54 protein-coding genes and 1 pseudogene (1 of these 55 running past the window's edge) are annotated in these 56,609 nt (G+C 62.8%); 32 read left to right on the forward strand and 23 right to left on the reverse strand.

Annotated elements, in window-relative coordinates:
• The 3 genes and pseudogenes from tnpC (XH88_RS27690) to XH88_RS27700 form a co-directional block, all read left to right on the forward strand.
• On the forward strand, positions 1-901 hold a 901-nt coding region (gene tnpC, locus XH88_RS27690; protein WP_442868482.1), incomplete at its 5' end, for an IS66 family transposase.
• Between the two features lie 19 nt (positions 902-920).
• Positions 921-1,564, forward strand: a pseudogene (gene tnpC, locus XH88_RS27695) (IS66 family transposase); the annotation flags it as partial.
• A complete protein-coding gene (locus XH88_RS27700; protein WP_271671398.1) occupies positions 1,548-1,949 on the forward strand; it encodes a DUF3024 domain-containing protein in 402 nt (133 codons plus the stop codon). The pseudogene tnpC (XH88_RS27695) and the gene XH88_RS27700, both read left to right, overlap by 17 nt.
• Before the next feature lie 164 nt (positions 1,950-2,113).
• Here the strand turns inward: XH88_RS27700 and XH88_RS27705 are convergent, their stop codons facing one another.
• Positions 2,114-3,229, reverse strand: a complete 1,116-nt coding sequence (locus tag XH88_RS27705; RefSeq protein ID WP_271671399.1) for a Wzz/FepE/Etk N-terminal domain-containing protein — start codon at positions 3,227-3,229, stop codon at positions 2,114-2,116.
• 933 nt (positions 3,230-4,162) lie between these two features.
• On the opposite strand from XH88_RS27705, the gene XH88_RS27715 reads away from it, so the two are divergent.
• Positions 4,163-5,014, forward strand: coding sequence for a polysaccharide lyase (locus XH88_RS27715; protein WP_271671400.1), 852 nt, complete (start codon positions 4,163-4,165; stop codon positions 5,012-5,014).
• Positions 5,015-5,603: 589 nt separating this feature from the next.
• On the opposite strand, the gene XH88_RS27720 is transcribed toward XH88_RS27715, so the two are convergent.
• Both XH88_RS27720 and XH88_RS27725 read right to left on the reverse strand, forming a co-directional pair.
• Positions 5,604-5,861 carry a hypothetical protein gene (locus XH88_RS27720; protein ID WP_271671401.1) on the reverse strand — a complete coding sequence of 86 codons (258 nt, stop codon included), beginning with the start codon at positions 5,859-5,861 and terminating at the stop codon, positions 5,604-5,606.
• A gap of 242 nt (positions 5,862-6,103) precedes the next feature.
• Positions 6,104-7,051, reverse strand: coding sequence for a LuxR C-terminal-related transcriptional regulator (locus XH88_RS27725; RefSeq protein ID WP_271671402.1), 948 nt, complete (start codon positions 7,049-7,051; stop codon positions 6,104-6,106).
• A gap of 675 nt (positions 7,052-7,726) precedes the next feature.
• Here XH88_RS27725 and XH88_RS27730 point away from each other — a divergent pair.
• Both XH88_RS27730 and XH88_RS27735 read left to right on the forward strand, forming a co-directional pair.
• Complete coding sequence (locus tag XH88_RS27730) at positions 7,727-8,401, forward strand: LuxR C-terminal-related transcriptional regulator (RefSeq protein ID WP_271671403.1); 675 nt, start codon at positions 7,727-7,729, stop codon at positions 8,399-8,401.
• 364 nt (positions 8,402-8,765) lie between these two features.
• Entirely contained in the window at positions 8,766-9,032 is a 267-nt protein-coding gene (locus XH88_RS27735; RefSeq protein WP_271671404.1) for a hypothetical protein, read from the forward strand.
• A 24-nt stretch (positions 9,033-9,056) separates the two neighbouring features.
• On the opposite strand, the gene XH88_RS27740 is transcribed toward XH88_RS27735, so the two are convergent.
• The 5 genes from XH88_RS27740 to XH88_RS27760 all read right to left on the reverse strand — a co-directional run bounded on the left by XH88_RS27740 (position 9,057) and on the right by XH88_RS27760 (position 13,598).
• Positions 9,057-9,782 (reverse strand): SDR family NAD(P)-dependent oxidoreductase, encoded by a 726-nt coding sequence (locus XH88_RS27740; protein ID WP_271671405.1) that lies wholly within the window; start codon positions 9,780-9,782, stop codon positions 9,057-9,059.
• Positions 9,775-11,160 carry an AMP-binding protein gene (locus tag XH88_RS27745; protein ID WP_442868483.1) on the reverse strand — a complete coding sequence of 462 codons (1,386 nt, stop codon included), beginning with the start codon at positions 11,158-11,160 and terminating at the stop codon, positions 9,775-9,777. Before XH88_RS27745 ends, XH88_RS27740 begins: the two co-directional genes overlap by 8 nt.
• Positions 11,147-11,392: an acyl carrier protein gene (locus tag XH88_RS27750; RefSeq protein ID WP_271671406.1), complete on the reverse strand. Its 246-nt coding sequence runs from the start codon at positions 11,390-11,392 to the stop codon at positions 11,147-11,149. Before XH88_RS27750 ends, XH88_RS27745 begins: the two co-directional genes overlap by 14 nt.
• Before the next feature lie 32 nt (positions 11,393-11,424).
• Positions 11,425-13,242 (reverse strand): long-chain-acyl-CoA synthetase, encoded by a 1,818-nt coding sequence (locus tag XH88_RS27755; protein ID WP_271671453.1) that lies wholly within the window; start codon positions 13,240-13,242, stop codon positions 11,425-11,427.
• Positions 13,243-13,328: 86 nt separating this feature from the next.
• A complete protein-coding gene (locus tag XH88_RS27760) occupies positions 13,329-13,598 on the reverse strand; it encodes a phosphopantetheine-binding protein (protein WP_271671407.1) in 270 nt (89 codons plus the stop codon).
• A gap of 213 nt (positions 13,599-13,811) precedes the next feature.
• Between XH88_RS27760 and XH88_RS27765 the strand changes: the two genes are divergently transcribed.
• The 22 genes from XH88_RS27765 to XH88_RS27870 all read left to right on the forward strand — a co-directional run bounded on the left by XH88_RS27765 (position 13,812) and on the right by XH88_RS27870 (position 34,290).
• Complete coding sequence (locus XH88_RS27765) at positions 13,812-15,038, forward strand: acyl-CoA dehydrogenase family protein (protein ID WP_271671408.1); 1,227 nt, start codon at positions 13,812-13,814, stop codon at positions 15,036-15,038.
• Positions 15,039-15,069: 31 nt separating this feature from the next.
• Entirely contained in the window at positions 15,070-16,023 is a 954-nt protein-coding gene (locus XH88_RS27770) for an amino acid--[acyl-carrier-protein] ligase (RefSeq protein ID WP_271671409.1), read from the forward strand.
• An 83-nt stretch (positions 16,024-16,106) separates the two neighbouring features.
• Positions 16,107-17,381 (forward strand): O-acetylhomoserine aminocarboxypropyltransferase/cysteine synthase family protein, encoded by a 1,275-nt coding sequence (locus XH88_RS27775; RefSeq protein WP_271671410.1) that lies wholly within the window; start codon positions 16,107-16,109, stop codon positions 17,379-17,381.
• Positions 17,382-17,408: 27 nt separating this feature from the next.
• Positions 17,409-18,566, forward strand: a complete 1,158-nt coding sequence (metA, locus tag XH88_RS27780) for a homoserine O-succinyltransferase MetA (RefSeq protein ID WP_271671411.1) — start codon at positions 17,409-17,411, stop codon at positions 18,564-18,566.
• An 11-nt stretch (positions 18,567-18,577) separates the two neighbouring features.
• Complete coding sequence (locus tag XH88_RS27785) at positions 18,578-19,438, forward strand: acyl-CoA acyltransferase (RefSeq protein WP_271671454.1); 861 nt, start codon at positions 18,578-18,580, stop codon at positions 19,436-19,438.
• 28 nt (positions 19,439-19,466) lie between these two features.
• Positions 19,467-20,354, forward strand: a complete 888-nt coding sequence (locus XH88_RS27790; protein WP_271671412.1) for a branched-chain amino acid aminotransferase — start codon at positions 19,467-19,469, stop codon at positions 20,352-20,354.
• A 409-nt stretch (positions 20,355-20,763) separates the two neighbouring features.
• A complete protein-coding gene (locus tag XH88_RS27795; RefSeq protein WP_271671413.1) occupies positions 20,764-20,976 on the forward strand; it encodes a Flp family type IVb pilin in 213 nt (70 codons plus the stop codon).
• 68 nt (positions 20,977-21,044) lie between these two features.
• Positions 21,045-21,260 (forward strand): Flp family type IVb pilin, encoded by a 216-nt coding sequence (locus XH88_RS27800; protein WP_333909269.1) that lies wholly within the window; start codon positions 21,045-21,047, stop codon positions 21,258-21,260.
• Between the two features lie 64 nt (positions 21,261-21,324).
• Positions 21,325-21,831 (forward strand): A24 family peptidase, encoded by a 507-nt coding sequence (locus XH88_RS27805; RefSeq protein ID WP_271671414.1) that lies wholly within the window; start codon positions 21,325-21,327, stop codon positions 21,829-21,831.
• Between the two features lies 1 nt (position 21,832).
• The gene (gene cpaB / locus XH88_RS27810; RefSeq protein ID WP_271671415.1) at positions 21,833-22,780 is read left to right on the forward strand and encodes a Flp pilus assembly protein CpaB; all 948 of its coding nucleotides are present in this window, start codon (positions 21,833-21,835) and stop codon (positions 22,778-22,780) included.
• The gene (locus tag XH88_RS27815; RefSeq protein WP_271671416.1) at positions 22,780-23,973 is read left to right on the forward strand and encodes an AAA family ATPase; all 1,194 of its coding nucleotides are present in this window, start codon (positions 22,780-22,782) and stop codon (positions 23,971-23,973) included. Before cpaB ends, XH88_RS27815 begins: the two co-directional genes overlap by 1 nt.
• On the forward strand, positions 23,970-25,406 hold the full coding sequence (locus XH88_RS27820; RefSeq protein WP_271671417.1) for a CpaF family protein: 1,437 nt from the start codon (positions 23,970-23,972) through the stop codon (positions 25,404-25,406). Before XH88_RS27815 ends, XH88_RS27820 begins: the two co-directional genes overlap by 4 nt.
• Positions 25,403-26,335: a type II secretion system F family protein gene (locus XH88_RS27825; RefSeq protein ID WP_271671418.1), complete on the forward strand. Its 933-nt coding sequence runs from the start codon at positions 25,403-25,405 to the stop codon at positions 26,333-26,335. Before XH88_RS27820 ends, XH88_RS27825 begins: the two co-directional genes overlap by 4 nt.
• 44 nt (positions 26,336-26,379) lie before the next feature.
• A complete protein-coding gene (locus XH88_RS27830; RefSeq protein ID WP_271671419.1) occupies positions 26,380-27,240 on the forward strand; it encodes a type II secretion system F family protein in 861 nt (286 codons plus the stop codon).
• Positions 27,241-27,243: 3 nt separating this feature from the next.
• The gene (locus XH88_RS27835) at positions 27,244-27,888 is read left to right on the forward strand and encodes a methyltransferase family protein (RefSeq protein WP_271671420.1); all 645 of its coding nucleotides are present in this window, start codon (positions 27,244-27,246) and stop codon (positions 27,886-27,888) included.
• Between the two features lie 25 nt (positions 27,889-27,913).
• Positions 27,914-29,290: a pilus assembly protein TadG-related protein gene (locus tag XH88_RS27840; protein WP_271671456.1), complete on the forward strand. Its 1,377-nt coding sequence runs from the start codon at positions 27,914-27,916 to the stop codon at positions 29,288-29,290.
• A gap of 9 nt (positions 29,291-29,299) precedes the next feature.
• Positions 29,300-29,731, forward strand: coding sequence for a TadE/TadG family type IV pilus assembly protein (locus XH88_RS27845; RefSeq protein WP_271671421.1), 432 nt, complete (start codon positions 29,300-29,302; stop codon positions 29,729-29,731).
• A complete protein-coding gene (locus XH88_RS27850) occupies positions 29,712-30,149 on the forward strand; it encodes a TadE/TadG family type IV pilus assembly protein (protein ID WP_271671422.1) in 438 nt (145 codons plus the stop codon). The genes XH88_RS27845 and XH88_RS27850 overlap by 20 nt, the downstream gene beginning before the upstream one ends.
• Before the next feature lie 57 nt (positions 30,150-30,206).
• Positions 30,207-31,202, forward strand: a complete 996-nt coding sequence (locus tag XH88_RS27855; protein ID WP_271671423.1) for a phosphatase PAP2 family protein — start codon at positions 30,207-30,209, stop codon at positions 31,200-31,202.
• Between the two features lie 424 nt (positions 31,203-31,626).
• Positions 31,627-33,222 carry a type II and III secretion system protein family protein gene (locus XH88_RS27860; RefSeq protein WP_271671457.1) on the forward strand — a complete coding sequence of 532 codons (1,596 nt, stop codon included), beginning with the start codon at positions 31,627-31,629 and terminating at the stop codon, positions 33,220-33,222.
• 9 nt (positions 33,223-33,231) lie between these two features.
• Positions 33,232-33,618, forward strand: a complete 387-nt coding sequence (locus XH88_RS27865; protein ID WP_271671424.1) for a hypothetical protein — start codon at positions 33,232-33,234, stop codon at positions 33,616-33,618.
• A gap of 129 nt (positions 33,619-33,747) precedes the next feature.
• The gene (locus tag XH88_RS27870) at positions 33,748-34,290 is read left to right on the forward strand and encodes a tetratricopeptide repeat protein (protein ID WP_271671425.1); all 543 of its coding nucleotides are present in this window, start codon (positions 33,748-33,750) and stop codon (positions 34,288-34,290) included.
• A 74-nt stretch (positions 34,291-34,364) separates the two neighbouring features.
• Here XH88_RS27870 and XH88_RS27875 read toward each other — a convergent pair whose 3' ends face one another.
• A complete protein-coding gene (locus tag XH88_RS27875) occupies positions 34,365-34,781 on the reverse strand; it encodes a hypothetical protein (RefSeq protein ID WP_271671426.1) in 417 nt (138 codons plus the stop codon).
• Positions 34,782-35,447: 666 nt separating this feature from the next.
• Between XH88_RS27875 and XH88_RS27880 the strand changes: the two genes are divergently transcribed.
• From XH88_RS27880 to XH88_RS27890, 3 genes are all read left to right on the forward strand, one after another.
• Positions 35,448-35,702 (forward strand): hypothetical protein, encoded by a 255-nt coding sequence (locus XH88_RS27880; protein ID WP_271671427.1) that lies wholly within the window; start codon positions 35,448-35,450, stop codon positions 35,700-35,702.
• A 436-nt stretch (positions 35,703-36,138) separates the two neighbouring features.
• On the forward strand, positions 36,139-37,599 hold the full coding sequence (locus XH88_RS27885; protein ID WP_271671428.1) for a sensor histidine kinase: 1,461 nt from the start codon (positions 36,139-36,141) through the stop codon (positions 37,597-37,599).
• Positions 37,596-40,574 carry a bifunctional [glutamine synthetase] adenylyltransferase/[glutamine synthetase]-adenylyl-L-tyrosine phosphorylase gene (locus tag XH88_RS27890; RefSeq protein WP_271671429.1) on the forward strand — a complete coding sequence of 993 codons (2,979 nt, stop codon included), beginning with the start codon at positions 37,596-37,598 and terminating at the stop codon, positions 40,572-40,574. The genes XH88_RS27885 and XH88_RS27890 overlap by 4 nt, the downstream gene beginning before the upstream one ends.
• Here the strand turns inward: XH88_RS27890 and XH88_RS27895 are convergent.
• From XH88_RS27895 to XH88_RS27915, 5 genes are read right to left on the reverse strand one after another with little or no spacing between them, the layout of a single operon-like run.
• The gene (locus XH88_RS27895; RefSeq protein ID WP_271671430.1) at positions 40,540-40,776 is read right to left on the reverse strand and encodes a formate dehydrogenase subunit delta; all 237 of its coding nucleotides are present in this window, start codon (positions 40,774-40,776) and stop codon (positions 40,540-40,542) included. The genes XH88_RS27890 and XH88_RS27895 overlap by 35 nt on opposite strands.
• Entirely contained in the window at positions 40,763-41,593 is an 831-nt protein-coding gene (gene fdhD / locus XH88_RS27900) for a formate dehydrogenase accessory sulfurtransferase FdhD (RefSeq protein WP_271671431.1), read from the reverse strand. The genes XH88_RS27895 and fdhD overlap by 14 nt, the downstream gene beginning before the upstream one ends.
• Before the next feature lie 4 nt (positions 41,594-41,597).
• On the reverse strand, positions 41,598-44,471 hold the full coding sequence (fdhF, locus tag XH88_RS27905) for a formate dehydrogenase subunit alpha (protein WP_271671432.1): 2,874 nt from the start codon (positions 44,469-44,471) through the stop codon (positions 41,598-41,600).
• Between the two features lie 10 nt (positions 44,472-44,481).
• Entirely contained in the window at positions 44,482-46,038 is a 1,557-nt protein-coding gene (locus XH88_RS27910; RefSeq protein ID WP_271671433.1) for a formate dehydrogenase beta subunit, read from the reverse strand.
• Complete coding sequence (locus XH88_RS27915) at positions 46,035-46,511, reverse strand: formate dehydrogenase subunit gamma (protein WP_271671434.1); 477 nt, start codon at positions 46,509-46,511, stop codon at positions 46,035-46,037. Before XH88_RS27915 ends, XH88_RS27910 begins: the two co-directional genes overlap by 4 nt.
• A gap of 225 nt (positions 46,512-46,736) precedes the next feature.
• On the opposite strand from XH88_RS27915, the gene XH88_RS27920 reads away from it, so the two are divergent.
• Entirely contained in the window at positions 46,737-47,630 is an 894-nt protein-coding gene (locus XH88_RS27920; RefSeq protein ID WP_271671435.1) for a LysR family transcriptional regulator, read from the forward strand.
• A gap of 3 nt (positions 47,631-47,633) precedes the next feature.
• Here the strand turns inward: XH88_RS27920 and XH88_RS27925 are convergent, their stop codons facing one another.
• The 9 genes from XH88_RS27925 to XH88_RS27965 all read right to left on the reverse strand — a co-directional run.
• Positions 47,634-49,964, reverse strand: coding sequence for a PAS domain-containing sensor histidine kinase (locus XH88_RS27925; RefSeq protein WP_271671436.1), 2,331 nt, complete (start codon positions 49,962-49,964; stop codon positions 47,634-47,636).
• Between the two features lie 225 nt (positions 49,965-50,189).
• A complete protein-coding gene (locus XH88_RS27930) occupies positions 50,190-51,563 on the reverse strand; it encodes a cation-efflux pump (protein WP_271671437.1) in 1,374 nt (457 codons plus the stop codon).
• Positions 51,564-51,679: 116 nt separating this feature from the next.
• Entirely contained in the window at positions 51,680-52,651 is a 972-nt protein-coding gene (locus tag XH88_RS27935) for a zinc-binding dehydrogenase (RefSeq protein WP_271671438.1), read from the reverse strand.
• Positions 52,652-52,676: 25 nt separating this feature from the next.
• On the reverse strand, positions 52,677-53,672 hold the full coding sequence (locus tag XH88_RS27940) for an NAD(P)H-dependent flavin oxidoreductase (protein ID WP_271671439.1): 996 nt from the start codon (positions 53,670-53,672) through the stop codon (positions 52,677-52,679).
• Between the two features lie 311 nt (positions 53,673-53,983).
• The gene (locus tag XH88_RS27945; RefSeq protein ID WP_271671440.1) at positions 53,984-54,634 is read right to left on the reverse strand and encodes a hypothetical protein; all 651 of its coding nucleotides are present in this window, start codon (positions 54,632-54,634) and stop codon (positions 53,984-53,986) included.
• 58 nt (positions 54,635-54,692) lie between these two features.
• The gene (locus tag XH88_RS27950; RefSeq protein ID WP_271671441.1) at positions 54,693-54,896 is read right to left on the reverse strand and encodes a hypothetical protein; all 204 of its coding nucleotides are present in this window, start codon (positions 54,894-54,896) and stop codon (positions 54,693-54,695) included.
• A 170-nt stretch (positions 54,897-55,066) separates the two neighbouring features.
• The gene (locus XH88_RS27955; protein WP_271671442.1) at positions 55,067-55,777 is read right to left on the reverse strand and encodes a hypothetical protein; all 711 of its coding nucleotides are present in this window, start codon (positions 55,775-55,777) and stop codon (positions 55,067-55,069) included.
• A gap of 38 nt (positions 55,778-55,815) precedes the next feature.
• Positions 55,816-55,962 carry a hypothetical protein gene (locus tag XH88_RS27960; protein ID WP_271671443.1) on the reverse strand — a complete coding sequence of 49 codons (147 nt, stop codon included), beginning with the start codon at positions 55,960-55,962 and terminating at the stop codon, positions 55,816-55,818.
• Positions 55,963-55,973: 11 nt separating this feature from the next.
• On the reverse strand, positions 55,974-56,609 hold the 3' portion of the coding sequence (locus tag XH88_RS27965) for a fumarylacetoacetate hydrolase family protein (protein ID WP_271671444.1). 138 nt of this gene lie beyond the right edge of the window; 636 of the gene's 774 nt are visible here — the last part of the coding sequence; its start codon lies off the right edge, out of view; the stop codon is at positions 55,974-55,976.

A 56,609-nucleotide genomic window follows, 5' to 3' on the forward strand; every position in this document is an offset into this window, starting at 1 on the left:
AAGCTTGCCTGATGGGAGCCGGGTGAGGCGAGAGTCTCACGCCCGGTTCTGCGAGAGGCTGGAGGTGAAATCCCTCCGGCCTACTCACCCCACGGTGCCGGTCCTGGCCAAGGGCAAGACCCGGACCGGCCGGCTCTGGACCTATGTGCGCGACGACCGTCCGTTTGCCGGCCCAGATCCGCCGGCGGCCGTGTTCTTCTACTCGCCCGATCGTGGCGGTGCGCATCCGGAGCAGCATCTGGCGGGCTATGCCGGACTGATGCAGGCCGACGCCTACGCCGGCTTTGGCAGGCTCTACGAGGCCAATCGCAAGGGCGGCCCGATCATCGAGGCCGCGTGCTGGGCGCACGGCAGGCGCAAGTTCTTTGACCTCGCGCGGCTCAGCAAGGCGCCGATCGCGGCCGAGGCGGTCAGGCGCGTCGATGTTCTGTTCGCCGTCGAGCGCGAGATCAACGGTCTTGCTGCGCAGGAGCGTTTGCGTGTGCGCCAGGAGCGTAGCCGCCCTCTGATCGTCGAGCTGGAGTCGTGGTTGCGCGAGCAGCGCGCCAAGCTCTCCAGGAACAACGACACGACTAAGGCGATCAATTACTGCCTCAGCCGCTGGGATGCATTTAGCCGCTTCCTTGATGACGGACGGCTTTGCATGTCGAACAATGCTGCCGAGCGTGAGCTACGGGCTGTCGCCGTGGGACGAAAAAATTGGACCTTCGCCGGATCCGATGAGGGCGGCCGGCGTGCGGCTGCCATCTACAGCCTCATCGCCACCGCCAAGCTCAATGACATCGACCCGCAGGCTTGGCTCGCTGACACGCTGGCGCGCCTGCCGGATCACCCCGCCAAGCGCATCCACGAACTCTTGCCCTGGAATTGGCGACCTCAGAGCGTCCCTCAGGCCGCATAAGCGCGGTCAGCCATCCGCTCAAGATGACCTAACCAGGGGCCATCACCGGACGCGTACGGCCAATCGCAAGGGCGGCCCGATCATCGAGGCTGCGTGCTGGGCGCACGGCAGGCGCAATTTCTTTGATCTCGCGCGGCTCAGCAAGGCGCCGATCGCGGCCGAGGCGGTCAAGCGCATCGACGTTCTGTTCGCCATCGAGCGCGAGATCAACGGCCTTGCTCCGCAGAAACGCCTGCGCGTGCGCCAGGCGCGTAGCCATCCCTTAATCGTTGAGTGGAAGCGTGGCTGCGCGAGCAGCGCGCCAAGCTCTCCAGGAACAACGACAAGACCAAGGCGATCAACTACTGCCTCAGCCGCTGGGATGCATTTACCCGCTTCCTTGACGACGGGCGCTTGTGCATGTCGAACAATGCCGCCGAACGCGAACTGCGGGCCGTCGCCGTAGGAAGAAGGAACTGAACCTTCGCCGGCTCCGATGAGGGCGGTCGCCGTGCGGCTGCGATCTACACCCTTATTGCGAGCGCCAAGCCCAACGACGTCGATCCGCGGGCTTGGCTCGCCGACGTGCTGGCGCGCATCAACGATCATGCTATCCAGAGGCTGGCTGAGCTTCTGCCCTGGAACTGGCAAAAGCCAATGCCGAGCCATGTCGAAGCGGCGTGAGCCAAGAGGACACATGAGAGGAAGCGGCCTGTCCGCGGCAGATAAATCGGCGGTGATGGCAGCCTGCCAGAAACTGATCGACGACTTCCTGAAGCCCCGCTTCCTGCCCACTATCCGGCCGACGCAGTTCAACTATCCGGTCGACATCCTGGGAAAGTGGCACGGCACCAAATATCGGTTCATTCAACGCTACCGCTCCGGCTTCCGGGAGAATCTCGGCGAAGAGTTCGACGCCCCGTTCGCCCGTCTCGGCTGGATCAGCCGTAATCGCTTCGACATCCAGTGGCACCGTCACACCGGAGAATGGTTCTGCCTGCATCGCGGCCTCACCCTCGCCGAAGCGATTGACACGCTAAGATCCGACGGATTGCTCCACCTAATTTGAACCGCCGTACCTCTGCAGGCGCAAGTATCCCGCGGTCCCCGCCGGATGGATAGATCGTAGTCGAGGAGACCACGGCACCGGCGCTGGATCCCGCACGAAGAAGAGCTTCTTTGGGGCGATCACGCGGTGGTGGAGATGCCGATCGTCGGTGAAGATCGCAGTCTTCACCCCGAACTCGTGAGGCGCACTGGCTTTGGCTCTGCCGATGCTTCAAGTTGATGATCTCGTCGAATCCCGTTCGGAAGAGGTCGTTCGATCCTGCCATCCTCTGCGCTTGGACCAATTGTCTGTCCGCTGGTGCGGATGCGATCAGACAGATCGCGCACAATTCCTATAGCGAGCCCAAGAAGCAGGCCTGCAACGATCGCTACTCCGAGCACGATTCTAGGTTTTGGCCAGCTAGCCCTCAAAGGAGGCGACGCTCCGGTGATGAGACTCGCCTCAAAAACCGGCGGGGCTTGTTGTTGGGCCGCTTCTGCCTTGCGCAGCACATGGCGAAAATTATCATAGGCGTTTTTTGACGATTCAGCAGCGGCCGCCAATCTATCGCGAGCATCGGCCGAATCCGCTGCATTTGTCGTCTTGATGTTCCTATCGTAATCCCTCAATGCCGCTTCTGCGGCCAATGCCTGAGTGCTCAATTCGTTCAGTCGATCCGTAACCCATTTCTCGTCTTGCAGGCTTGCCTTGTCCATTTGATGAGCAATGTATTTTTCCGCAACGGCATTTAGAATCTGCGCCGCCCGATCCGGATTTCTGGAATCGAAGGCAATCTCGACAAGATATGTAGGGCCGACACGCTTCACCGAAAGCCTACGTTCGAACGGTTCAACGGCATAGCGCGCGGCGTTAGCCTCCGTCATCGGCTTGCTCCAGCCGAGCAGCCGGGAAATCATGCCGCTACCTTGGCCGGTCGCAAATTCCGGGTCTTTAGCAAGGCCGAGCTTCTCGATCACGGCGTTAGCGATGCTCTCAGACTTTATGATTGCGATCTGACTTTCCACGACCGTCGACAGCGCCGCAGCGTCCGCGAAGGTCAGTTTCGAGTTTACGAGGAGTTGCGCCTTGGCGGTGAACGTCGGTACCACAATGATGAGGTACAGGATGGCAATGCCAAGCCCCGCCAAACACGTCAGCAGCATGATCACTAGATGTCGTCGGATGAAGGCCAGCACTGCTACCGCGTCTGCTAGTGAGACGGCTGGCCCCGGGCGAAAATCAGGCGGCATACTGTCGCGACTTACCCAATTCTCTGTGCTGTTGGTCTGGAGCATTTTCATTGCCACTGCTGATAGTTGAGGCTTCGGGACGACGCTCAAGTCGTGTACTGAGAAGTTCGGGTGGCGAAAGATGGTGGAGCCGCATCGATAGGCATTGCAACTAACCTTTTTGGAATGAGGTGCTTGGCCAGGAGACGCTGTGCGAAGCAGGACCAAGCAACAACGGACCATCGCTGCCAGAAACCGCCATCGATGCTGGCGACCCGAACCAGGACATTGAACATCGGCGCGAGGTCATCGATATTGTATGGCGTATGAAGCGTCCCAGTCGGGTCACCGGTGGATCGTGTGCGCTTCCTGCCAACGCGAGCAGCGCGGCCATTCGATTCTTGCCGGCGTCGGCTGGAATCGTCCTGCCTGCAATCGAATGTGCCGCAAGCTTGGTACAGGCCGGCGAGTTGGTAAAGGACGCATAACTCACCGGTTACTCCCAGCCAGCCATTTCACTCTCGAGCCTGACAGTAGCATTCGAGTCATTGGGTGGAATTGGATACGACGGAGTAACTACGATGGAGGATTGAGCCTGGGCGCTGCGGGCCAAAATTGTCCAATCATCCGAAGGGGTTCCGAAGGTAGCGGTTCCGCTCTGTCTTCCGCGGACAGATCAAATGGTCTACCCGGATCGATTCAGCCGCGACGGCGCCCGAGATGATGGCGCGCGCGTTTTCGACGGCGCTTGGCGGCACACCCGGTCCGGTCGTGGTCGAGCTTCCCTAGGACGTGCTCGAGATGGAGGCCGCTCAACTTTCCGCTCGGGTTCACGGCATCGCGCGGACCGAGCCCTGCATTGGAGCAGGCGGTCGACCTGATCGGCAAAGCCGAGCGGCGGAGGTACCTCGCCTGGAAGAGCGGGCGTTGCGATATCCACCTTTGCGCTCCCGTAGCGTATGGGAGAAATGCTATGGATCAAGCGTCGCGTATGGGAGAAATGCTATGGATCAAGCGTCGAGTCAGGCGAGCTTGAGGTATGGCACGCGCAGGATTTCCTCTATCACGCTGGTGACCACCGGCATAGTCCTTTGTGTACTAATTCCATTTGCTCTTGAGGCCGTTTTTTTATTTTGCAGCATTTTCATGACGAGGAGCATCCCCCTGTACGATGATTTTGCAACCCGCGATTTTTCACAATGGAAAGGCTTTTCCAAACAAGTTTGCTGTAGTAGGTCGGCAGTGGTCGTTGACGCTCCCAGCTGGGATTCTAAGAACGCGGCGCGATTCGAGATAAACTTCGATGACCCCATCGTTAGGGGGAGTCATCGATCCGAATTCCGATTGAAGCCGACAGAGTTTCATCGACTTTATGAGTATGGATTGAAGATTTTCGTGCCACCGGATTGGCAGTCCGATAATAATCAGGTTGTGGTGACGCAGATGCACAACACGCCAGACCGTTGGAAAGGTGAGGGGGGGCTGGTTCCTCCGCTGGAATTGAGCTTGGTCGACAATAGCTGGGTTCTTAAGACAGCTTGGGGGCAGGTGCCAACGTGGTTCGATCGGAAAGGGGACATTCGTTATGTTAAGTCCTGGTCACAGCCGTTCGAACGTGGAAAGTGGACCAGTTGGGTTTTTCGTACCAAGTGGTCGCTCGATGAGGATGGGATTGTCGAGGTCGAAAAGGACGGCAACTTAGTTTTCCAGAAGCACGGCCCGAACTGTTACAACAATTTATTTGCGCCCTACCTTGAGTTTGGAGCCTATGCTCCGACTTGGATAGACTTAAGCGCGCCTCCTGAATTCAAAACCAGGGAAGTTTTTTTTACGGACGTTTTTGCTCGCGAGCGTTGAGCTGCTGACAGAATTCTGTTGGCGATTTCAGGCAAGCTGTGGGTTTGAGTGGACCTCCGGGTGAGGAGTACCGCCATCCAAGATGGAAGAGCGGCCCTTCTTTGTTTCTGACCTGCCACTGACTTTTCATCCAGTGACTGATCGTAGACGAAGTCGAGGAGTGCGTTCGGCTTCGCTTCAACCAAGATTGGCGCCCGTCGATTTGGGCGCGGCTTGAGTTAGGGCCACTACAATCTCTGATGGTTAACGGCTTGGTTTTGTGCGTGCACGAGCTACCTTTGTACGCCAAACGGCGGAGCCAAACTTGCAAAGCGAATGAAATTTGCTGCCGTGAAATCAACACCTGTGCCCGTGTCCTCGCGGCTTTCGTTGTGGCCGACGTTCATCAGAGAGGAATCGGCTCGGGCCGGAACCCCATCCAAGATGAAGCGGCGCACAAAACTCCAGCAGCCCACTGCGCCGGTCGACGGCGTCGTGCAACAGCTCGTCGTTCACGGTGGGAGGCGTGGTAACGCCGGCGCAGGCGCTGGCCATCGTCAGGCTCAACTCGAGATTGAGGTCATGCTCTCCAGCCCCGACATCGGTTCCTTCATCCGGGACAAAAGGCGTAGATCAAGATACCTTCAACTTCACGCGCTACGGGCTTCTCCATCGGCACATGGTCAACGTGTCGACGGACGCTGTCACGCGCGATAGACGGCGGGGCGGGCGACCGCACGTCGGGCACGGGCAAGGCAGCAGCGAGCCGAAACGCGGCGCGGATTTGGAAGTTGAGGTCAAGCTCGTCAGGCTCGGCCCCGGCATGGCGGTGACGGTCGAGACCACGACCGGCCGCGCGCAGGATCATCAGTTACCTTCTTTTGCCGTTGACGAGGTACAAGCATGAATCGCTGCGGGAGCGAAAAAAAGACCGGCTCTTCACGCTGCGCCTCGTCAACCCGAGGAAGGTGCCTGCTGCGATCTCGCGTGCCATTCACGCGAGATCGCAGCAGGCACGTCCTAGACGTCGGAGAAGTCGGCGCAAGTGTCGCAGCCTTGCTCGGCGATCGGATCGTTCGCGCGACGGCAGTCGTTCCCGGGTCCTCGTGCCTACTTGTAGAGCCGTGCCGCGGCGCGAGCCCCGCGGTCCACGCCCTTGCGGAGTCGACCGTCGATAGGGGGGACCGCGACGTGATTGGACTGGGGGACCAATGTCGCCGGCTCGTTGATGTGCTCTATCTCGGAGATCACATCGATAGGCTTCGCGATCCCCCAGCCGGGATCGACGGCTGTGAGCGCGCGACCGCTCGCCCCTCGTACCTGCGACCCGTGGTTCATTCCCCAGATCGCCGCTTGCGTCCGGTTCTGAACCCGGATCTTGCGCAGGATCGCCTTGACGTGCACCTTCACGGTCGCTTCGGCGATATCGATCTTTCGGGCGATGCATTTGTTGGAATCGCCTTCGATAAGGCAGGATAGAATTGCCTTCTCGCGCGGCGAGAGCTGCGGCGAGATCGTGTCCTCTGACGAGACGTGGATCACGTGATCGGTTTCGTTGAAGGACGGTTCGCGGTCGCGGCCACCGTCGAGAGCGAACGAGAGAAATGCCGGTGGGAAGACGGTCTCGCCCATCGTGACCAGCTCGACGGACTTGATGAAGGCGTCGCAGGAAATGACGTTGACGAAGTATCCGTTGGCGCCGGCGCGAAATGCGGAAGCGAGCTCGACGGGCCGATAGTTGTCCGAAATGATCGCGACGCGCGCGTCGGGATGCTGCTCTTTCACATGTCCGATCTGATCTTTCGTGAGATCGAGGTCATCGCCGGTCTGGACGATGAGGAACATGAGTTGTTCTTCTTGTAACGAGCTTGGCAACTCGGCGAGGCTCGATACTGATGCTGCGATACGGAAATTAGCTGCTTGTAATATTCTAGCGATACCTTCCCTCGTCAGAACGTTCTTTCCAATAAGAACCGTTCCGTATGCTTGCTGCCTCCGCATTTTACCCTCCAGCCTACGCAATGACACAACAAAACAGCGACGGATGGGTGAACCCAATTTTGTCTTTCGGCAGGCGAACGCGTCGTGGATGCTAAATTGGTGTTCTCCCTGAGCTTACAGTCCTTAAAAACATCGAGTTACTTCGATCGAGATCCTTCTTTTGTGTCCTGCCGAACGTTGGCGGCAGTTGATCGAAGTTGCTTAAGCATTGATGAATGTTAGATGCGAATTCTCGATCGCCCTATATATCGTTCGTTATAGGATCGACCTCGCGTATACCCGCAAGATTCGGGTGCCTCAGAACCGCTTTTTTCGCAGTCTCTGCGTGAATAATGTCACTTTATCTCGTTCACGTTGAATAACCTGTCGGCGTTTTTGTTCGACGGTGCCACGTTTGGGCGAACACATTCGCCAAGCGACTGGATGGCGCGGGCCATATCGAACGTTGCGGAAATATCGAAGGCGTGGGTCAGTTAAGAATTCGGGGGTGTCGCTGCGTCACGGTCGGATCACCGGGTTCTTACGGGCGTTTGCCGCACGAAATTGCTGTATGAAAGCAGATGGAGCAGCGTTGCTGTTAACTCTAAGCATATAGGTTAAGCATGTAGGGATTGCGTTGCGAGAACAGCGTCGCTTGTTTTATTGGAAATTTCGGATGAATTTATAGGTGGTGCGAATAGTGACGGGGACATGGAGTTCATCTTTTTGGGGTGACAGGCTGAGGAACACCCAATGCGACGAACCAGTGTAGTCATTGCAGACCGGCATCCGGTGGTTTTGCAGGGGCTGAGAAACGTGCTCGGCGCCTTAGCTGATTTCAATATTGTCGCATCCTGTAGCGACCCCGTCGGCTGTATCGATGCGATCCGAAACCTTGCGCCCGATATCGCGATTATCGATCCCGCAATGCCTGATTTCGGTGCGCTGAAAATTCTCTCGGCTGTCAATTCAGAAAATCGTTCGACTCATTTGGTATTTTTCGCTGCGAGTGAAGATTGTGAACTAGTGCTCGCGGCGACGCCCATGACCTGTAGCATCGTTCTGAAGGACATGGAGCCCGAAGCGCTGGTGCAGTCCTTGCGACACCTCGCCAACAATCGCAACCTGTTGCCGGCGGGCCCATCCGGGTCGATCGTGTCGCGCGAGCACGACACGGAGAACGCGTTGACTGGTCTCACGGATCGCGAGCGTCAGATCATGCGTCTCGTCTCCGAAGGATTGTCGAATAAGGAGATCGGGCGGCGGCTGAACATTGCCGACGGCACCATCAAGGTGCACCTGCACAATATCTTCCAGAAGCTTGAGATCAGCAATCGGACGGTGCTGGCAGCTCTCGCCATCTCCCAACAAGATCGCGCGACTGGCCCGCGGGAGAAAGACCGCATTCCGGACGAGACCGGCAAGTAATGCACGACGTGCGTGACCGGGTTGAACCGGAGGCGCCGTGAGGTAGTCCGTCGGGGTAGGCGGCTGATCCAAAATCGCAGCCAAAAGATCGGCCGGGAGGTGTATTCATGCGTCATCTGCGGCTCTGGGTCCATCGCGGTTTGTCCGTTTCAGGTAAAAGGTAGTCGCGGGCGACAGCGAACGGCACCAGATGCGATCGCAGAGATGTGCCGAATAGATCTAGGCACATCTGGAGCGGCGGCCCTGGCCCCCCTGCTGCCCCCCCATGGTCAGGGCCGCTTCGCCACGGGCGGACCTGCAGGCAGGACTAAATTCTGTGGTTGAATTCTGTGCTTGAGCCGAAGCACGTAAGCGGGCGCACTTGATGTCCCTTCAGTTTCATCGTGCCATCGATGACATGGAAATTTGGAGCGCGGCCTGCGACGGCTTTTCTTTTGTGATCACGTATGAGACCCCTGCTGGTCCCGGCTTTCATGGACGTGCCGGTTATGTGGCGTCGTGGCGGGAGCTCTATCGGAGCAGCGGCGCGATCAAGATCGGCGGCTCCGCATTTGCGACTTTCGCCGAGGCCGAGGAAGCCTGTAATACGATGCTTGAGGTTCTGAAGGAGCCTGCGCTGAAGTCGCACTGAGATGAAGGATGCGCCTGGCGACGGTCAGGCAGTGCTCCCAGCGTCGACCGTCACCACTGTGCCGGTGATGTTTCGGCCGCCTTCGCCGAGAAGGAACTCGACTACGGAAGCGACGTCGTCGACGCCGGGGAGGTGGCGCAATGCGCTACGGCCGACGATGCGTCGACGGTCTTTCTCGTCAAGGGACTTCGTTAGTTCCGTGTCGACGAAGCCGGGCGCGACCGCGTTCACCGTGATGCCGACCCGGCCGACTTCTCGCGCCAGCGAACGGGTGAAGCCGACCATCGCGGCCTTGGACGCGGCATACACGGACAGACCGTTGTAGCCGGTCGAGGCGACGATAGAGGAAATATTGACAATCCGCCCCGCACCGTCCGCCATCATCTGGCGTGCCACATACTTGGTCAGGATAATCGGCGACAAGACGTTCAGACGGATCAAGGTCTCGATTTCGGAATTGTGCATGGTTGCCAGCAACCCATCGGTGCCGATGCCGGCATTGTTGACGAGGCCGTAGATCGGGCCGAATTCGTCGCGCACTGATCGCGCGAAGAGCGAGGTTGCTTCGGTTACCGCAAGGTCGCAAGCGCGGAAATGCAGGCGCTGTTTTGCTTCTCGAATTGCCGCCGCAAGCTCCCCGCTCTCGCGGCGCGCTACCGCGACTGCATTGTAGTCACCGGACGCGGCGAGCCTGCGTGCAATGGCAAGACCGATACCGCGGCTTCCGCCGGTGATGAGGACGTTACGCATCGATTCGCGCCAGTTTACCGGCTGCGGTAACCTCGAGCCGCTCGACGAAACGGATCACCGCCGGTACCTTCCACACCGCCAGGCAATCCTTGCACTGGCTGAGGATCTCGGCGCGGATCGCCCCGTGGCGCTCTCGATCGGTGCCGTCGGCGAGGATGACATCGGCGACGACGATCGCGCCGGTGATCGGGCTCGGCCGCGATCGCGCGCGCGACATCCGGACGCAGGCGTGCCGGTTGATCACGGCCTCTATCTCTTCCGGATGCACCTTCAATCCGCCGACGTTGATGATTCCGCCTCGCCGACCGACGAAGTGGTATCGTTCGCCGCGCAGTTCGACCATGTCGCCGGTATCGACGTATCCCTCGGTGTCGGAAAGCGGCGGCGCCTCGGCGCCGACATAGCCGCGCGCGGTACGCAGGGAACGGATCCGTAGGGAGCCGTCGACCACCTTCATCTCGACGCCGTCGCGATTCCGCCCGATCAGGTGGGCTGGAAAACCTTCGCGCCCGTCGTCGACACTGAAGCCGACGCCGGCCTCGGTCGAGGCATAGGCGTGCCCGATCGACGCGCGTGGAAATCTCCGGGCCAGGCCGTCGAGCACGGCTTGGTCGGCGATTTCACCCGACAGGCGGACATAGTGCGGGGCGAAGTCGGCGGATGCGCCGCTCATCAGGAACTTGCGCCAGTGCGACGGTGTCCCGGAGATGTGGGTGACACCGCCCGCGCGCAGCCGCGCCACATGGGCCGCGATGGCTTCCCCGGGCTCCGAAAGCACCATCGATCCGCCGCCGATCACGGCGCGCAGGAAGATTTGCAGGCCGCCGTAGCGGCGGATGTCGTAGAACGTGGCCCAGGTCGCGTTTCGATAGCGCGTGGGCCCGTCGGCGAGGATCGCGCCGGCAAGTCCATCGAGCGTATGTCGGACAATCTTCGGCAGCCCCGACGTCCCCGAGGTCAACATCAGCCACTCGGTCGCGCGCTCAGCCTTCCATCGCACGGCCCTTCGTTCGGCTAGGTCGATGCCGACAAGGGCGTACTTGTCAGCTCGACATCGGAGTAACGACCGATCGGTGACGATGGTGTCGATCTCGGCCTGTTGGAGCAGGACCTGCAGGCGGTCCCAATCGAGATCGGGCGGGCAAAGAAGCATGCGGCGGGCGACGCCGTCGAGTTCGATCATTGCAAGCGCGGACAGCAACTGTCCCGACGTCGCGAGCAGGACCGAGCGGCCGGGCAGCTCGCAGGACGCATCAGTCAGGCAGCTGTGCTGGATGATCTCGGTCAGCGATAAGCTGTGCCGGGCGTCGGAGATCGTGCGATCCGTCGGTCCCTCGCCGAGATATTGGCGCAGCGCGATGATTTCAGGCGGGGACATTCTCATAAGCTCGGACAAATTCGCCGAGGGTGGACGGGAAGGCTGCGTCCTCGGCAACGGTGAAGGGATCGACACCGAGCTCGTCCTCCAGGCGCGCAACCAGGATTGCGAATGCCAGGGAATCGAACCCGGTTTCGTTCAGTGGCAGATCGTCCTCAAGCGGGGGAAGCGTGACCTTCTGCTCCTCGGCGATCTGCTTCATCGCGGCGAAAATCTTCGACTTGACCGACATGGTTCACCTCACATTTCGGCTCCGGGCCGAGGTTAGAGCTTGATTTCACTCTCAATGATGCGTGCGTAGACGCTCGGGTCGATCGAGCGATAGTCGCCGGTTGCTGGATCCAGCAGGAACAACGGGTCGTCCACGACCGAAGGATCGAATCCCTCGCGGATCAGCTGCTGCTTCTTCTGCTTGAAAGTGTCGGTCGCCTCGAGCGCCCGGCACAATCTGACAAAGGCTGGAATCGCATAGGGAGGAAGCCGGCGCGAAAGGTGTTTCCCGAACATCCCGAAATCGAAACCCTGATCCACCACCAGGGCGGCCATGCCGGCGCGGCCATCGGCCCCGGATACCGCAACTCCATAGGTCGAGGCGTCGAGAACGCCGGGGCATTCCCTTATTGCGTCGTTCACTTCGCTGGTCGAGACGTTCTCGCCCTTCCAGCGGAAGGTGTCTCCGACGCGATCGACGAAGTGCAGATAGCCCTGCGTGTCGCGCAGCATCAGATCTCCGGTGCGGAACCAGGCATCGCCCGCGGCGAAGACGTCGCGCAGAATCTTCTTCTCGGTCTCGGCCGGATCCGTGTAGCCCTCGAAAGGCGCGCCGTCGCGGTTTGCACCGCCAATGCGCCCGAGAGCCTCGCCGGTCTCGCCGGGGGCGCAGGCGATACCGAGCCCTGCGTCGTTACGCAGTAGGCTGCCACTATCGGCATCGACCTTGACGATCGCGACAGGGAAGCGATGCGCCAGCACTGGCGGAATCCGGCCGATCGCGCCGGGTTTTCCTTCGACGTTGAACAGCGAAAAATTGCCCTCGGTCGCGGCGTAGAATTCGAGGATATGCGGTATCGCGAACCGGCCGGCGAACGCCTGCCAGATGTCGCCGCGCAATCCGTTACCGACAGCCAGCCGCAGTCGGTGTCGCACCTCTGGTTCGGACGCTGGCGCCCTGACCAAATAGCGGCAGAGCTCGCCAATATATTGGAAGACGGTGCAGTCGAAACGCACGATGTCGTCCCAGAAGCTGCTGGCCGAGAATTTCTCCGCGATCACGACCGACCCGCCTGCGCAGAGCATGCTACAGGGCGCTGCGACGCCGCCTACAGAGTGGTGAAGCGGCAGGCAATCATAGAGGCGATCGTCGATGGAGGCGTCCGTCAGTCCGGCAAACCATCCGCCCCAGGTGAGAATGCGCCGGTGACTGACGTTTGCCGCCTTTGGTAATCCCGTCGTACCCGAAGTGTAGATGAGGAGCGCGCGGCCATCGATCGTGACGTCGCCGAGCTCGGCGGAGGACAGTGGACCTGGCTCGCAGGCGGCGAGCGCCGCTTCTAGATCGCCGCCGGAGGTGCCGGCGCCAAGACTCCAGCTCTGCGGCACGCGGCGCAGGTGCGGACGCGCGCTCTCGAACGCGTCTACGCAATCGCCTGCAATGATGATGTGATCGGCATCCGCGACGTCGATGCAGTGAGCGAGCGACTGGCCAACCAGCCTGGTGTTGATTAGTGCCACCGTCCCGCCGACCCTGCTGATGCCGAGCCAGCAGGCGAGGTAGTCCGGCCGGTTTGGCATCAGCAGACAGACGGTGCGGCCGGCATCCAGGCCGAGGCGCCGCGCCCAGCGCGCATACCGGTTGATCCGGGCGATAAGCTCTCCATAGGTGAGGGTCTCGCCGTTCGAGAGCAGGGCAGGTCGGCTGGGCTGGCGTTGCGCCCATTCTTCCACGATGTCGGCGAACAACCGATGCGGCCGGGTTTCGAGCCGCGCGGTCAGCGCGATGGCTTGCAGCCAGGTCTTGGCTGGAGAGGTCTTGGCTGGAGAGGTCTTGGCTGCAGCGGTTTTGGCGGCAGAGTGTCCGCGCATCGGCGAGGTCGTGGTCAGCGCGACCTTGCAATCATTGTGGATGGCGCCCGCTGGGTTGTCGAAGCGGAATCTCGGTTCAGCTGGCTTCATCCCGATCCGGGTCCGAGCTGGTTGCGTATCATCCGCTCCATCGTCCTTACCGATTGAAAATTCTCGGGTGTGATCGCGAATTGGGGAAGAATGAGATCGAACTCGGCTTCAACCTTGAGCATCAGTTCGACCATGCCCATCGAGCTCAGCCCGATATCCACCAGCCGCGATTCCGGATGGACGTCGGCGGTGATCTCGTTCTGCCGAAGAATGCTCCTGACGACGGAGAGAACCCGGCTCTGAATGTTGGCGGTAAGGTCGTGCATCTCGGCTGCTCCTCGCCGTGATCGGGCGTGAACACAATCGCAGTCGAGGCGACGATACCCAACTGCTGCTCCGGTCAACAGCTCCGCTTCGGAGGTACCTCACTCGGGAGTAGAAGTTCCCTGACACCCACTTCTGCGCCAACGACGCGCACGGAGAAGTCGGCTAGTTCTCGGGATCTCGCCGTCCAACCAAGAACTGGGAGGCTCTGGCTCATGAGCGTGCAGGAAGTCCAGTTTCGCAACCTCGCCACGGAAATCGGCCGAGCGGCATTCCCTGCCGACGGCCCCTCGTTCCGGGAGCGAACGGCAAAGGTCGCGGAGGTCGCTGCGGCGGAGGCCGAGGCGGTCGATCGCGAGGCGCGCTTCCCGCGCAAGGCGATCGACGCCGCGCGCAAGGAGAGACTTCTGGGCGCTCAGATTCCGATCGAGTTCGGCGGAGACGGTGCAACCATCTCCGAGGTCACGGAGATGTGTTACGCGCTCGGCCGCGCCTGCGCCTCGGTCGGGATGATCTTCGCGATGCATCAGACCAAGATCGCGTGTCTGGTTCACCACGGCGGGGGCAGCGCCTGGCACGAAGGTCTCATGCGCCGCGTGGCGGCTCAACAGCTGCTGCTGGCGTCGTCGACGACGGAAGGCCAGAACGGCGGAAACATACGTTTCAGCTCGGCCGCAGTGGCGCGCGCTGGCGAGGAGATCGCGCTGGTGCGCGACGCGACGGTGATTTCATACGGAGCCGAGGCGGACGGCATCGTCACCGTCGCCCGCCGTTCCGACTCTTCCGCCGGATCCGATCAGGTGCTGCTGGCCATCACCCGCGACGACTATACGCTCGAGCCCACTCTTGCCTGGGAGACGCTTGGCATGCGCGGGACCTGCAGCGCGGGCTTCAAGCTGAATTTCAGAGGCACTGCGGACCAGATATTCCCCGTCGCATATGAAAAGATCCATGCGCAGACGATGACGCCCGTTGCCCATCTGTGCTGGTCCTCGGTCTGGGCCGGGATTGCGGCTGCGGCGGCGGACCGAGCGCAGCTCTTCATCCGCAAGGCGGCGCGCGGGGCGGGTGGCAATATGCCTCCCGGAGCTGCGCATTTCACCGCCGCAAGAATGACGCTGACGAAACTGCGCGCCATCATTGCCGCGAATCTTCAATTCTATGAAACAAGCGAACGGGACGAGCGCGCGTTGTCGTCGGTCGACTTCCAGTCCTCGATCAATCTTCTCAAGGTGGAGGCCTCCGAGCTCGCGGTCACGGCCGTCATGCACGCGATGCGTGCCTGCGGCCTGTCCGGTTATCGCAACGATACCGACGTCAGTGTCGGTCGCCACCTGCGTGACGTGCTTTCCGCGCCAATCATGATCAACAATGATCGCATCCTGGCCAGCATGGGTACCGCTACGCTGATCAGCGCCGTCCCGGAGTCCCTGCGCGATTGATATGTGATCCTCGAAAGGAATGGGGCTCGATATGAACGTGGCCAGCTTTGCAGTGCCGACGGAAGCCGCTTCGCATCCGTCCGATCCGTTGGACCACCTTGCCGATTTGTTGTTTCACCAGATGGGCTCTCCGGGGGTCTATGGCCGCACCGCGCTCTATGAAGACGTCGTCGAGCGGCTTGCAGCGCTGATCTCGCGGCATCGTGAAGCGAACACCGAGGTGATGCGCTTCCCGCCCGTCATGAATCGCGCGCAGCTGGAGAGGTCGGGCTATCTGAAAAGCTTTCCGAACCTTCTGGGGTGCGTTTGCGGCTTGCACGGGACGGATAGCGAGATCCACGCCGCGGTCAGCCGCTTCGAGGCGGGCGGCGACTGGACGCAGTCGCTTTCGCCGGCCGACCTCGTGTTGTCGCCGGCAGCCTGCTATCCCGTCTATCCGATCGCAGCGAGCCGTGGCCCTGTGCCCGCGGGCGGTTGGCGTTTCGACGTCGCCGCCGATTGCTTCCGCCGCGAGCCGTCGCACCATCTCGACCGGCTACAATCGTTCAGGATGCGTGAGTTCGTCTGCATCGGCAGCCCTGATCAGGCCTTCGCGTTCCGGGAGCGCTGGATCGCGCGGGCGCAGGAGATCGCGCGCGAACTCGGGCTGACCTTCAGGGTCGATGACGCCAGCGATCCGTTCTTCGGCCGGGTCGGTCAGATGATGGCCTTGAGCCAGAAGCAACTGTCGCTGAAGTTCGAACTGCTGGTGCCGCTGCGCTCCGAGGAGCGGCCGACGGCCTGCATGAGCTTTAACTATCACCGCGAACATTTCGGTGACGCCTGGGGCATCGTGGACGCGGCTGGCGAGCCGGCCCATACCGCCTGCGTGGCGTTCGGAATGGATCGTCTCGCCGTCGCCATGTTCCACACACATGGCGCAAACACCGGCCGCTGGCCGAGCGCGGTGCGCAATCTGCTTGGTTTCGCGCCCGACGGTCAGTAGGCGGTGCAGGAATTGGAGGACGTGCGATGCGCCAGGGACATCCCGAGATCGCCCGGGATCGAAGAGCCGAAGGGCCCGCATCCATGAGAAGAGAGACCATCGCCATCCACGGCGGCTTTAGGGAAGATCCGGTCACCAAGGCGGTTGCCGTGCCGATCTACCAGACCGCTTCGTATGCTTTCGACAGCGCCGATCACGGAGCCGCGCTCTTCAATCTGGAAGTGGATGGGTTCCGCTATACCCGGATCGGCAATCCGACCAACGCGGTGCTGGAGGATCGTGTCGCGGCTCTGGAGGGGGGCATCGGAGCGCTCAGTGTAGCCTGCGGTCAGGCCGCGGTGAACTACGCAGTGATCAATATCGCGGAAATGGGCACCAACATCGTCTCGGTCCCGCAGCTCTACGGCACCACGCACACGTTGTTCGCGCACATCCTGCCGAGACAGGGCATTACGGTCCGTTTTTCGGAAGACGACCGACCAGCGAGCGTGGAAAAACTGATCGACGGCGATACGCGGGCGGTGTTCTGCGAGAGCGTCGGAAATCCGGCCGGAAACGTCTGCGACGTCGCAGCGATGGCCGAAGTCGCCCATAGCCACGGTGTGCCGCTGATCGTCGACAACACGGTGGCGACGCCAATTCTACTTCGGCCCATCGAGTACGGCGCGGATGTCGTGGTGGAGTCCCTGACAAAGTTCATGGGTGGGCATGGCACAACGCTCGGCGGAATCATCGTCGATGGCGGCAAATTCCCGTGGGCGGCGCAAGGCCGGCGCTTTGCGATGATGAGCGAACCGGAGAAATCCTATCACGGGCTGGTCTTTACCGAACGCTACGGGGCCGCCGCCTATATCGCGCGATGCCGAGCCGTCTCCATGAGAAACAGCGGCGCTATCTTGGCGCCGGTGAATGCCTTCCTGCTGCTCCAGGGCATCGAAACTGTCGCGCTGCGAGTCGAGCGGCACGTCGAGAACGGCGAGAAGGTCGCGCGATTTCTGCGCGATGATCGCCGCGTCGCCTGGGTGAATTATGCGGGCTTCCACGACAGCCCCTATTACACGCTGACACAGAAATATCTGGGCGGGCGAGCGTGCTCGCTCCTGACGTTTGGCGTGGCAGGAGGCTTCGAGGCGGGCAAGCGGTTTTACGACGCGCTGAAGCTCTGCAAGCGACTGGTCAATATTGGCGATGCGAAGTCGCTCGCCTGCCATCCCGCATCCACCACCCACCGGCAAATGTCTGCCGAAGAACAGAACAAGGCCGGCGTGCGGCCCGAGATGATCAGGCTGAGCGTCGGAATCGAGCACATCGACGATATCGTCACCGACCTAGATCAGGCGCTCAATGCAGCGAACTGATTTTGCGTCAACTGCGAAGGCATTCCGATGCCAGTCCTAATTGATACCGACTGCGACGACCATCACCTGCTCCTGCGAGGGCGGAATGGAGGCGGCGCCGCGATGGCGCCGCCGGCAAACCGGGAGTGCCTCGACATCGGCCTCATCAACAACATGTCGGATGCAGCCTTGATATCGACTGAGCGTCAGCTGTTCGATCTGCTCGACGCGGCGGCCGGGCGACTCTTCGTCAGGCTGCATCTCTACACGATGGAGACGACTCCCCGTTCGGAATGGGGGCGCGATTACGTACGTCGATACTACCATGGCATCAGCGATCTGCTGGGCCGGAGGTTGGACGGGATCATCGTGACCGGCGCCGAACCAAGAGCCGCCAGCCTGACGGAAGAGCCATATTGGGACACCTTCACGGAGATCGCCGACTGGGCCAGGGAGAATACCTTGTCGTCGGTGTTTTCCTGTCTGGCCGTCCATGGCGTGGTCCTGCACCTGGACGGCGTTGCGCGCCACAAGCTGCCCGCCAAATGCATCGGTGTCTTCGCGCAAACGAAGACGCAAAATCATCCCCTGATGCACGACGTTCCGGCGACGTTCAGAATACCGCATGCGCGCTGGAACGAGGTGCAGGAGGAAGCTCTTGAGAGCTGCGGATATTCCGTTCTCACCTGGTCTGCGGTGGCTGGCGTCGACTGCTTCGTCAAGCACCAGAAGAAGAGCCTATTTGTCCATTTCCAGGGCCACCCGGAATATGAAACCCGGACCCTGTTGGGCGAATATAGAAGGGACATGGGCCGTTTCCTCCGGGGAGAGAATGACGTTTGTCCGACGATACCAACGGGTTATCTGGACCGCGAAGCAGAAGGGATGCTGGTCGCTTTCCGGCAGGAAGCCCTTTCCTGCAGACGCCCAGAGCTTTTCGCCGAGTTTCCGGCCGATCAAGCGGCGAGGGATCTGAGCAACGTTTGGTGCATGCCGGCCAGGCGCATATACCGGAATTGGTTGCAGTACATGGTGTCGGAGCGAGCGCGACGCTCAAAGCCGTTGGGAGCGCGAGAGGGGCCTCTCTCCGCGTCCGGAATTTCGGCGCGTCGCCATGGACGCAAGCTGGTTGCCGCTCGGTCCGCGCGTCCGGCGCGCTGGCCAAATCTGACCGGGAGCAATAAGCGGCCCGGATATTATGAGTGAGCGTTCGGGTCATGATCCGATGCCGCGAGATAGCAATAGCCGATCTTGACGCCATCGCCGATCTTCTGGCACGCGGCTTTCCGATCCGCTCGCGCGACTATTGGATCGACGGGCTCCGGCGCCTGGCCGTGCGTGAGATACCCGACAGTTTCCCGCGCTTTGGCTACATGCTCGAGCATGACCGGATGCCTGTCGGCGCTCTGCTGCTGATCCACACCACCCGGAACGATGACGGCCGCACCTCCATCCGCTGCAATCTCTCGAGCTGGTATGTGGAACCTGCCTTTCGCAGTTTTGCGCCAATGCTGACCAAGGTCGCGCAGCGCCATGAGGACGTCACTTACGTCAATATCAGTCCGGCGCAATGGACCTGGCGCACCATCGAAGCGCAGGGGTTCCGTCGCTACTGCGGCGGCTTGTTCTTCTCGCTTCCGGCGATGTCGCGACCGGCCAAGGCCATGCGTGTCGAAGTCGTCGGGCAGGACGCCCAGGGGCTCGGAGGCTTGCCCGAGGCGGACGCTGCGCTGCTTGCACGTCACGCGGCCTACGGCTGCCTCAGCTTGGTTTGCCGCGCCGCCGATGGCCGCGCCTTTCCGTTCGTCCTGCAGCCGATGCGCGTCGCTCGCATGAGGCTGCCGGCGATGCAGATGATCTATTGCCCGGATGTGGCCGATTATATCGTGTGCGCCGGCGCTATTGGCCGCTTCTTGCTGTGGCGCGGCCGACTATCGATTGCGCTCGACGCAAATGGTCCCGTGCGTGGCCTGGTCGGCTTCTACAGGGAGCCGATCGGCTGCAAATACTTCAAGGGGCCGCATTGCCCCCGGCTTGCCGATCTGTCGGATTCCGAACTCGTGATCTACGGACCATAACCCGGTCATCCCGGAATGGAGGTTCGTCATGGCTCCCAATACCATTTCCGTCCGCCATTCGAGGACATGGACATTCTTCCGAGGTGAGTGGCACGAGGGCAACGTGCCGATCATGGGGCCGCGCACCCATGGGCTCTGGCTCGCCTCGACCATCTTCGATGGTGGGCGCGCCTTCGAGGGCGTGACCCCCGACCTCGATCGTCACTGCGCCCGTGTCAACCAATCGGCGCTCAACTTCGGGCTCAAACCGGTAGTCGATCTCGACACGTGGCTCGGACTGGCGCGTGAAGGTATCGCCCGTTTTTCCGCCAATGCCGAACTCTACATCCGTCCGATGTACTGGCCGCAGAACGGCGTCGGCGGCGGTGTGCTGTTCGATCCGGAAACGACGGACTGGTGCCTCTGCATCTACGAGTCGCCCATCCCGCAACCCGTCGGCAGCGCAATCACGCTGTCGCCGTTCCGCAGGCCCACCGCCGAATGCGCTCCAGCCGATGTCAAGGCCTCCTGTCTCTACCCGAACAGCTCCCGTGCGCTCATGGAGGCCGCTTCGCGCGGCTTCCAGAATTGCCTGATGCTGGACATGCTCGGCAACGTCGCCGAGTTCGGCAATTCCAACGTGTTCATGGCGAAGGCGGGCGTCGTGTATACGCCGGCGCCGAACGGCACCTTCCTGAACGGAATCACGCGGCAGCGCGTGATTGATCTTTTGCGCGGCGACGGCGTCACCGTGATGGAGGCCACGCTGCGTTATTCCGATTTCGTCACGTCGGACGAGATCTTCTCGACCGGAAACTTCGCCAAGGTCGCGCCCGTGATCCGGATCGACGACCGGCATCTCACGCCCGGTCGCTTCTTTGCGCGCGCACGAAAGCTGTATTGGGATTTCGCACACGGAGAGAAGCTCGCGGCGTGACCGGGTGTGCCGGTGGCGATAATCTGTGCTGCACGTGAAGTGAGAGCGATCGGCCATCCCGGCGCGGCCCACTAGCCAACGTCGTAGCTATCCAAGATCAGCATTTGGTCGGTTCTACCGATCGGTGGAGCTCATCGGCATTCATCTCGCGTACACGTTCTTCCAGGCGACAGCCCTGCGCGCCGTCGGCTCACGATGGTTGAGAGGAAGCGCCAGCGCGTCGTCGCGCGTTGCGCAGTAAACGAAATGGTTAATCGTGCGAGGGGTAATCCCTTTGATCCGCATCTACACTCTATGGAGCGCGCGCAACGCTTGAGTGAGAGCTTATAAGGGGATCGTTGTTGGCGGCAGGGGTTTTCTAGCCAACGAACGTTGCGATGTCTTTCACCCCAAAGGAAGGGATTCTCCGATGTTGAAATACTACCGTCAGACCAAGGAAGCGTTGAAGCGTCTGGGTTCGGATCGGGACGGCGTGGTGTCGTTCGAATATCTCATCGTCGCGGCTTGCATCATCGCCGTCGTTTCCGTCGCGTTCGGCAAGGGCGGCGCTCTTCAGACGGCGCTGACCACCGCCATCGGCGCGATCAGCACGGCTCTCACTACGGCCGTCGCGGCCGGCTAATCCCCAGGGGGAGGCACAGGGATGTGCCTTCGCTCTCCAAGAAGGGATATTCAAGAAGGGATCTTCCCATGTTGTTGGAGCATTGCATCAAGACTACGGACGCCTTGAAGCGTCTGCACGCGGACCGAGACGGTGTGGTGTCGTTCGAATATCTCATCGTCGCGGCCTGCATCATCGCCGTGATCTCCATTGTCTTCGGCAATGGCGGGGCTCTTCAGACGGCGCTCACCACCGCCATCAGCGCGATCAGCACGGCTCTCACGACCGCGGTCGCGGCCGGTTAATTCCGAAAAGGGGGGCGCCCGGTTGTGCCCCCCTCAGCTTCTTGAGTTTCAGGCGTCCATTTCCATGAGCTGGATCGTTCCCACAATCGCGTTTCTGGAAATTCTCCTGTTGCTGTACGTCGCAACGATCGATGTCGCGACACGGTTGATCAGCAATGAGATCTGCCTGGCTCTGGCGCTTCTGGGGATTGCCGGTCAGCTGACCAGCCCGATGCACGTTGCGGAATCGCTGATCGTCGCTGCGATCCTGTTTCTGCTGCTGTTTGCCATCTATGCGCGGGGATGGATCGGTGGCGGCGATGTCAAGCTGCTGACGGCCCTGGCGGTCGGTCTTCCGTTGTCGGGTGTCATCCAGTTGTTGAGCACCACCGCGATGGCCGGCGGCGTGCTCGCATTGATGCATCTGATGATGCGCCTCCTGCCATATCCGTCGCTGGCGCCCGCCGGATCGTCGCTTGTACGCCGCGTCTATGCGGTCGAGCGCTGGCGTCATTTGCGGCATGCGCCCCTGCCTTATGGTGTCGCAATAGCGTGCGGCGGCATCTGGACCATTTTGAGCAAAGGATTCTGAGATGTCATCTGCTCTGCGAATTTCGATCATCATGGTGTTCCTGCTCGCGACCGCGGCGTTCGGGCTGATTGCGTACGACATGAACCGGCCGAAACAGGTCCCGGTCGCGGCTGTGGAGCCGGCGGCGCCGCCGGCGTCTCCGACTGTCGGCTACTTTGTCGCGGCGCGTCCGCTGTCGAAAGGTACGCTCGCCCGTGAGGAAGATTTCGCGATCCGCTCGGTATCGCCGGATCGCGTCCCGGCAGGAGCGATCCTCGAAACCGCCGACACCAAGATCGGACTTCCCGGCTCTCTGGTTCGCAAGTTCGTCGACACCGGCAGTCCCGTCACTCTGCAGGACATATTGCGACCCCGGGATCGGGGTTTCCTCGCCAGCGTTCTGGCGCCGGATAGTCGTGCCATCAGCATCAAGGTCGACGAGGAATCCGGCGTCGCGGGCTTGATCAGGCCGGGGGATTATGTCGATGTCCAGTTGACCCAGCTGTTCGACAAGGCCGAACCCGCGCGTCGCGCCCTGAGCGAGACGCTCCTGCGCAATGTGCGGGTCATCGCGATCGACCAGGAGATAGCGCAAGGCGGACGAGCCCTGGGAGCGGTGGCGGGCAAGCTTGCGCAGACCGTGTCGCTGGAGCTCACGGCAGAGCAGGTCAAGAGGATCGCGGTCGCAAAGCAGCTCGGAACGCTCTCCCTGGCCGTGCGTGCGGCAGTCGAGCAGTGGGATAGGGCGGACACTGGCGCAATGTCCAGCTGCGATGTGTCGCCGGAGCTTGCTCGCCAGGATGCGATTGCCGGCCAGACCACGTTGGTGGCAATCCATTCCGGCGGTGAGATCAAGAAATACTCGGTCAGGAAGCAGGATGCGGACATCGACGGCTGCGGGGCACCGGCGGCCGTCCGGTCGGCTGCAACGACGATCGGGTTCGCGGGTCAGCTGCCGGAGAAACGTTGATGAACATCGCCATTGCCAGTCCGCCTGAAGCTGCATCTGTCGTCACGCGCGACCGGATCGTCTGCTTTGTAAATGACGAAGATAGTGCCGTCGCTTTGCGCAAGGGCCTCGAAGGAAGCAACTTGTCGATCAGGCGCGGCACAATCCGTCATGCGATAAGGATGCTCGAGACCGACACCAACCTATCCGCGTTGGTGACGGACATCAGCGGTATCGATGACCCGTTTACCGAGCTGGAAAGGCTCGCCGGCGTCTGCCCGCCAGATGTCCGTGTGGCGCTGATCGGTGAGAGTAGGGAGATCACCCTCTATCGCGAGCTTATGGAGATCGGCTTGACCGAGTATCTCCCGAGACCGCTCACGCGGGACATGGTGCTGGACCAGCTGCGGCCGAAGCTGGTTGGAGACGTGGCGCCTGTTCAAGCCGATCGTGGCGGCCATGTGATCTCGATCTGCGGGGCGCAGGGCGGCGCCGGAGCAACCAGTATCGCCATCAACCTTGCACTGCAACTGGCCGAGACCACCAAGGCCAAGGTCGCGCTGCTCGACCTGCATCTGCAAGGCGGAGAAACTGCGGTGATGTTGGGTGTTCAGCCTGGCCCTGGGCTCCGCATCGCTCTGGAAAACCCGATGCGGGCTGACACGTTGTTCCTCGAACGCGCGGCAATCGAGGTCAATGAGCGGGTTTGTCTGATCTCCGCTGATGAGGAGCTGGATGCGCAGCTGGACATCACCGAAGCGGGAGTGAGGCATGTGCTGGGCCTGCTCCGCCAACGATTCAACTACATCGTTGTCGATGTACCGGTCCCGTTCCCGCCGTCGATCCATCCTGTGATCACTCAGTCGCGTCACGTGCTGGTGTTGCTGGAAGCCGAGGTGACTGGATTGCGCAATGCCCATGCACTGCGCACCGCCGTCACCAACATCGCCGGCAAGGATCGCGTCTTTACCTTGCTCAACCGCGCCGATCGTGCTGGGGGGCTTCCCAGGGCGACGATCGTCAAGGCAATGGGCGCCGAGCCGGACATGGTCATTCCCGATCTCGGGAAGGGGATGACCCAGGCGGTCAATCTTGGAGTACCAGCGCTGAAGCACGTGTCGGGACTGCGACGTCATCTCGCCCCGATCGTTCGCGAGATCACGGGCGTCGGCGCCGAGCGAAAGGGACGTCTGAGGAGGCTTCTCGGGCTATGAAGAGATTTGGTCGCCGCGAAGACGACACGACGGCTCGTCTTCCCTCACTGATGCCCGGCCCGAGCGCACCCGCACCGAGCCCGCCTGCGACTCCGCCCCCCTTGCCGGCATCTGCGCCGAGCCTGGCAACGACAAGCGCGCCCGCGTCTGCGCCTAGGCGCGACGAAGCTTCTGCGCACCCGCTAATGTCGGCTTCTCTACGGGAACGCGTCATCGCGGAGATCGAGCCGTCGGCGGCAGCGACGGTTTCGCGCGATGTCCTTCGGCGGCAGATTGAGGAAATCATCCACGGAATTGCCAACGAGGAACGCCTCGAACTGTCGGGTCGCGAGCAGCTTCTGCTGGCAGATGAGATCGCGGACGACATGACCGGCTATGGGCCGCTCCGTCCGCTTCTGCTGGATCAATCGATCAACGATATCATGATCAACGGGCCCAGTAACGTCTATGTCGAGCGCAGCGGCAAGTTGGAGCGGGTCGCGGTGCGATTCCGCGACAACGATCACATCACATCGGTGGCGCAGAAAATTGCCGCGCAGGTCGGCCGGCGCGTGGACGAATCCAGTCCGATGGTGGACTGCCGCTTGCCGGACGGCAGCCGCGTCAACATCATCCTTCCGCCACTGGCGATTCACAGCCCCTGCATTTCCATCCGGAAATTTCCAGGCCGCCGCTTGAATATCGCCGGAATGGTCGAAAACGGATCCATGACCGCGTCGATCGGGCAATTGCTGGAGATCGCTGCGCGGTGCCGGCTCAACGTCCTGGTCTCGGGCGGTACCGGTTCGGGCAAGACGACGCTGCTGAACGCGATGAGCCAGTTCATCGATCACAGCGAGCGCGTCGTAACGATCGAGGATGCGGCGGAGTTGCAGCTTCAGCAGCCGCACGTGATCAGCCTGGAGACCCGGCCTCCCAGCCTCGAAGGCACGGGGCAGGTAACCCAGCGCGATCTGCTGTGGAATGCCTTGCGCATGCGTCCCGACCGGATCGTCGTCGGCGAGGTGCGCGGCGCCGAAGCGTTCGACATGCTGCAAGCGATGAACACCGGCCATGATGGTTCGATCTCCACGGTGCATGCCAACAGCGCCCGTGACGCGCTGACCCGCATCGAGAACATGGTGCAGATGGGGCAGGTCAACCTGCCGTCGCGGGCGATCCGATCCCAGATCGTCGCAGCGCTGGACATCATCGTCCAGGTCGAGCGCATGCGGGACGGCCAGCGACGCATCATCCAGATCAGCGAGGTGACGGGCCTCGAGGGCGAGGTGATCACCACCAATGACATCGCCGCGTTCGAGTACACCGACGAGGATGTGCACGGCAGGATCTCGGGCATCTACACGTCGACCCACGCCGTCCCAAAATTCAAGAGCCGTCTTGTCTATTATGGGCTCGATCGAGCCTGGGCCGAGGCCATGAGGCAGATATGATACCGCCGTTCGTGACTGTCGTTGTTCTCGCGCTCCTGATGGGCGCAGCAAGCATGTCATTGTGGCTTGATGCTCGGCTGCGACGCTTCGACCGCCAACTCGCGGTAGCGCTGCCGGCCGTGCATTCGGCTAGCCTGCCCTCCATCCGTCGGTCACAGGCCGGATCCAGATGGCAGCCGTTCCAGCGCTTCTTCAATTACAACCCCGACATAACTTACGATTGGCACCCGGCTTACGTCGTGATTGTCGCTGTCATGGCCGCAACGGCAGTATTCTACGGCAATGTCCTGCTGCAGTTTCCGACCCTCTATGTGTCGATCGCGGCTGCAATCGTCGCCATCGTCGTCGTGCGCGGCATGTTCGGATGGCAGCGGGGACGCTTTGCCAATCAGCTGTTCCGGCAATTGCCCGACACCGTCCAACTGGTGACGAGCACCGTCAGATCCGGCCTGCCTGTCACCGAGGCATTTCGTACCGTCGCTCGCGAGATGCCGCAACCAACGGCCGGCCAGTTTGCAATCGTGTGCAGCGAGATCAGCCTCGGGAAGACTCCGGAGGAAGCCGTGGAAGCCATCTATCGGCGAACGGAAGTTCCCGAGTACGGGATGTTCGCTGTAACGCTGGCCGTCCAGATGAAATCGGGCGGCGGTCTGGCCGAAACCTTGCAGACCCTGGGTGAGACCGTGAATCAGCGCGTCGCGCTGGCAGCGCGCGCGAAGGCGCTGGCGGCCGAGGTGATCTTTTCCTCACGGGCACTGACGGGCGCCCCCGTGGTCATCGGCGGAATCCTGTACTGGATCAATCCGGAATCGGTTGACCTGCTGTTCTCCGATCCGACTGGCAACAAGATGCTGGCTTACGCGGTGGTCTCCGTGATTGTCGGGCACTTCGTGATACGCTGGATGATCAGAAGGGAGACGGCGCTATGACGTCCAGTCTGAGTGTTGTCGCCCTCGCCATCGCAGCCGCAACTGTGGCCTTCCTGCTGATCATCCGCGAAATACACGTTCGTACGTTGGAAACCCGCGTGTCGAATGCGGTGATCGGCATTTCCGGCCAGCCGGCGCACCTCCGGGACCTGACCGGTTGGCTTTCATCGCTCGGCAAGCGGTATCGGCGTTTTTACGCTGAGGAAAATCTGGAACAACTGCGAGCGATCCTCCAATCCGCAGGCTTCAATCACCATCGGGTCCTGCCGATCTGGATCGGGATCAAGACCGTCAGCATGTTGCTGCTGCCTGTCGTTGCCGCCTGCGCTGCCCAGCTCCTCGGGGCGTCGCCGAATGATGCGCTGATGCTCACTCTCATTGCAGCGGTGGTCGGCATAATGGGGCCACGGCTCATTCTGTCGGTGCTGCGCCGGCGGTTCGACGCGGCCGTGCGGCTGGGTACGCCGGACATGATCGATCTCTTGATCGTATGCAGCGAGGCGGGAATGGGCCTCGAGAGCGGGCTGACGCGCGTCGCGGAAGAAATGAGTGAGACCAATCCTGCGATGTCCCGGCTCTTGCGCGGGCTCCTCGATGATCTCCGGATCCTGCCAAGTCGCGCCGAGGCATTCGAGAAGTTGGGAGCGACGTCGGATGGTGTTCGTCGCTTCGGCACCATGGTCAGCCAAAGCCTGCAATACGGAACGCCGCTCAGCAAGGCGCTGCGCACCATTGCCGAAGATCTCCGGCGCGAACGCATCACCAAGCTGGAGGAGCGGGCACACAAGCTCGGCGCCAAGCTGACTGTCCCCATGGTGTTGTTCATGCTTCCGGCCATGTTCGTCATCATGGGTGGAAGCCCATTGCTGCACCTGGTCCATACATTCTCCAACCTGGGCAAGTAAGCGATGAGCACAGTCACCGTCTCGAAAAGCTCGTCTTACGATTGGATGCAGCTGTTTGGCGGCATGTGGTTCCTGTTGCTGGCCGTCTGCGTCGCGTTCAAGATCTCGGCGTCGCTTGGCGATCCCTGGCAGTCGCTGCTGTCGCGCTGCTGCCTCGGCAGCTTCTACCTCATGCTGGCGCTTTTGATCATGACGAGGTCGCCGGCAACGGCGCAGGCGGAGGGCTGGCTGCCGAGAATAGCTGCATTCGCCGGCACCTATCTGCCATGGATGATCGGCTTCTTCGGCAAGAGCGGCGAAGCGTTGCCAAACCTGGCATCAACCGCTTGTGTGCTGGTCGGCATGATCATGATGCTCGTCACGATCCGGCATCTGGGCGGGGCGTTCAGCCTTGTGCCGCAGGCACGCTCGGTGGTGCAAACCGGCCCCTATCGCTGGATCAAGCACCCGCTCTATCTCGCGGAAGAAGTCGCAGTCCTCGGTGTCGTGCTGCAATTCCTGACGCCGGTCACGGCGATTGTGTTCGTGCTGCATATCGCCATCCAGGTCTGCCGCATCATCTACGAGGAAGATCTGCTTCGGCGCACCTGTCCTGAGTACTCCGGCTACGAAGCATCGCGCTGGAGATTGATTCCCTATGTCTGGTGAGCATCGAGCTGTCGAGGTGGCTGCCATGGTACGGTCGTTACTAGTGAGGGCGACGAGGTTCGTCCCCCTTCGGGATTTCTTGCGCGACAGACGCGGTGTCACCGCCTTCATGTTCACGGCATCCGCAGTCGGGTTCATGGGGATGGCCGGCTTCGGAATGGAGATCAGCACCTGGTACCTCGAGCGACGGCACGGACAGAATACGGCCGATGCGGCGGCCGTTGCCGGGGTTTTGCAGCTTGTCCAGAACGCAAAAGACTTTTCCAGCGCACAGACGGCAGGCCGCAACGTCGCGACGGATAACGGCTATACGTCAGGATCGAGTAACGCCACCGTCACGATCCAGCCGGGCACCTGGAGCAGCGGAAGCTTCGGCGCCGACGCGACCGGAACCTGCTCGGCGTCATGCAACGCGATCCAGGCAACCATCGTTCGGGCAGTGCCGCGCAGCTTCACCGCCCTTCTCCTGGGAAAGGGCCCGACCAACGTCACCGAGGTGGCGACTGCCGCGCTGACAACGCCCTCAATGGCATGTTCGCTGGCCTTGGGCGGGGGGCTGAGTTTTAGCGGTAGCGCCGCAGTCACCACGTCGACTTGCACCTTGTCCTCGAACATGACGGGCCCGCAGTCGATTTCATTCACCGGCGCCGGCGCCAACAAGACGCAGGCGAACGCGATTCTGGTTGGGTCGGGCGGTTGTACCCAATCCGGCAGCGGGAGCCCATGCACCCAGCCCGGGAATATGATGTATCAGCCGCCCACAACCGATCCGTATCAGGCGCTGCAAACCGATCCGTCCGCGATTCCTGCTGCGGTCAACGGCACGAACTGCAAGAGCTCGGCGACTGCAACTTCTCCGTATGTCATCTCGACTGGCGTGTTCTGCGTAGGAGCGGACCTGACGGTGAGCACTGGCAACACGGTGAACCTGGCCTCCGGGACCTACTTCTTCTACAATTCGTCGATCAAGACGTCGGGCGGATCGCTGACCTGCACGAGTTGCACGATCATTTTCACCGGGAGCGCAGCCAACAAGATGGGCCAGCTGAGCATCAATGGCGGCACCATCAATATGAGTGCTGCGAAGACCGCCGCCTACGCCGACACGAATTATAATGGTCTTCTGTTCTATATGGACGCCCAATATTCCGAACACTCCAGCGCCTGCGGCAGTGCGCAGGTCTCAATCCAGGGCAGCCCGATGGTGACGTTGAACGGGGGAATGTACTTCCCCAATGCCAGCGTCTGTATGACCGGCAACACATTCTCCGGTACGGAGAGCTGTCTCTCTCTCGTCGGTTGGTCGATCACCTACACCGGTAATACCACGGAAAACCTGACGGGGTGCAGCACGACTGGTACCGCGACCGCCAAGAATAATACTGTAGCCCTGGTGCAGTAGGAATAAGCCATGACCTACCGCGAGTTTCTCCGGGACCGGCGCGGCACCGCTGCAATCGAGTTCATACTGTGCGCCCTAGTGTTGTTTACGCTGCTGCTTGCTACGGCGGGATTCGGCAACGTTGCGCAGCGGCAAATCGCCATACAAACGGCAGTTCGAGCGGGCGGAGAATATGCCCGTTTCTTCCCGACCGATACGAGCGGGATTCAAACCGCAGTCACGAATGCTCTTCCTTCCGGGTGGAGCTTGAGCGGAACGCCTGCTGTCACCTGCTCCTGCGCGGGGGCGACAACGAGCTGCAGCGCGATCGCGACCGGCACCACGTGCAATTTCCCCTTCCTGGTCAATGTCTCGGCCAGCGTGGCTGCGACCAGCGTTGTCACTCCGCTCTGGTCAGGATCATTCAACAACAGTGCAAGCTATGAAGTCCGCATCCAGTAGAGCCCTCGACAGATCAGGGGCTGTCGCCTTCGAGCTCGTGCTCGTCTTCATGACGTTTTTCACGGTCTTCATCGCCGTCTGCGATCTGGCACGGTTCTGGGTCACGACGAATTCAGTCCGCACGCTTGCGAGCGAGCTGGTGCGACAAACCCTGATCTACTGCGCCGACCAGGACCAGACCACCGCGTGCGCACTGCCGGCGACCGGCACGCACAGTGTCTCGACAGCAGAGGCGACCGTGCCGTTTCTGGGGACAAGCGGATTTGCAACGGCGCCGTCCGCCTCGCGATCCCCGATCAATTCCACCACCGGGGTGATGGGGATTACTGCGAGCGCGAGCTACAGTTTCAGCTTCATGCTGCCTGTGTGGCGAGGAATGATAACCCAGGTCGCTCAGAGCACCCAGCTTGGCTACTGAGCGAGATCACTGCGCCGAGCGCGCCCACCTCAACTCCCTCTTGGAACACTCCCGGGCATGAAGCCGATGAACACTCGATCAGCTCGTAGCAATGGCGATGATGGTCACGATGCCGGATCCGCTGCCATGACAAACGCTGCCGGCCGCGTCGCGATCCTCCAATGGCCCGTGGCTTGGGGATTGGTTCTTCTTCTATTAGCCATCGATGTCGTCTGGGCTGCGCAGATCGGACTAACGATCGATCATCCCGAAATCAAGGTCGGCCTGATCGCCGCCTTGCTCGCGATTGCCATCGCCTATCGCAATTATAATCGCGGTCGAGCGAACATGCTGGAGGCGCTTGCGTGGTTCTTCTCGTTCGTCGCCGCGGCGGCAGTTCTGTCTTACGTCGCTGCAAGTTGCGCATTGCCGCTGCGGGACGCGACGATGGAGTGGCTGGATCGCGCGATCGGCTTCGACTGGTCAGCCTGGCGCGATGTGTTGCTCGATCGGCCGACCGTATACCGTCTGCTAGTCGTGACCTACAACAGCCTGTTCTCGCAGTTCCTGCTCGTCATCATCTACTTCTGCAAACGGGACATGGTCGCACGCATTGAAGAGCTGATGCGTTTGATGGTCGCCACCCTGGTGCCGACCGTGTTGATCTCGGCGGTTTGGCCGACACTCGGTCCGTTTGCCGTGCTGGCCCCCAATGACAGCGGCTTTTTGCAGGACCTGCTGGAACTGCGGACGGGGGGGCCCTGGCACTTCAATCTGTTGGCGCTGAAAGGCATCATCCAGATGCCGTCCTACCACACGGCACTGGCGGTCCTCTACACCCACGCCTTTCGCGGCACCGGGTTGGTCGGATGGGTGGTCGCAGCGGTGAACATGGTCATGCTGCTCGCGATCCCGCCGATTGGTGGTCATTATCTGGTCGATGTGCTCGCCGGCGGAACGCTTGCATTCGCAGCCATCGTCGTCCTGCGCGCAGCTCGGCAGGGCGCGAGCCGAATTCCGTTCGGCCCATGGCGCGAGACGTCCACTATCAAGCTGCTGCATCCGACCCCCTGAGAACCAGACGGCCCCGGGATTGAACGCTCAGAGCAGGTCCCCGTGCCGGATTTGCCGAAAACCGACATGGCGCTCGCCAGACGAAACCCGGCCGTGATTCTACGGCTGGATAGTTCCGAGCATCGAGAGAAAGTGGTGCTCGCTGGCAACATTCGCAGGTTTTTTATGGCCTTGCAGCGTCGCAGCAAACGTCTTGTCTTGCGACGAGGCTGCAGGAGGGATGATGATGTTGGAAATGCGAAATAACGATTTGTAATGAGAAGACCTGTAAACTCTGTGACGTGGTGCGCGGAGGGGAACTCTTAGGGGAACATCGAGTGCGTAGATTTGCGGGCGATTGCCGCGGATCGCAGCAGGGGGAACTCGAATGGGTAGCGCTAGCATTTTGGGTAAATGGGCAGCGAGGCTTCTTGCCTTCGGTGCGATGGGTCTTGGCGTGGGGCTCCCCTTGTTTGGGCCCGATGACCGGGCGGCGGCCGCAGACCGGCGCGGCTCCTCCGGCGGCGTCTTCGTCAGCGAAATGAACGACGTCCAGCGGGTCAGGGTGGTCGTCAACAAGTCGCGTACCTTCAAGGTCGACACCGCTTTTTCGACCATTGTCGCGGGCTCGCCTGATATCGTCGATGTGAAGTCGCTGAGCGACCACATGATCTATGTGCAGGGCAAGCAGACCGGCACCACCAACGTCATCCTGTTCGACAGCTCGATGAAGCAGATCGGGGTCCTCGATGTCGAAGTGGTGATCGATACCGGCAATTTGCAGCAGAACATCCGGACCGGCACCGGCATGCGGGGGGTTCGCGTCACCGCTTCCGAAGGCCAGGTGATTCTCAGCGGAACCGCAGCCGACGCGGTTGCGGCCGAGCGGGCCATGGCGATCGCCACCAGCACCGTTGCGAAAGGCGGCACCGTCGTCAACGCGATGAGCGTTGCGGCACCGCAACAAGTGATGCTTGAGGTCCGTTTTCTCGAGGTCAACCGGGACGCCGGGCGTGATCTTGGCGTCAATCTCTATGCGGCGAATGCCAACGGCACCAACGTCGGTATTAGCGGGGTCGGCGGTGTGACGGCCGCCGGTCGAACACCGATCGGTGGCATCAATACGGCCCCTGGCCCTCTTGGTGCCGGTGGTACGCCCGTCGGTTCTCCCCCGACCGGTAGCCTTCCGGTCCTTGGAACGGTGGGGACGCTGTTGGGGGCCGCGGGCGGTGTAGCTCCTGCCCCGTTCGGAAGCTTGTTGACCAGCCTTGTTCGAACCAGCAACGGCGGCTCGGTCGACTTGCTGATCTCCGCACTGGAAACCAAAGGCTTGGTTCGCCGGCTGGCCGAGCCGAATTTGACTACGCTATCCGGAGATGCCGCCCGCTTCCTCGCCGGTGGCGAATTTCCGGTACCAATTCCGAATACAACCACGAACGGTTTTCCCACTGTCACCATCGACTACAAGAAGTTCGGTGTTGAGCTGGCCTTCGTGCCCACCGTTCTCTCGCGCGGCGTGATCAATCTTCGGATTGAGCCGTCGGTCAGCGAACTCGATTTCGCTAATGCGGTGGTCATCCAGGGGACGACAGTTCCTGCCCTGACTCGCCGCGACGCGCGAACCACGGTCGAATTGCGCGACGGCCAGAGCTTTGCCATCGCCGGTCTGCTCCAGACCCGCAACCGCCAGGACGTCTCGCAATTGCCCTGGATCGGCTCGGTGCCGGTGCTTGGAACGTTGTTCAGCAGCAAGTCGTACCAGCAGCAGGAAACCGATCTGGTTATCATCGTCACGCCGCATCTGGTCGCACCGGCTGTGCCCGGTCAGCAACTGGCGTCTCCGCTCGATTCCCGCCTTCCGGCCAATGACGTTGATTTCTTCCTCAATGGCCAGATGGAAGTCCGCAAGCGCTATGACGACTACGTCAATTCCGGTGGCGACGTGAAGGGCCCATACGGCCACATCATCGCTCCTGAACTCAGGACGCCCCTTCCGCCACCGGCCATCGCCAACCAGCCGGTCGTGAAGACCCTCAACTAGGAGCGAGAGATGACCATAAGGTATCTGGTTCTGTTCGCGCCTTTCCTGCTGGGGGGATGTTACGGTCTCGCCGGCCATGACGAGATGGACCGCTACGTGCAGCGGTCCGACACCATCACGATGAGCGCTGGCAATGCCAAGGAGGTCAACGCCGTCACCCACACGATCAATCCCTGGCCGCGAAATGTCGTTGATCGCAGGATTGCGTACGACGCCCGGCGCGTTGGCGCCGCCGCGACCCGCTACGGTGCCACTAGGCGGCCAGTGGATCAGCTTCCCGATATGGGCGATCCGACGAAAGCGATGGGTCAGCCGCCTCCGGTCACCACCCAGCAGATTATTACCACGGACCAGACGATCAACCAGACGATCAACGGAAATGGAGCGGGCAAGTAACAGTGTCTCAGCCTCGAAGCTGGAGTGCGCTGGTTGGTTACTATCCGACAGCAGGTCTTGCGACCTGTTGTTGGCGGGCGATTGAGCGATGATATTTCAAGGAGCCCGCTGAGCGGGCAGGGGCAGGCTATGCGACGCATCTTCTTAGTGCTGACCTGTTGCTTGTTGGGGATGGGCCTTGCGGCGTGTGACTACACGACGCGGGAGGCCGCAATCGTGGCCCCCGTGGATGCGGGCGGCCCGGACCCCGTCCAGGAGCCGACCGACGTCAAATATTACCCGTCGGACGAACCCGTTCGGCTGGGGCTGGAGCATTACAACCGCGGCAACTACGGGCTCTCCCAGCGCTATTTCAAGGACGCTGTCGAGAAATCACCGAAAGACCTGACGGCCTGGACTGGACTCGCGGCGAGCTATGATCGGTTGCGTCGCTTTGATCTTGCCGATCAGGCTTATGCGCAGGCGATCCGGCTGGGGGGCGAGACCGTTCAAATCCTGAATGACCTGGGCTACTCGTACATGCTGCGCGGCAATCTGAGCGCGGCGCGGCGAAAGTTTGAGAAGGCTTACTCGCTCGATCCAGGCAACCCGGTGATCGCCAACAATCTCGAGCTTCTCAACGGCAGCCGTCGGTTCATCGAAAGGCCGCCGAATAATCAGCCATCGCCGTAGTTTGATATGCACGCTGGCGTGCATTAAGGGGCGCGCGCGATGCTGGCTTAGGCCGGCGGTGTTAGCCGCTTCGTTCAACTCGGCCCGATCACGACGTCAGCCTGACGGCTGCCGTTTCGGATGATGACGATGACGCCGCTGCGAATGGTAAATCTCGCGCCGAGCAGCTTTCGAACCTTCTCCGTGATCGGAGACGGGAAGGGGATTGTTTCTCCCGTGACGGGATCCCCAACCTTGATGGGTTCAGTCGCGGCGCCCGCAACCGGGGCCGGCTTGATATAGTCGCGGATAAGCTGAATCTCTTCGCGCGATAGGGTGAGACCGGCTTGGTCGGGGCGATTCTCGGGCGGCGGCTTGGGTGTTTCACTGCTTGGCTTCTCACGGACCTCATTGGCACTTGCGATCTGATCGAGCCTGGCAATGTGCAGCTTGAGCGCGATGATCTCGCGCTGCAGCGTGGCGACTTCAGCCTTTAGCGCCGCCGCCTGCATGAAGACAATGGCCGCGCAAACGCAGCTCACGACGGCGAGTACGCTCAGCAATGCGAGCAGCCAGCGCTCGATGTTTCCCATCGACCCGCCAGTCGCTTCGGGAAGTTGATCGCGCTGGAGATGTCCGCGCCAGATGCGGCGTCCTCGCCGCCGCCAATTTGCAATTGCGCTCATGCGTCCGGCCTGATCCGGCCCGGAACCGAAATGCGCGGACGACGAGACTTCTAGGGGCGGGTGAATGATGGGCGCGCTGCTGCTTTGATCGTCGCCCGGTTGCGGCGCTCGCTCCTCGCCGGCGCAATCGTCCTCCGGTGACTGGGCGGTGACGTGTGGATGAGTGCGGAACGGATCATCCTCCATCTGGTGATCAAGTCGTCCGATATCCGTTCGCGATGGAGCCATCTTTCAACTTCAGCGGTTGTTCTGCCCGAGGCATCGGTAACAGTCGTTGTGGAAGCTGCTCCTTTTTGAGTCCGACGCCGAATTTGCAAATCATCCCAGCAGATCTTGAAAACCGTGCCGATAAGCGAGGCTCCTGTCAATTGAGTACCGGTTCCATCTTTCGCTCGCGAATCCCTAAAGGTGACTTCGTCCGTCCGCGCGAAGACGAAACAAATGGTCCTGGATTGAAACCACTTTCCGGCAACTACGAAGTCAGGGAAAAACATGGCCGCGCTATTCTCCTCGTTCTCTCCAACTCGGAGCGTCGGCAATGTGGTCTCAACGGAATTTAGTTACACCAGTCATCATTTTGTGCTGCTCGGCCTTGAGCATAGCCACTCTCGTGATGATCGGAGCGTGGTGACCCCTGGGCACACGGACATGCGTGAAGAATTCACTTCTCTTGCTTTTCTGGCGATTACACTGGTGGGCGTCGCCTTGTTTAGCTCCGGCCTGCTCGCACTGGTCATTCTGGGGTAGAGCGCGGCCCGTCGCCTCGAAAGTGGCAGCGGCAAGGGGCGCGGTGTTTCTCTGATCGGCCGCCGCCGAGCATTGGCCGCCCTTCAGGCTCGTCCAGCGCCGAAGGGCCTTGCGACCACACCGATGCCGGTCGCCCGCAGATAAGGGACCCCAACGTCCCCGCATGAGCGCCAGGTTGCAGGGATTTAACTTGGTTCGCATTGAGTGCCACTTTAACGTTCCCGTTCCGTTAACCATTTACCGTCACGGACGCTCGGTCGTGATGGTCATCTCTTCGTCAACTGACCGGTTTTTCACTAGAACCCGCCAATGTTCGGCGACTTTCAGCGAGGTCAGGCCGCGGAAGATGCAGGCAGCCCATTGAAAACAAAGGCAAATAATACGGTGGCGACGGTCCGTGATCTCAGGCGAAACGCTCAAATTGGATACATGATCCGTGACGGCATTCGGTAAACTCGTCCGCACCACGGCGTTCCGGCTGACGCTGGTTTATCTGCTGCTGTTCGCGATGTTTGCGGCCTCGCTGCTCGGCTATTTCGCCTGGAACACGCGGCGGCTGATCACCGAAGAGATCACGCAGACGGTGAATGCCGAGACCTCGGAGATCAACGAGATCTACGGCCGCCGCGGCCTGTTCGGCCTGGTGCGCACGATCGAGTACCGGGCGCTCCGGCCGGGCGCCAATCTGTATCTCGTGACCACGCCGACCGGGCAGGCTGTTGCCGGCAATGTCGGCTCGCTCGCACCGGGCGTGATGGCGACGCGCGGCTGGTCGGAAACTGCCTATCGGCGCATCGAGGACGCGGACGACCGCGACCATCGTGCGCTGGTGCGCGTCACCGAGCTCGAGAACGGTTTCCGGCTCCTGATCGGCCGCGACCTCGCCGAGCGGCGACGCTTGTTCGGCATCGTCGCCAAGGCCGCGCAATGGTCGATCCTTATCGTCGTCGTGCTCGGCCTCGGTGGCGGCGTCTTCGTCGCGCGCAGGGTGCTGACGCGCATCGATGCGATGTCCGGCACCGCGCATCGCATCATGACCGGCGATCTCAGCGAGCGCCTGCCGGTCGGGCGCAGCGGCGATGAGCTCGACCGCCTCGCCGAGAACCTCAACGCCATGCTGGAGCGGATCGAGGCGCTGATGGCGGGGCTGAAGGAGGTCTCCGACAACATCGCTCATGACCTCAAGACGCCGCTGACCCGCCTGCGCAATCGTGCCGAGGAGGCGCTGGCGAAATCGGGCTGCGAGGCCGACTATCGTGCCGCGCTCGAGCGGACCATCGAGGAATCCGATGGACTGATCCGCACCTTCAATGCGCTCTTGATGATCGCGCGCGCCGAGTCCGGCCAGGCCCGCGGCAACATGGATGATTTCGACGCCGCCGAGGTCGCGGGCGGCATCCACGAGCTCTATGAGCCGCTCGCCGAAGATGACGGCATGACCTTGAAGGTGAGGGCCGAGCCGACGCCGGTTCACGCCAACCGCGAATTGATCAGCCAGGCGCTGGCCAATCTGGTCGAGAATGCGATCAAATACGGCAAGCCCGTCGCGCAGCCTGGTGGAACCGTGGTCAGCATGGACTCGCGGCAGATCACGATCGAGGCGAAGCGCGAGGGCGATCAGGTGCTGCTCAGCGTCACCGATCGCGGTCCCGGCATCCCCGAGGCGGATCGCAAGCATGCGGTCGAACGATTCGTGCGGCTCGAAGCGAGCCGCACGCTGCCGGGCTCAGGCCTCGGCCTCAGTCTCGCCTCGGCCGTTGCGACGCTGCATGGTGGCGAACTGCGGCTCGGCGACGCCCAGCCCGGTCTCGTCGCCACGCTGGTGCTGCCGGCGCGCGCGGGCGCCGGCGATAGGGTTGCTCCGCCAATACCGGATGTGCCACAGAAGGTGGCATGAACCACTCCGCGCCGGGAAACGCGGACAAGACTGGGAAGAGCCTGGCCGCACGCTTCGCGGAGGCTCCCCATATTGCCGCTTCCGCAATCGATGAACGACGTCTTGAGACGTGGTTGGCCGAACTCGGGCCGGCACATCAGGCCCGTCTCGAGGCGCTGCTGGTCCACCCCTTCGCCCGGAACATCCTGACCGGCATCGCGGAATTCTCGCCCTATCTGTCCGATCTGGTGCGTGCCGATGTGCCGCGCCTGATCCGGCTGCTCGAATGCGATCCGGACGCACATCTCGCCGCACTGATAGCGGAGACCAGAGCCGCCGCGCTCGCCGCTCCCGACGAGGTGGAGGTGATGCGGCTGCTCCGCCGCATGAAGGCGGAGGCGGCGCTGTTGATTGCGCTGTGCGACATCGGTGGGGTCTGGCCAGTGATGCGGGTGACCGCGGCGCTGACCGACCTTGCCGTCTCCTCGGTACAGGCGGCGCTTCAACACCTGCTGCGACAGGAAGCCGCACGCGGCAAGCTCGTGCCATCAGATCCCGAGGCGCCGGACGTCGGCTGCGGCCTGATCGTGCTCGCCATGGGCAAGATGGGTGCGGGCGAGCTGAACTATTCCAGTGATATCGACCTCATCGTGTTCTTCGATCCGGATGCCACGACGCTCGCGCCTGATATCGAGCCGCAGCCGTTCTTCGTCCGGGTGACGCAGGGCCTGGCGCGTATTCTTCAGCAACGGACCTATGACGGTTACGTCTTCCGCGTCGATCTGCGGCTGCGACCCGATCCGTCCTCGACGCAGGTTGCGATCTCGCGAGACGCCGCGCTGAACTATTACGAGCGGGAAGGGCGCACCTGGGAGCGCGCCGCGATGATCAAGGCGCGCGCCTGCGCCGGCGATGCCAGGGCGGGCGAGGCTCTGCTGGCCGAAATCGCGCCCTTCGTCTGGCGCAAGCATCTCGATTTCGCCGCGCTCGCGGACGTGCACGATATGAAGCGGCAGATGCAGACCTATCGTGGCCAGAGCGAGATCGCGGTTGAGGGGCACAACGTCAAGGTCGGCCGCGGCGGCATCCGCGAGATCGAATTCTTCGCGCAGACCCAGCAGCTGATCGCCGGCGGCCGCCATCCGGAATTGCGGGTGCGGCCGACGCTGACTGCGCTCAACGTCCTGGCGTCCAGCAACTGGATCACCTCTGCCGCGCGTGATGAACTGACCACGGCCTATGAATTCCTGCGCCGGGTCGAGCATCGTCTGCAGATGATCGCCGACGAGCAGACCCACGCTTTGCCCGAAGACAGGGACGCAGTCGAGCGCTTCGCCTGGTTCTCGGGCTACGACAATCGCGAGGCCTTCGCGTGCGACCTGCTGCGCCAGCTCGAGATCGTTCAGGGGCACTACGAGAAGCTTTTTGAAGGCGATGATCCAACCGGCACGGCCAAACTGCCGGCGCTTGACTACAGTGCAGGTCCGGAAGATCCACGCCTGCTGCAGCACCTGGCGGCGCTCGGTTTCAAGAAGCCCGCCGCGGTAGCGCAGACCGTTCGCGACTGGATCACCGGCGACTATCGCGCATTCCGCAATGAGGCGACGCGCAGCGCCTTCGTCGAGTTCGTGCCAGCCCTGATCGACGGCCTCGCACATGCCGAGGAGCCGGATCGCGCCGTCGTGGCATTCGATCAGTTCCTCGTGGCGCTCCAGCGCGGCGGGCGGCTGATCACGCTGCTCAGCCAGAACCGCGATCTCGTTGCGCTCGTGGCGCTGGTGCTGGGCGCGGCGCCCCGGCTTGGCGAGATGCTGGCGCGGCAGCCGCAGCTGATGGACGGCCTGATCGACCCTCGCTTCTTCGGCGCGATGCCGGATCGTCAGGAATTGTCGGCGCGGCTCGCGGCCACGGTGCAGGACGCGGGCTCCTACGAGGAGTTTCTGGACCGCCTGCGTCTCTTTGGGCAGGAAAGCCTGTTCCTGATCGGCACGCGCATCCTCTCGGGCACCGTCTCGGCGCAGCAGGCGAGCACGGCTTTCGCCGACGTTGCCGAAGGCATCGTTCACACCGTGCACGGCCTCGTCGCCGATCGCTTTGCAGCCCAGTACGGCCGGATCAAGGGACAGGAGACCGCGATCATCGCGATGGGCCGGCTCGGCAGCCGCGAGATGACGGCATCCTCGGATCTCGATCTGATCCTGCTGTACGATTTCGACAGCGAGAATCCGGATTCCGACGGCCAGAAATCACTTCAGGGTGCGCATTATTTCGCCCGCTTCACCCAGCGTCTGATCAGCGCGTTCACGACCCGCACCAATTATGGCGTGCTCTACGAGATCGACATGCGGCTGCGGCCCTCCGGGCGCGCCGGTCCGGTGGCATCGAGCCTCGTCTCCTTCGCGGACTACCAGGCCAACGAGGCCTGGACCTGGGAGCACATGGCGTTGACGCGTGCGCGCGTGGTGTCGGCATCGCCGGAATTCCGGGACCGAATTCAGCTCGTCATCCGCGAGGTCCTGACCCGGCGTCGCGATCCCGCAATCATCGCCACCGATGTCGCGGACATGCGGCGCGCGATCGCGCAGGAGAAGGGCGAGACCGACCATTGGGATCTCAAATATGCCGCCGGCGGCATGGTCGACATCGACTTCATCGCGCAATATCTCCAGCTCGTGCATGCTCATGACAAGCCGGAGATTCTCGGCGTCGGCACGATACAGGTGCTGGAAAATGCATGCAGGCTCGGCGTACTCGCACAATCCGAGACCGAGATATTGCGCGCCGCCGCGCGGCTCTATCATGACCTGACGCAGATCTTAAGGCTCTGCGTCAGTGACCGCTTCAAGCCGGAGACGGCGGGCACCGACCTTCAGCGCGTGATGGCGCGCGCTGGCGATGCGCCGGATTTCTCCTCGCTGGAGGCGCGGGTGAAGGAGACGCAGAGCGAGGTGCGGCGCGTGTTCAGTGCGCTTCTGGAAGGGAAGTCGTCTGCTTGAGCGCCTTGAGCGCTTCGAGCACGTTCGGTTCCAGTCCCGCTCCGCCGGCCTCCAGATGCGCGAAGATCGCGCGCTTCATCCGGGGATCCCAGAACTTCCTGATGTGGTCGGCGATCCCGGGCACGGCCTTGTCGTGACCCTGACTGCGGAAGAAGGTGCCGATCTGGTTGGCCATGTAGACGAGGCGGTCAGGCGACGACATCGATAATCTCCGTGGCACTATGAGCCGCAATGCGGCCGTGGTGCGTGAACACTTCGAACCCGTCACTGCGGGCAATTGCAATCAGCGTGATGCCCGCTGCGGTTGCGGTGCGGACCGCAAGCGCGGTGGGGGCGGAAACCGCGACCAGCACGGACGCGCCGATAGCGGCCGTCTTCTGCACCATCTCGACAGAGACGCGGCTCGTCAGCAGCACCATGCCGGTGCGCGCGTTCGTCCGGCCGCGCGCCAGCGCACCGGCGAGCTTGTCGAGGGCGTTATGGCGGCCGACGTCCTCGCGCAGGGCGGCAATGCCACGCGAGGGCGACCAGAAGGCCGCGGCGTGGACCGCGCGGGTCTGCATGTTGATCGATTGCAGGGGGGTGATCGCCTGCATCGCCGCCATGATCTGCTGCGGCGTGAAGGTCTGCCCCTGCAGCACAATGGAAGCAGGCCGCACGGCTTCGGCGATGGATTCGATGCCACAGATGCCGCAGCCGGTGGGACCTGCAATGTGGCGCCGGCGCTCGCTGATGCGCGCGGCGTCCTCGGGCGCCAGCCACATGCGCAGCTCGATGCCCTCGTCGAGGCGGACCACATCGAGCGACTTGATGTCGTCGACCGATCTGATGATGCCTTCGTCCAGGCTGAAGCCGACCGCAAAATCCTCCAGGTTCTGGGGCGTCCCCATCATGACGGCGTAGGTGCCGCCATTATAGGTCAGCGCCAGGGGGGTCTCCTCGGGGATCAGTCGCGTTCCCTCGGACGCGACACTGTCGCGCCAGATTTCGCGGTCGATCGCCTGAACCGGCACGTGCATGCCGTTACTCCGCAGCCTCGGCCGGCACGATGCGGCGGGACTGCCGCGCCTGCGCGTCATAGCTCTTCTGCCAGTCGGACGGGCCATTCGACGGCGAGATCTGCACCGCCGTAACCTTGTATTCGGGGCAGTTGGTCGCCCAGTCCGAATAGTCTGTGGTGATGACGTTGGCCTGCGTGTCCGGATGATGGAATGTGGTGCAGACGACGCCCGGCGACACGCGGTCGGTGATCTCCGCGCGGAGGGTGGTTTCGCCGGCTCGGCTCGTCAGCCGCACCCAGTCACCATCGCGCACGCCGCGCTGCTCGGCGTCGTGCGGATGAATCTCGAGGCGATCCTCGGCGTGCCAGACCACGTTGTCGGTGCGCCTGGTCTGCGCGCCGACATTGTACTGGCTGAGGATGCGGCCCGTCGTGAGCAGCAGCGGGAAGCGGGGACCGGTGCGCTCGTCGGTCGCGACATATTCGGTGACGACGAACTTGCCCTTGCCGCGGACGAAGCCGTCGATATGCATCACCGGTGTGCCCTCGGGCGCCTTCTCGTTACAGGGCCACTGTACCGAGCCGAGCTCGTCGAGCTTGGCATAGGAGACGCCGGCGAAGGTCGGCGTCAGCGCGGCGATCTCGTCCATGATTTCGGACGGGTGGCTGTAGTTCATCTCGAAGCCCATCGCCTTGGCGAGGGCAATGGTGACTTCCCAGTCGGCCATGCCGTTCTTCGGCGACATCACCTTGCGGACGCGCTGGATGCGGCGCTCGGCATTGGTGAACGTGCCGTCCTTCTCGAGGAAGCTCGACCCGGGCAGGAAGACGTGGGCGTAGTTCGCGGTCTCGTTCAGGAACAGGTCGTGGACGATGACGCACTCCATCGCCGACAGCGCCGCCACCACGTGCGTGGTGTTTGGATCGGACTGGAGGATGTCCTCGCCCTGCACATAGAGTCCCATGAACGTGCCTTCGATGGCGGCATCGAACATGTTGGGAATGCGCAGGCCCGGCTCCGGGTTGAGCTTGACGTCCCACATCGCCTCGAACTGCTCCCGCACGGCATCGCCGGCGATGTGCCGATAGCCGGGCAGCTCGTGCGGGAACGAGCCCATGTCGCAGGAGCCCTGCACGTTGTTCTGGCCGCGCAACGGGTTCACGCCGACGCCGGAACGACCGATATTGCCGGTGGCCATCGCGAGGTTGGCGATCGCGATCACGGTGGTCGAGCCCTGGCTGTGCTCGGTGACGCCGAGGCCGTAATAGATCGCGCCATTGCCACCGGTCGCGTAGATGCGAGCGGCTTCGCGCAGCGTCTTCGGATCGACCCCGGTGAGGATCGCGGTCGCCTCCGGGCTGTTGTTCGGCTGGGCCACGAACGCCGCCCATTCCTCGAACTCGCTCCAGTCGCAGCGCTCACGGACGAAGGCTTCGTTGACGAGACCTTCGGTGACGATGACATGCGCCAGCGCCGTCATCACTGCGACATTGGTGCCGGGCACCAGGGGCAAATGCAGCGCCTTGACGTGCGGCGATTCCACCATCTCGGTGCGGCGCGGATCGATCACGATCAGTTTTGCACCTTGACGCAGCCGCTTCTTCAAGCGCGATGCGAAGACGGGATGAGCGGAGGCCGGATTGGCGCCGATGATGATGACGACGTCGGTGTCCTCGACCGAGTCGAAATCCTGCGTACCGGCCGAGGTGCCGAAGGTGGTGGCGAGACCGTAACCGGTCGGCGAATGGCAGACGCGGGCGCAGGTGTCGACATTGTTGTTGCCGAAGCCGGCGCGGATCAGCTTCTGCACCAGATAGGTTTCTTCATTGGTGCAGCGGGAGGAGGTGATGCCGCCGATGGCATCGCGCCCGTACTTCTTCTGGATGCCGCGCATCTTGGCGGCGGCAAACGAGAACGCCTCGTCCCAGGACACTTCGCGCCAGGGATCCTCGATCCGCTCGCGGATCATCGGCTTGAGGATACGCTCCTTGTGATTGGTGTAGCCCCAGGCGAAGCGACCCTTGACGCAGGAATGGCCGCGGTTGGCCTTGCCGTCCTTGTACGGCACCATGCGTACCACTTCCTCGCCGCGCATCTCCGCCTTGAAGGCGCAGCCGACGCCGCAATAGGCGCAGGTGGTGACCACGGAGTGTTCGGGCTGGCCGATCTCGATCACCGATTTTTCCGTCAGCGTCGCGGTCGGGCAGGCCTGCACGCAGGCGCCGCAGGAGACGCATTCGGAGCCGAGGAAACTCTCGCTCATGCCGGGCGAGACGCGGCTGTCGAAGCCGCGGCCGGAGATGGTCAGCGCGAACGTGCCTTGCACCTCCTCGCAGGCGCGGACACAGCGCGAGCAGACGATGCATTTGGAGGGATCGTAAGTGAAGTAAGGGTTGGACTCGTCCTTCGGCATCCAGGCGGCGTTGATCTCGCCATTGGACTTCGCAAAGACGTGGTTCTCGCCCTCATAGCCGTAACGCACCTCGCGCAGGCCCACGGCGCCGGCCATGTCCTGCAGCTCGCAATCGCCGTTGGCGCTGCAGGTGAGGCAGTCGAGCGGGTGGTCGGAGATGTAGAGCTCCATCACGCCCTTGCGGAGCTTCTTCAGCCGTTCGCTCTGGGTGTGCACGACGAGGCCGTTCACGACGGGCGTGGTGCAGGAGGCGGGCGTGCCGGCGCGGCCCTCGATCTCGACGACGCAGAGGCGGCAGGAGCCGAAGGCATCGACCATGTCGGTCGCGCAAAGCTTCGGGATCTGGTGGCCGGCGTCCATCGCGGCGCGCATGATCGAGGTGCCCTCGGGCACCGTGACCTCGTTGCCGTCGATGGTCAGCGTGACCATCGTGGTCGATTTGGAAGCCGGCGTGCCGAAGTCGATTTCTTCGATCAGAGACATTGTCGTTCTCCTATTCCGCGGCCTGAAGCGTGGTCGGGGCCGGGGCAAAATCCTCCCGGAAGTGCTTCAATGCACTGAGCACGGGGTAGGGCGTGAAGCCGCCGAGTGCGCAGAGCGAGCCGAATTTCATGGTGTTGCAGAGGTCTTCGACCAGCGCGAGGTTTTCGTGGACGCGCTCGCCGCGGATGATCTTCTCGATGGTTTCGACGCCGCGGGTCGAGCCGATCCGGCAGGGCGTGCACTTGCCGCAGGATTCGATGGCACAGAACTCCATGGCGAAGCGCGCCTGCTTGCGCATGTCGACGCTGTCGTCGAAGACGACGATGCCGCCATGACCGATCAGGCCGTCGCGGGCCGCGAACGCCTCGTAGTCGAACGGGGTGTCGAACAGAGCGCGGGGGAAGTAGGCGCCAAGCGGGCCGCCGACCTGCACCGCGCGAACAGGACGGCCGGTGAGGGTGCCGCCGCCGATGTCGTCGACGAGTTCGCCGAGCGTGACGCCGAATGCGGTCTCGAACAGCCCGCCCTGGCGGATGTTGCCGGCGAGCTGGATCGGCATCGTGCCGCGTGACCGGCCCATGCCGAAATCGGCATAGGCCTTGGCACCTTCGGCGAGAATGAAGGGGATGGCCGCAAACGACAGCACGTTGTTGATGACGGTCGGCTTGCCGAACAATCCATGATGCGCCGGCAGCGGCGGCTTGGCGCGCACGATGCCGCGGCGGCCTTCGAGGCTCTCTAGCAGCGAAGTTTCCTCGCCGCAGACGTAAGCGCCGGCGCCGACGCGGACCTCCATATCGAAGCCCGTAGTCGAGCCGCCGATCTTGTCACCGAGATAGCCGCCGCGCCTCGCCGCCGCGATGGCGGCAATCATCGCCTCGACCGCGTGCGGATATTCGCTGCGGATGTAGATATAGCCCTTGGTCGCGCCGACGGTGATGCCGGCGATGGTCATGCCTTCGATGACGAGGAAGGGATCACCTTCCATGATCATGCGGTCGGCGAAGGTGCCGCTGTCGCCTTCGTCCGCATTGCAGACGATGAATTTGCGGTCGGCCTTCGCCTGCGCCACGGTCTTCCACTTGATGCCGGTCGGGAAGCCAGCCCCGCCACGGCCGCGCAGGCCGGACGCCGTGACTTCGTTCAGGATCGCATCGGAGCCGAGCGACAGGGCGCGCTCCAGACCCTTGTAGCCGCCATGGGCGCGGTAGTCGTCGAGCGAGCGCGGATCGATCACGCCGCAGCGGGCGAAGGTGAGGCGGGTCTGGCGCTTCAGCCAGGGAATTTCATCGGCGACGCCGAGCCGTAGCGCATGCGGTCCGTTGCTCGCCATGGACTCAACCACGGAGGCGACGTCCTCCACGCTGACCGGTCCATAGGCAATCCGGCCCGCGGGGGTCGCGACCTCGACCATCGGCTCCAGCCAGCAGAGCCCGCGCGAGCCGGTCCTGACGATCTCGACCGGCACGCCGCGGATGGCCGCGACCTGCTCGAAGGCTGTGGCAACTTCATCGGCGCCGACGGCAACAGCGGCGGCATCGCGAGGAATGAAGATCCGCATGGTCATCGCTGCGCCTCCGCAACCAGCGCATCGATGCGCGTCTCGTCGAGCCGGCCAATGAGGCGGCCGTCGAGCATCGCGGACGGCGCGGTCGCGCACAGCCCGAGGCAGTAGATCGGCTCCAGCGTGACGCGATCATCCGCGGTGGTGTTGCCGAGCGAAACGCCCAACTTGGCCTCGGCGCGCGCCGCCAGCGCATCGCCGCCCGCGGCCTGGCAGGCCTCGGCGCGGCACAGCTTCAGCACATGGCGGCCGGCCGGCTTGTGGCGGAAGTCATGGTAGAAGGTGAAGACGCCATGGACCTCGGCGCGCGACAGGTTGAGCGCCTGCGCCACCATGGGAATCGCAGCCTCCGGCACATAGCCGAACGCCTCCTGAAGGGCGTGCAGGATGACGAGCGTCGTACCCTCCTGGCTGGCATGTTCGGCGATGATCTCGGCGCCGCGCGTCTCGTTCCAAGGCTCATAAAGCGCTGTCATTCTTCGTTCTCAACCGGAGCGTTTCCTGCGCGGCAAACTAGTTGGAATCATTCGAAGATCAATAAAGCTGTCCCGTGCTGCGATTGCGAATTCGGATCGATTTGCAACCGCAATCGATCGATACGATCTGCTAATGAAACTTGTACGGGCTGCCGGTTTTTGCGTGTTGGTGCAGGCCTGGCGTGATAGCTTGCATGCCACGATAGAAGTGCAGGGGACGGACGGTTGATCGACAAGCTTGAATTATTGCTGGCGTTGGCGAAGGAGCGGCACTTCGGACGCGCGGCAGAGGCATGTGGGGTCACGCAGCCGACGATGTCGACCGGGCTGAAGCAGCTCGAGGAGATTCTCGGCGTGATGCTGGTCCAGCGCGGGTCCCGGTTCCAGGGATTTACCCCCGAGGGCGAGCGGGCGCTCGATTGGGCGCGGCGGATCGTGGGCGATGCCCGCGCCATGCGCGACGAGATCAACGGACTGAAGCATCAGCTCTCCGGCGAGATACGCATCGCGGCGATCCCGACGGCGCTCGGCATGGTCGCGTCGCTGACGACGCCGTTCCGCGCGCGGCATCCCGAGGTACGTTTCAGCATCCGCTCGACGACCTCGTCGGAGGTGCTGGGGCTGCTCGAGAATCTCGAGGTCGATGCAGGGCTGACCTATATCGAGAACGAACCGATCGGCAAGGTGCGCACCATTCCGCTCTACAACGAGAGCTATCGCCTGCTCACCTCGCCTGACGGGATGTTCGGGGATCGCGAGACGGTGACCTGGAAGGAGGTCGGGCAGGTGCCGCTGTGCCTGCTGACGCCCGACATGCAGAACCGCCGGATCATCGACCGTGCGCTGCGCTCGGTCGGCGCGGAGGCGACGCCGACACTGACCTCGAACTCGCTGCTGGTGCTATTCACCCACGTCAAGACCGGACGCTGGGCCAGCGTGATGCCGGCCAAGCTCGCCGAGACGCTCGGCCTGTCCGACAAGGTCCGCACGATCCCCATCACCGACCCCGAGGTGAATTACAGCATTGGCCTCGTGATCCCGCAGCGCGATCCGATGACGCCGCTGATCGCGGCGCTGGTCAATGTCGCCCGCGAAGTGGCGCCGACGCTGCAATCCTGAGGTTCAAGCCGCGGCGGAGATTCCGGACGCCGCCTTGACGGCGTCGCGCGGCAGCGTCACCCGGACGACGGTGCCGACTTCGAGCCTGGAGCGCAGCCGCATCGAGCCGCCATGAAGCTGTGCCAGCGACCGTGCGATCGCAAGCCCGAGGCCGGAGCCGTGATAGGTCTTGGTGAGCTGGCTCTCGACCTGCTCGAACGGCCGCCCAAGCCGGGCCAGCGAGTGCGGCGCGATGCCGATGCCGGTGTCTGCGATCATCAGCACGATCCTGTCCTCGAGTTGCCGGCTGCGCACCACGATGCGGCCACCGTCCGGCGTGAACTTCACCGCATTGGACAGCAGGTTGACGACGATCTGCTTGGTGGCGCGGCGGTCGGCGACGACGGAGATCGATTTCTCGATCTCAGCGTCGAGCGTCAGGTGCTTGTCCTGGGCCCGGCCCGAGACGACGCGCAGGGACTCGGCCAGCGTCCGCGACAGGTCGAGCTCTTCCATGTCGAGCTTCATGCGGCCTGCCTCGATCTTGGACATGTCGAGGATGTCGTTGATGACCTCGAGCAGATAATGGCCGCTGGTCAGGATGTCGTGGCAGTATTCCTGGTACTTCTCGCTGCCGAGCTCGCCGAACATGCCCGAGCCCATGATCTCGGAGAAGCCGATGATGGCGTTGAGCGGCGTGCGCAGCTCGTGGCTCATATTGGCGAGGAATTTCGACTTGGTCTGGTTGGCTTCCTCGGCCCGGGTCTTCTCGCGCTGGTACTTCTCGGCGAGGTCGGCGAGCTCGATGGTCTGGCGTTCCAGTGCGGCTTGCGAGCGCTTGAGGTCGATGACGGTGGCGCGCAGGCGCAGATCGTTGTCGACGAGCTTCTGCTCGTGCTCCTTGATCCGGGTGATGTCGGTGCCGACCGAGACGTAGCCGCCGTCCTTGGTGCGGCGCTCGCTGATGTGCAGCCAGCTGCCGTCGTCGAGCTGGGCCTCGAAGGTGCGGGCGCCCGGGCCTTGCGCGGCGGTCTCGTTGTGGCGGGTGCGCACCTCCGGCATGCGGCCGACTTCCAGCACGGTCTCGTAGGAGGTGCCGGGGATCACCGCCGTGTCGGGCAGCTTGTGCAGGCGCTGGAAGTGCGAGTTGCAGAGCACCAGGCGATCGCTGGCGTCCCACAGCACGAAGGCTTCCGGAATGGTCTCGATCGCGTCGCGCAGGCGCAGGTCGGCTTCCACCGTGCGCTCGGCGAGGCTCTTCTGCTCGGTGATGTCGACTGCGATCCCGATCAGGTGCACGCCGGAATCGCTGGCGCCGCGGGTCCGCTCGCAGCGGACGCGCAGCCAGATCCAGTGGCCGTCGACATGCTGCATGCGGAAGGTCTGGTCGATGTGGTCGATCTTTTCGGAGATGAGCTGGTCGGCGATCGCGAACAGGTCGATGTCGTCAGACTTCACCAGCGCGTTGACCTCGCCGAAGGTGAGGAGCTCGTTGCGGCCGTCGAGACCCAGCATCGAGAACATCGATTGCGACCAGAAGATCCGGCCGCGCGACAGGTCCCAGTCCCACAGGCCGCAGCGGCCGCGGTTGAGCGCGGTGTCGATCCGGCCGCGCACAGCGTCGTTGATGAGGTCGCCCTCGCGGGCACGGGTCGACTGCCAGTGGAAGGCGAAGCCGAGGATCAGGACGACGAAGCCGGTGGTTGCCGACAGCGTCACCGACAGCGCCGCGTCCGAACCCCAGATCGGCTCGTTGCGCTCCTGGATCACGGTGACGAGGCCGGGCAGCGACTTGATCGGCCGCGAGGTCGCCAGCGCGGTGTTGCCGTTCGGCAGCGTCATGCTGGAGACATCGTTGTCGCGCGGAGGCGCGGCAAGCAGCTGTGCGGTGGTGATCGCATCGAGCAGGCGGTCATTGCCGGCGGGATCGCTGTCGATCGGAATGCGGGCGAGGATGCGGCGGTCGACGCCGGCCGAGGTGACGACGACGTGGCGGCCCGAGACCCTGGCCTTGGTCGGGATCATGTCGGGCAGCAGCATCGGCAGATTTTCGACATTCTTCAGCCGCTCCGCGCGCACGGAGGTGACGCGGTCGATGCGCTCGGCGAGCAGCTCGGCCAGCATCGAAATCTCGTTCTGGATCACCAGACGCTTCTGGCGCGTCTGGTCGACGACCTGGACGAAGGCGCCCAGGCAGATCGTGATGAGGAAGGCGATGATGAGCGTCGGTACGGCGCGACGAAGCGCCGGCTCCGCGATCAGGAGCCGATGATAAGCAGGTTTCGCGATCGATTGCGCCAATCCCTTGATCGAATCGGATTGGACGCACGCGTTCGCGGCGTCTGCGCGCGCCATGCCTTCGGCCCCCTGAAAACCTGCTTGCTACTCATTTCGAAAGCAGCCCCACATCGCTTTCGAATCACAGCGATTTGAATCCAGTTTGCGCAGGCTGTCGAGAGTCAACGAAACGTTAACGCGAAAAAAATCTTATCCAATGCAGAGTTTGCGCGCTGCGAGCCCGCAAACTCACGTGCGTGATGAGTCCGAAACGAGAACGTAGGTCTCCACGCGCGATCCGCGTCACGCGCGCGGCGGCTCGGCGTGGCTGATGACGCGCTTCACGCTCGGGAACGCGCGGCGCAGCCGGCGCTCGATCGCGTCGACATGCTCGTGCACCTTGATCACGCTCATCGACGGCGCGGCGCGGCAGTGGAAGTTGACGATCTCGCCGGCATCCGTGTTGCGAACGCGCACATTATGGATGTCGTGGATCTCGCCGCCGGCGGCATATTCCGCCAGCGCCGCCGCGATGGCCTGCACCTGCTCCGGTGCCGCATCGATGCCGAACGGCAGTTCCGGCTCCAGCGGTTCGATATGGACGTCGACCTCGACGTCCTCGCCGAACTCCTCCTGGATGTTCCGCTCCAGCGTGTTGGCGATGTCATGGGCGGCCTCGAGCGGCATATGGGCGTCGACTTCGAGGTCGATGCTGACGATCAGCTTGGCGCCGAGATCGTGAACCGTGACGTGATGGATCGCGAGGCCCGAATTGCGCGCGATCACCATGATGCGGTCGCGCACCGTCTCGTTGTCGCGGGCGACGGGGACGGCCGTGAAGGAGAGGTCGGCATCGCCGAACGCCCTGGTGACGGCGACTTGCGCGTTGCGCTTGATGCTTTCGACGCGGTCGATCGGATAAGTCCTGGGTACCTTGACGATGCTGTCGATGAACGTGGTCGCCCCGACCATGCGCACGCGCAGCCGCTCGACGCCGATCACGCCGGGCACGCTGCGGATGGCGGCGGTGGCCTTTTCCTGTGCCCCTTCCGGCGCGCGGTCGACCAGGGTCTGCACCGTCGAGCCCGCCATGCGCAGACCGAGAGCCGCGATCATCACGGCGACTGCGGCGGCCGCCGCCGCGTCACCCCACCAGAAGCCGAGGGCCGCCAGGATCAGGCCGATGATGACAGCGAATGAGCCCATGACGTCGGAGGCAAAATGCAGCGCGTCGGCCGCGAGCGCCTGGCTGTGGGTCTCGCGCGCTGCCCGGTGCAGGGCGCGGGCGCGCCAGAGGTTGACAGCGACGTCGAGCACCAGCACCACGAACGGTACCGCCGAGATGGTCGGCGGCGGGGTTCCCTCGCGCAGCCGGCTGTAGGATTCGACGAGGATGCCGCCGGCCAGTACATAGAGCAGCGCGGTGACGCCGAGCGCGGAGATGCTCTCCAGCTTGCCGTGGCCGTAATGGTGCTCCTCGTCCGCCGGCTTGTCCGAGACCCGCACCACCGCCCAGGTGATGATAGTCGCGACCAGGTCGATCGAGGAGTGCAGGGCTTCGGAAATCAGCGCCAGCGAGCCGATTGCGATGCCGACCACGAATTTGGCCGCCGCCATGCCGCCGCTGGCCAGGATCGAGATCGCCGCGACCGATGTCTTGTCGTGTTGTCCGCTCATGGCGCGGGATTTAGCAGGGCGGCGGTGAACATCAAGCGACGATCCACAGGCGTAGTCGCGAGTGAGTCGCAGAAGCGATACAGGCACTGTCATTCCGGGGCGATGCGGAACGGCGGCTACGGCATCGTCACCACGATTTTCCCCAGGTGCTTGTTCGCTTCCATGTGCTCGAACGCCTGGTCGATCTGGTCGAACGGATAGACCTTGTCGATCGGCAGCTGGAGCTTGCGCGATTCCACCGCGCCCCAGATGTCCTTGCGGACCTCCTCGAAGATTGCGCGGACCTCCTCGATGGTGCGAGTGCGGAAGGTGACGCCGATACAGCTGATGCGGCGGGCGGCATGGAGGTCGAAGTTGAAATCGGCATGAGTGCCGCCGAGCCGGCCGACATTGACGATGCGGCCCAGGACCTTCGTCGCGGCGAGGTTCTGGTTGGCGACCCTGCCCGAGACCTGGTCGACGATGAGGTCGACGCCCTCGCCGCCTGTCGCCTCCAGTACCTCGTCGACCCATTTGGGATCGGAGGAGTCGACCGCGAGGTCGGCACCGTACTCCTTCAGCCGGCCGCGGCGATAGGCATCGGTCGAGGATCCGATCACGAGTCTGGCGCCCTTGAGCCTGGCAATTTGCATCGCCATCAGGCCGACGCCGGAGCTCGCGCCCTGGATCAGCACGGCTTGCCCCGGCTGCACGCCGCCGACGGTGACGACGGCATTGTGCATGGTCGCGAGCGCGACGGGGAGGGTGGCGGCCTCCTCGAAGTTCATGTTCGAGGGAGCGCGGAACAGTCGGCCGTGGTCGGCGAGCGTGTACTCGGCGAAGGCCGCGCCGCCCGAGCCCATGATGCGATCGCCGATCTTGACGCCCTTCGCATCCGGTCCGAGTTCGGCAACTTCGCCGGCCCATTCCATGCCGAGCACGGTGCCGACGCCGCCGGCGGCGCCATGAGCGTGGCCCTTGCGCATGCCGGTATCGGCGCGATTGAGGCCGCAGGCGCGGACGCGCACTAGCACTTGCGTGCCTTTGGGCTTTGGTTGAGCGACGTCGGAAATCCGAGCGCCTTCAGGGCCGTAGACGTAAGCCTTCATGAATTGCTCTCGCTTCTTGCAGTGACTATTCCGCCGCCTGCGCGGTGGGTTGAACGATCATCCCTTCGAGCCTTCCGCGAATGATCGCCTCGGCTTCGCGCACGATGCGGGAGATGAGCTCGCTGCAGCTCGGGATGTCCTGGATCAGGCCCTGCACCTGGCCGGCCGACCAGATGCCCTCGTCGGAATTGCCTGTGGCATACACCATCTTGCCGCGGGCACCGGCGACGAGCTCGCGGATGTCCTCGAACTTGGCGCCTTCCTTCTCCATGGCGACGACCTTGGTCGAGATCGCGTTCCTGGCGACGCGCGAGGTGTTGCGCATGGTGCGGAAGATCAGCTCGGTCTCGCGCTCGTCATTGGCGACGATCTTCTCCTTGATGAGCTGGTGGATCGGGCTCTCCTTGGTCGCCATGAAGCGGGTGCCCATGTTGATGCCCTCGGCCCCGAGCGCCAGGGCCGCGACGAGGCCGCGGGCGTCGGCAAAGCCGCCGGAGGCGATCATCGGAATCTTGACCTTGTTGGCGGCAGCCGGGATCAGGATCAGGCCGGGCGTATCATCCTCGCCGGGATGGCCGGCGCATTCGAACCCGTCGATCGAGATCGCATCGACGCCCATGCGCTCGGCCGAGAGCGCGTGGCGGACGCTGGTGCATTTGTGCACGACCTTGACGCCGTGCCTTTTGAACTCGTCGACATGCTCCTGTGGCTTGTTGCCGGCGGTCTCGACCACCTTGATGCCGGCTTCGATGATGGCGGCGCGGTATTCGGCATAGGGCGGCGGCTTGATCGCGGGCAGGATGGTGAGGTTGACGCCAAACGGCTTGTCGGTGAGGTCGCGGCAGCGCGCGATCTCCTTCGTTAGGTCCTCCGGCGTCGGCTGGGTCAGCGCCGTGATGAAACCGAGCGCGCCGGCGTTCGCAACCGCCGCGACCAGCTCGGCCCGCCCAACCCATTGCATGCCGCCCTGGACGATCGGGTGCTCGACACCGACGAGTTTTGTGAACCGTGTCTGCAACATGATGTTCCCCCCTGGTGGCCCTCAGGCTTTGTTGTCGTTGATAGCGGGAGGATGCCGCCGGGGTCAGCAAATGTCTATTGCGCGGACGGGCGGTGGGTCATGCGGGCGGTGGGGCTGATTCCGCGGGGCGGATAATTGGAGTGCAGGCGCTTACCACAGCCACTGCTGTCGCCGTGGAGAAAGCCAGGATGACAGTGGGAGACGGTTTGCCTTGCTGCTTGAACACCGTCGTTGCGAGCGCAGCGAAGCAATCCAGACCGTCTCCGCGGAGGGGCTCTGGATTGCTTCGCTGCGCTCGCAGTGACAGCAGGCTACTCCGCGGACAGCCGCACCACCTGCCGGCCGCCGTTCATCTCTTTCAGGGTGTTGACGAAGTTTTCCGGGCGCTGCCAGCGGTTGGGGACTTTCAGTCCCATGTACTCGGCGATATCGCCGATGAAGCCGGTGCAGTTGGTGGTCTCCGCATTCCAGACCGGCGAGTTCGCCTGCAGCTTCTTGATATAGGCGAACACGCGCTTGGCGTCGGCTTCGTTCAAATAGACGCGATAGCTCGCGGTCAGATAATCCGGGTCGAGATCGCCGTAGCTCGCGCCGGTCTCGGATGGCACCCAGGTGAAGTAGCCGAGCACGTAAGCCCAGGTGTCGCCGGCCGGCGTGAGGCCGGCGACCTCGACGGCTTTTTCACTGGTCTTGCCGTACCAGACGAACGCATGGCCCCAGCTCGCCGCTGTGCGGGCGCGGAAGTCGACGTAATAGGGACCTTTCTCCGCCCGCGAGATCGAGCGCCGCGCCGCTTGCGGCGCAGAGCGCGGAGCGGCGTCGGTCGAGACAAGCGCACTGGCGTCGGCCATGCGCTTGTTCGTTTCGTGGGCCGAGGCCGAGGACATCAAGCATGCGAGCATGGTCGCAAGCGCGAGCCCTGCAAGGATGCAGGCTCCCGATCGGTCAGGTCTGTTCGTCACGTTGAGCCCCTCAACAGCAGGCCGTTACGCAAATTGTTGCGTGTGGTGCGCCAGCGCCTCAGTAGCGCGCAGCAACCGGGCCGGGCGCCTTGCCGATCGGGGCCTTGCCAACCGGGCTCTTGCCAATCGGCATCTTGCCGATCGGAGCCTGCTCGGCCGGATAGACCGGAACGGGCTGGCGGCGCGGCAGATCCGCAGCGTTCGCAGCCGTCACCAGAGCAAGCGTCGCACCGAGAACAATTACAATCTTCTTCACAGTCATACCCCTAGAAGGTTTGGTCCAAACACGGCCGAGCCGTGCCCCCAGACACGGCTCCCACAAGGGCGGCCGAATGCGACCAAGTTGCGGCGCGCGCGGGACAAGTTGGCGGCATTGATCGGGCGCGCGCAGATGTGATGTTGTGTCGGAATGTCTCCGCGCGCCGCGCGCTCTCAGCGGTCGGCGCTGAGCCGGAAGTGCATCTCGATCTTCGCTTGTGATGGCCCGCTCGCAAGGTGCCAGGGTGAAAAGCCGGGTGTCGGATCGGGATCGGAGGGAAGGTCGACCAGCCAGCGCTGCGTGGGCACATCAGGCAGCGTCAGGCTGACGGCGCGGTGGCGCGTCTTGTACATCAGCGAGGCCGTGGCGATGATCGCTTTGCGCTCGCCATCATGCGCGCGCCAGTTGGGGGGCAACATCGCCTCGGCATAGCCTGAGGCTTCCTCGATCTCGATGTGCACGTCCTCTGCCTTGTCCGGCAGGTTCATGCCGGCAGGCAGACGAAACTCGACATGGAGCGTCATGAAGCCGTGGCTGAGGTCGGGCGAGCGGATCAATTCGTACCATCCCCACCAACCAAGGATCGCGACGATGAGCACGACGCTTACGGCAAAGGGAAAGGAGAGCCGCGCGGCGCGATGAGGCGCGGCATCGGAGGTTTCCGCGGACGGCTGCGGAACGCGGACCAGGCCGAAGCGCAGGAACAGCCAGATGCCGGTGATCAGGCCGACCACGCCGCCGATCGGACCGATGTCGAAGAAGGCGCCCATCGCGATGCCGCCATCGCGGTCCGGCCCCGCCAGCATCACCACCAGCGCGGCAAGGCCCGCCCAGCCGGCGAGCGCGCCGAGCAGGCCAGACAGAAAGCCGAGGATGAAGCGCATGTGCGATTAGTCGCGCGCAGACGGTCGGCGGTTCGAACCTAGCCGATCCGGTTCAGGCTGTTGCGGATCGTCGAGAAGATGCCGCCGATGTCCTTGCGCAAGGCATCGAGCGCGTTGAAATTGTCGAAGATGCGGGCGCGGCGATCGTTCAATTCGCCCGTCATGCCCGGGACAAGCCCGGGCATGACTGAGAGAGCTACAGTCGAAACTCGTTCGTCAGCTCGCCGATGCCGTCAATCGCCACCGTCACGGTGTTCACCGGCTCCTTCATGACGCCGACGCCGACCGAGGTGCCGACGGCGATGAGGTCGCCGGGGAGCAGGGTCATGTCGTGGGAGATCTTGGAGACCAGCTGTTGCGCGCTGAAGATCATGTCGGAGATCGGATAGTTCTGCCGCTCCGCGCCGTTGAGGATGGTGCGGACGGTGAGACTTGCCGGATCAAGGCCGGTCGCGATCACCGGGCCGAACGGGCCGTAATCGTCGATGCCCTTGGCGCGGGCCCATTGCGGGAAGGTGGGATCGCTGGTCAGGATATCGTTGGCGGTGATGTCATTGACGCAGGTGTAGCCGAAGATGAAGCTGTCGGCCTCATCAGGCGAGACGCGCGCGCAGGTCTTGCCGATGACGATGCCGAGCTCGCCTTCATAGGTCGTCTTGCCGTCGTAGTAAGAGGGACGGCGGATCACGGTACCCGGCGTCGTGATCGTGGTGATGGCCTTGAGCAGATAAAGCGGCTCCGGCGGCTCGGGCTGGTTCAGCTTGGCCGCGAGCGCGTGAAAATTGTTCCAGAGCGCGACGATCTTGCTGGGCGCGCAGGGCGCGAGCAGCTC

The sequence above is a fragment of the Bradyrhizobium sp. CCBAU 51627 genome, from assembly GCF_028128765.1.
Taxonomy (GTDB): Bacteria; Pseudomonadota; Alphaproteobacteria; order Rhizobiales; family Xanthobacteraceae; genus Bradyrhizobium.

What these genes read in the sequence shown, in the direction of transcription:
- XH88_RS27700 (WP_271671398.1), top strand. Translation starts at nt 1,548, where the DNA reads ATGTCGAAGCGGCGTGAGCCAAGAGGACACATGAGAGGAAGCGGCCTG.
- XH88_RS27705 (WP_271671399.1), bottom strand. Translation starts at nt 3,229, where the DNA reads ATGAAAATGCTCCAGACCAACAGCACAGAGAATTGGGTAAGTCGCGAC.
- XH88_RS27715 (WP_271671400.1), top strand. Translation starts at nt 4,163, where the DNA reads ATGGATCAAGCGTCGAGTCAGGCGAGCTTGAGGTATGGCACGCGCAGG.
- XH88_RS27720 (WP_271671401.1), bottom strand. Translation starts at nt 5,861, where the DNA reads ATGATCCTGCGCGCGGCCGGTCGTGGTCTCGACCGTCACCGCCATGCC.
- XH88_RS27730 (WP_271671403.1), top strand. Translation starts at nt 7,727, where the DNA reads ATGCGACGAACCAGTGTAGTCATTGCAGACCGGCATCCGGTGGTTTTG.
- XH88_RS27735 (WP_271671404.1), top strand. Translation starts at nt 8,766, where the DNA reads ATGTCCCTTCAGTTTCATCGTGCCATCGATGACATGGAAATTTGGAGC.
- XH88_RS27740 (WP_271671405.1), bottom strand. Translation starts at nt 9,782, where the DNA reads ATGCGTAACGTCCTCATCACCGGCGGAAGCCGCGGTATCGGTCTTGCC.
- XH88_RS27745 (WP_442868483.1), bottom strand. Translation starts at nt 11,160, where the DNA reads ATGTCCCCGCCTGAAATCATCGCGCTGCGCCAATATCTCGGCGAGGGA.
- XH88_RS27750 (WP_271671406.1), bottom strand. Translation starts at nt 11,392, where the DNA reads ATGTCGGTCAAGTCGAAGATTTTCGCCGCGATGAAGCAGATCGCCGAG.
- XH88_RS27755 (WP_271671453.1), bottom strand. Translation starts at nt 13,242, where the DNA reads ATGCGCGGACACTCTGCCGCCAAAACCGCTGCAGCCAAGACCTCTCCA.
- XH88_RS27760 (WP_271671407.1), bottom strand. Translation starts at nt 13,598, where the DNA reads ATGCACGACCTTACCGCCAACATTCAGAGCCGGGTTCTCTCCGTCGTC.
- XH88_RS27765 (WP_271671408.1), top strand. Translation starts at nt 13,812, where the DNA reads ATGAGCGTGCAGGAAGTCCAGTTTCGCAACCTCGCCACGGAAATCGGC.
- XH88_RS27770 (WP_271671409.1), top strand. Translation starts at nt 15,070, where the DNA reads ATGAACGTGGCCAGCTTTGCAGTGCCGACGGAAGCCGCTTCGCATCCG.
- XH88_RS27775 (WP_271671410.1), top strand. Translation starts at nt 16,107, where the DNA reads ATGAGAAGAGAGACCATCGCCATCCACGGCGGCTTTAGGGAAGATCCG.
- metA (WP_271671411.1), top strand. Translation starts at nt 17,409, where the DNA reads ATGCCAGTCCTAATTGATACCGACTGCGACGACCATCACCTGCTCCTG.
- XH88_RS27785 (WP_271671454.1), top strand. Translation starts at nt 18,578, where the DNA reads ATGATCCGATGCCGCGAGATAGCAATAGCCGATCTTGACGCCATCGCC.
- XH88_RS27790 (WP_271671412.1), top strand. Translation starts at nt 19,467, where the DNA reads ATGGCTCCCAATACCATTTCCGTCCGCCATTCGAGGACATGGACATTC.
- XH88_RS27795 (WP_271671413.1), top strand. Translation starts at nt 20,764, where the DNA reads ATGTTGAAATACTACCGTCAGACCAAGGAAGCGTTGAAGCGTCTGGGT.
- XH88_RS27800 (WP_333909269.1), top strand. Translation starts at nt 21,045, where the DNA reads ATGTTGTTGGAGCATTGCATCAAGACTACGGACGCCTTGAAGCGTCTG.
- XH88_RS27805 (WP_271671414.1), top strand. Translation starts at nt 21,325, where the DNA reads ATGAGCTGGATCGTTCCCACAATCGCGTTTCTGGAAATTCTCCTGTTG.
- cpaB (WP_271671415.1), top strand. Translation starts at nt 21,833, where the DNA reads ATGTCATCTGCTCTGCGAATTTCGATCATCATGGTGTTCCTGCTCGCG.
- XH88_RS27815 (WP_271671416.1), top strand. Translation starts at nt 22,780, where the DNA reads ATGAACATCGCCATTGCCAGTCCGCCTGAAGCTGCATCTGTCGTCACG.
- XH88_RS27820 (WP_271671417.1), top strand. Translation starts at nt 23,970, where the DNA reads ATGAAGAGATTTGGTCGCCGCGAAGACGACACGACGGCTCGTCTTCCC.
- XH88_RS27825 (WP_271671418.1), top strand. Translation starts at nt 25,403, where the DNA reads ATGATACCGCCGTTCGTGACTGTCGTTGTTCTCGCGCTCCTGATGGGC.
- XH88_RS27835 (WP_271671420.1), top strand. Translation starts at nt 27,244, where the DNA reads ATGAGCACAGTCACCGTCTCGAAAAGCTCGTCTTACGATTGGATGCAG.
- XH88_RS27840 (WP_271671456.1), top strand. Translation starts at nt 27,914, where the DNA reads ATGGTACGGTCGTTACTAGTGAGGGCGACGAGGTTCGTCCCCCTTCGG.
- XH88_RS27845 (WP_271671421.1), top strand. Translation starts at nt 29,300, where the DNA reads ATGACCTACCGCGAGTTTCTCCGGGACCGGCGCGGCACCGCTGCAATC.
- XH88_RS27850 (WP_271671422.1), top strand. Translation starts at nt 29,712, where the DNA reads ATGAAGTCCGCATCCAGTAGAGCCCTCGACAGATCAGGGGCTGTCGCC.
- XH88_RS27855 (WP_271671423.1), top strand. Translation starts at nt 30,207, where the DNA reads ATGAAGCCGATGAACACTCGATCAGCTCGTAGCAATGGCGATGATGGT.
- XH88_RS27860 (WP_271671457.1), top strand. Translation starts at nt 31,627, where the DNA reads ATGGGTCTTGGCGTGGGGCTCCCCTTGTTTGGGCCCGATGACCGGGCG.
- XH88_RS27865 (WP_271671424.1), top strand. Translation starts at nt 33,232, where the DNA reads ATGACCATAAGGTATCTGGTTCTGTTCGCGCCTTTCCTGCTGGGGGGA.
- XH88_RS27870 (WP_271671425.1), top strand. Translation starts at nt 33,748, where the DNA reads ATGCGACGCATCTTCTTAGTGCTGACCTGTTGCTTGTTGGGGATGGGC.
- XH88_RS27875 (WP_271671426.1), bottom strand. Translation starts at nt 34,781, where the DNA reads ATGCAGGCGGCGGCGCTAAAGGCTGAAGTCGCCACGCTGCAGCGCGAG.
- XH88_RS27880 (WP_271671427.1), top strand. Translation starts at nt 35,448, where the DNA reads ATGGCCGCGCTATTCTCCTCGTTCTCTCCAACTCGGAGCGTCGGCAAT.
- XH88_RS27890 (WP_271671429.1), top strand. Translation starts at nt 37,596, where the DNA reads ATGAACCACTCCGCGCCGGGAAACGCGGACAAGACTGGGAAGAGCCTG.
- XH88_RS27895 (WP_271671430.1), bottom strand. Translation starts at nt 40,776, where the DNA reads ATGTCGTCGCCTGACCGCCTCGTCTACATGGCCAACCAGATCGGCACC.
- fdhD (WP_271671431.1), bottom strand. Translation starts at nt 41,593, where the DNA reads ATGCACGTGCCGGTTCAGGCGATCGACCGCGAAATCTGGCGCGACAGT.
- fdhF (WP_271671432.1), bottom strand. Translation starts at nt 44,471, where the DNA reads ATGTCTCTGATCGAAGAAATCGACTTCGGCACGCCGGCTTCCAAATCG.
- XH88_RS27910 (WP_271671433.1), bottom strand. Translation starts at nt 46,038, where the DNA reads ATGACCATGCGGATCTTCATTCCTCGCGATGCCGCCGCTGTTGCCGTC.
- XH88_RS27915 (WP_271671434.1), bottom strand. Translation starts at nt 46,511, where the DNA reads ATGACAGCGCTTTATGAGCCTTGGAACGAGACGCGCGGCGCCGAGATC.
- XH88_RS27925 (WP_271671436.1), bottom strand. Translation starts at nt 49,964, where the DNA reads ATGGCGCGCGCAGACGCCGCGAACGCGTGCGTCCAATCCGATTCGATC.
- XH88_RS27930 (WP_271671437.1), bottom strand. Translation starts at nt 51,563, where the DNA reads ATGAGCGGACAACACGACAAGACATCGGTCGCGGCGATCTCGATCCTG.
- XH88_RS27935 (WP_271671438.1), bottom strand. Translation starts at nt 52,651, where the DNA reads ATGAAGGCTTACGTCTACGGCCCTGAAGGCGCTCGGATTTCCGACGTC.
- XH88_RS27940 (WP_271671439.1), bottom strand. Translation starts at nt 53,672, where the DNA reads ATGTTGCAGACACGGTTCACAAAACTCGTCGGTGTCGAGCACCCGATC.
- XH88_RS27950 (WP_271671441.1), bottom strand. Translation starts at nt 54,896, where the DNA reads ATGACTGTGAAGAAGATTGTAATTGTTCTCGGTGCGACGCTTGCTCTG.
- XH88_RS27955 (WP_271671442.1), bottom strand. Translation starts at nt 55,777, where the DNA reads ATGCGCTTCATCCTCGGCTTTCTGTCTGGCCTGCTCGGCGCGCTCGCC.
- XH88_RS27960 (WP_271671443.1), bottom strand. Translation starts at nt 55,962, where the DNA reads ATGCCCGGGCTTGTCCCGGGCATGACGGGCGAATTGAACGATCGCCGC.